General features: G+C 70.0%; 50 protein-coding genes and 1 tRNA gene (2 of these 51 cut by a window edge). 29 read left to right on the top strand and 22 right to left on the bottom strand.

The window, feature by feature from the left end; translation table 11 throughout:
- On the top strand, positions 1-1,071 hold the 3' portion of the coding sequence (locus AB0O65_RS13295) for an acyl-CoA desaturase (RefSeq protein WP_313480359.1). Its footprint begins 57 nt before the window's first position; 1,071 of the gene's 1,128 nt are visible here — the last part of the coding sequence; its start codon lies beyond the left edge, outside the window; the stop codon is at positions 1,069-1,071.
- Positions 1,072-1,229: 158 nt separating this feature from the next.
- On the opposite strand, the gene AB0O65_RS13290 is transcribed toward AB0O65_RS13295, so the two are convergent.
- On the bottom strand, positions 1,230-1,841 hold the full coding sequence (locus AB0O65_RS13290; RefSeq protein ID WP_363385768.1) for an NAD(P)H-dependent oxidoreductase: 612 nt from the start codon (positions 1,839-1,841) through the stop codon (positions 1,230-1,232).
- Between the two features lie 63 nt (positions 1,842-1,904).
- The gene (locus tag AB0O65_RS13285) at positions 1,905-3,536 is read right to left on the bottom strand and encodes an MFS transporter (protein WP_363385765.1); all 1,632 of its coding nucleotides are present in this window, start codon (positions 3,534-3,536) and stop codon (positions 1,905-1,907) included.
- 80 nt (positions 3,537-3,616) lie between these two features.
- Here AB0O65_RS13285 and AB0O65_RS13280 point away from each other — a divergent pair, with 80 nt between their 5' ends.
- Positions 3,617-4,168, top strand: coding sequence for a MarR family transcriptional regulator (locus AB0O65_RS13280; RefSeq protein ID WP_071644228.1), 552 nt, complete (start codon positions 3,617-3,619; stop codon positions 4,166-4,168).
- A gap of 1 nt (position 4,169) precedes the next feature.
- Here the strand turns inward: AB0O65_RS13280 and pgi are convergent, their stop codons facing one another.
- Positions 4,170-5,852 (bottom strand): glucose-6-phosphate isomerase, encoded by a 1,683-nt coding sequence (pgi, locus tag AB0O65_RS13275; protein WP_363385760.1) that lies wholly within the window; start codon positions 5,850-5,852, stop codon positions 4,170-4,172.
- Between the two features lie 93 nt (positions 5,853-5,945).
- Between pgi and AB0O65_RS13270 the strand changes: the two genes are divergently transcribed.
- Genes AB0O65_RS13270 through AB0O65_RS13260 form a run of 3 tightly spaced genes read left to right on the top strand, consistent with a single transcriptional unit; the run spans position 5,946 to position 8,125 of the window.
- Positions 5,946-6,875 carry an aldo/keto reductase gene (locus tag AB0O65_RS13270; RefSeq protein WP_363385757.1) on the top strand — a complete coding sequence of 310 codons (930 nt, stop codon included), beginning with the start codon at positions 5,946-5,948 and terminating at the stop codon, positions 6,873-6,875.
- Positions 6,876-6,888: 13 nt separating this feature from the next.
- The gene (locus AB0O65_RS13265) at positions 6,889-7,713 is read left to right on the top strand and encodes a sulfurtransferase (protein ID WP_363385754.1); all 825 of its coding nucleotides are present in this window, start codon (positions 6,889-6,891) and stop codon (positions 7,711-7,713) included.
- Positions 7,714-7,750: 37 nt separating this feature from the next.
- Entirely contained in the window at positions 7,751-8,125 is a 375-nt protein-coding gene (locus AB0O65_RS13260) for a PLDc N-terminal domain-containing protein (protein ID WP_071644204.1), read from the top strand.
- 52 nt (positions 8,126-8,177) lie between these two features.
- Here the strand turns inward: AB0O65_RS13260 and AB0O65_RS13255 are convergent, their stop codons facing one another.
- From AB0O65_RS13255 to hrpA, 5 genes are all read right to left on the bottom strand, one after another.
- Positions 8,178-9,083 (bottom strand): NYN domain-containing protein, encoded by a 906-nt coding sequence (locus AB0O65_RS13255; RefSeq protein ID WP_071644206.1) that lies wholly within the window; start codon positions 9,081-9,083, stop codon positions 8,178-8,180.
- 1 nt (position 9,084) lies between these two features.
- The gene (locus AB0O65_RS13250; protein WP_313480365.1) at positions 9,085-10,074 is read right to left on the bottom strand and encodes a Gfo/Idh/MocA family oxidoreductase; all 990 of its coding nucleotides are present in this window, start codon (positions 10,072-10,074) and stop codon (positions 9,085-9,087) included.
- 50 nt (positions 10,075-10,124) lie between these two features.
- Complete coding sequence (locus AB0O65_RS13245) at positions 10,125-11,465, bottom strand: aminotransferase class V-fold PLP-dependent enzyme (protein WP_363385749.1); 1,341 nt, start codon at positions 11,463-11,465, stop codon at positions 10,125-10,127.
- 84 nt (positions 11,466-11,549) lie between these two features.
- On the bottom strand, positions 11,550-12,494 hold the full coding sequence (locus AB0O65_RS13240) for an NADP-dependent oxidoreductase (RefSeq protein WP_363385746.1): 945 nt from the start codon (positions 12,492-12,494) through the stop codon (positions 11,550-11,552).
- Positions 12,495-12,517: 23 nt separating this feature from the next.
- The gene (hrpA, locus tag AB0O65_RS13235; RefSeq protein ID WP_363385743.1) at positions 12,518-16,570 is read right to left on the bottom strand and encodes an ATP-dependent RNA helicase HrpA; all 4,053 of its coding nucleotides are present in this window, start codon (positions 16,568-16,570) and stop codon (positions 12,518-12,520) included.
- Here hrpA and AB0O65_RS13230 point away from each other — a divergent pair.
- The 5 genes from AB0O65_RS13230 to AB0O65_RS13210 all read left to right on the top strand — a co-directional run bounded on the left by AB0O65_RS13230 (position 16,498) and on the right by AB0O65_RS13210 (position 23,051).
- Positions 16,498-17,931: a heparan-alpha-glucosaminide N-acetyltransferase domain-containing protein gene (locus AB0O65_RS13230; protein ID WP_363385740.1), complete on the top strand. Its 1,434-nt coding sequence runs from the start codon at positions 16,498-16,500 to the stop codon at positions 17,929-17,931. The two genes, hrpA and AB0O65_RS13230, sit on opposite strands and share 73 nt — an antisense overlap.
- Entirely contained in the window at positions 17,928-18,764 is an 837-nt protein-coding gene (locus tag AB0O65_RS13225) for an aldo/keto reductase (RefSeq protein ID WP_363385737.1), read from the top strand. The genes AB0O65_RS13230 and AB0O65_RS13225 overlap by 4 nt, the downstream gene beginning before the upstream one ends.
- 69 nt (positions 18,765-18,833) lie before the next feature.
- Positions 18,834-20,606, top strand: a complete 1,773-nt coding sequence (locus AB0O65_RS13220; RefSeq protein ID WP_363385734.1) for a DUF255 domain-containing protein — start codon at positions 18,834-18,836, stop codon at positions 20,604-20,606.
- 40 nt (positions 20,607-20,646) lie between these two features.
- Positions 20,647-22,056, top strand: a complete 1,410-nt coding sequence (locus tag AB0O65_RS13215; protein WP_363385731.1) for an amino acid permease — start codon at positions 20,647-20,649, stop codon at positions 22,054-22,056.
- A gap of 68 nt (positions 22,057-22,124) precedes the next feature.
- A complete protein-coding gene (locus AB0O65_RS13210) occupies positions 22,125-23,051 on the top strand; it encodes a DUF808 family protein (RefSeq protein ID WP_363385728.1) in 927 nt (308 codons plus the stop codon).
- An 84-nt stretch (positions 23,052-23,135) separates the two neighbouring features.
- On the opposite strand, the gene AB0O65_RS13205 is transcribed toward AB0O65_RS13210, so the two are convergent.
- The gene (locus AB0O65_RS13205) at positions 23,136-24,707 is read right to left on the bottom strand and encodes a phospholipid carrier-dependent glycosyltransferase (RefSeq protein WP_363385725.1); all 1,572 of its coding nucleotides are present in this window, start codon (positions 24,705-24,707) and stop codon (positions 23,136-23,138) included.
- A gap of 59 nt (positions 24,708-24,766) precedes the next feature.
- On the opposite strand from AB0O65_RS13205, the gene rsmI reads away from it, so the two are divergent.
- The 4 genes from rsmI (at position 24,767) to AB0O65_RS13185 (ending at position 28,893) form a co-directional block, all read left to right on the top strand.
- Positions 24,767-25,582: a 16S rRNA (cytidine(1402)-2'-O)-methyltransferase gene (gene rsmI / locus AB0O65_RS13200; RefSeq protein ID WP_363385722.1), complete on the top strand. Its 816-nt coding sequence runs from the start codon at positions 24,767-24,769 to the stop codon at positions 25,580-25,582.
- On the top strand, positions 25,579-26,181 hold the full coding sequence (locus AB0O65_RS13195; protein ID WP_110554947.1) for a class I SAM-dependent methyltransferase: 603 nt from the start codon (positions 25,579-25,581) through the stop codon (positions 26,179-26,181). Before rsmI ends, AB0O65_RS13195 begins: the two co-directional genes overlap by 4 nt.
- Positions 26,182-26,399: 218 nt before the next feature.
- Positions 26,400-27,977 (top strand): methionine--tRNA ligase, encoded by a 1,578-nt coding sequence (gene metG, locus AB0O65_RS13190; RefSeq protein WP_363385719.1) that lies wholly within the window; start codon positions 26,400-26,402, stop codon positions 27,975-27,977.
- A gap of 40 nt (positions 27,978-28,017) precedes the next feature.
- A complete protein-coding gene (locus AB0O65_RS13185) occupies positions 28,018-28,893 on the top strand; it encodes a TatD family hydrolase (RefSeq protein WP_363385716.1) in 876 nt (291 codons plus the stop codon).
- A 12-nt stretch (positions 28,894-28,905) separates the two neighbouring features.
- On the opposite strand, the gene AB0O65_RS13180 is transcribed toward AB0O65_RS13185, so the two are convergent.
- On the bottom strand, positions 28,906-30,156 hold the full coding sequence (locus AB0O65_RS13180; protein WP_313480376.1) for an MFS transporter: 1,251 nt from the start codon (positions 30,154-30,156) through the stop codon (positions 28,906-28,908).
- A gap of 44 nt (positions 30,157-30,200) precedes the next feature.
- Here AB0O65_RS13180 and rsmA point away from each other — a divergent pair, with 44 nt between their 5' ends.
- Genes rsmA through AB0O65_RS13165 form a run of 3 tightly spaced genes read left to right on the top strand, consistent with a single transcriptional unit; the run spans position 30,201 to position 33,062 of the window.
- Positions 30,201-31,067: a 16S rRNA (adenine(1518)-N(6)/adenine(1519)-N(6))-dimethyltransferase RsmA gene (rsmA, locus tag AB0O65_RS13175; RefSeq protein WP_071644295.1), complete on the top strand. Its 867-nt coding sequence runs from the start codon at positions 30,201-30,203 to the stop codon at positions 31,065-31,067.
- Between the two features lie 4 nt (positions 31,068-31,071).
- Positions 31,072-32,136 carry an aldo/keto reductase gene (locus tag AB0O65_RS13170; RefSeq protein WP_313480378.1) on the top strand — a complete coding sequence of 355 codons (1,065 nt, stop codon included), beginning with the start codon at positions 31,072-31,074 and terminating at the stop codon, positions 32,134-32,136.
- The gene (locus AB0O65_RS13165) at positions 32,136-33,062 is read left to right on the top strand and encodes a 4-(cytidine 5'-diphospho)-2-C-methyl-D-erythritol kinase (RefSeq protein WP_363385712.1); all 927 of its coding nucleotides are present in this window, start codon (positions 32,136-32,138) and stop codon (positions 33,060-33,062) included. Before AB0O65_RS13170 ends, AB0O65_RS13165 begins: the two co-directional genes overlap by 1 nt.
- Before the next feature lie 70 nt (positions 33,063-33,132).
- Here AB0O65_RS13165 and mmsB read toward each other — a convergent pair whose 3' ends face one another.
- The 3 genes from mmsB to chvE all read right to left on the bottom strand — a co-directional run bounded on the left by mmsB (position 33,133) and on the right by chvE (position 37,153).
- The gene (gene mmsB / locus AB0O65_RS13160) at positions 33,133-34,356 is read right to left on the bottom strand and encodes a multiple monosaccharide ABC transporter permease (RefSeq protein ID WP_071644301.1); all 1,224 of its coding nucleotides are present in this window, start codon (positions 34,354-34,356) and stop codon (positions 33,133-33,135) included.
- A complete protein-coding gene (mmsA, locus tag AB0O65_RS13155) occupies positions 34,353-35,909 on the bottom strand; it encodes a multiple monosaccharide ABC transporter ATP-binding protein (protein ID WP_191713134.1) in 1,557 nt (518 codons plus the stop codon). The genes mmsB and mmsA overlap by 4 nt, the downstream gene beginning before the upstream one ends.
- A gap of 89 nt (positions 35,910-35,998) precedes the next feature.
- Entirely contained in the window at positions 35,999-37,153 is a 1,155-nt protein-coding gene (chvE, locus tag AB0O65_RS13150) for a multiple monosaccharide ABC transporter substrate-binding protein (RefSeq protein ID WP_071644952.1), read from the bottom strand.
- Between the two features lie 187 nt (positions 37,154-37,340).
- Here chvE and AB0O65_RS13145 point away from each other — a divergent pair, with 187 nt between their 5' ends.
- From AB0O65_RS13145 to AB0O65_RS13125, 5 genes are all read left to right on the top strand, one after another.
- Positions 37,341-38,870, top strand: a complete 1,530-nt coding sequence (locus AB0O65_RS13145; protein WP_363385706.1) for a sugar ABC transporter ATP-binding protein — start codon at positions 37,341-37,343, stop codon at positions 38,868-38,870.
- A complete protein-coding gene (locus AB0O65_RS13140) occupies positions 38,867-40,090 on the top strand; it encodes an ROK family transcriptional regulator (RefSeq protein WP_363385703.1) in 1,224 nt (407 codons plus the stop codon). The genes AB0O65_RS13145 and AB0O65_RS13140 overlap by 4 nt, the downstream gene beginning before the upstream one ends.
- A 42-nt stretch (positions 40,091-40,132) precedes the next feature.
- Positions 40,133-41,524 carry a threonine/serine exporter family protein gene (locus AB0O65_RS13135; protein WP_363385700.1) on the top strand — a complete coding sequence of 464 codons (1,392 nt, stop codon included), beginning with the start codon at positions 40,133-40,135 and terminating at the stop codon, positions 41,522-41,524.
- Between the two features lie 102 nt (positions 41,525-41,626).
- Positions 41,627-42,649, top strand: a complete 1,023-nt coding sequence (locus AB0O65_RS13130; protein WP_363385697.1) for a hypothetical protein — start codon at positions 41,627-41,629, stop codon at positions 42,647-42,649.
- Between the two features lie 70 nt (positions 42,650-42,719).
- A complete protein-coding gene (locus AB0O65_RS13125) occupies positions 42,720-44,537 on the top strand; it encodes an ABC-F family ATP-binding cassette domain-containing protein (RefSeq protein ID WP_363385694.1) in 1,818 nt (605 codons plus the stop codon).
- Between the two features lie 19 nt (positions 44,538-44,556).
- On the opposite strand, the gene AB0O65_RS13120 is transcribed toward AB0O65_RS13125, so the two are convergent.
- From AB0O65_RS13120 to idi, 7 genes are read right to left on the bottom strand one after another with little or no spacing between them, the layout of a single operon-like run.
- Entirely contained in the window at positions 44,557-45,414 is an 858-nt protein-coding gene (locus AB0O65_RS13120) for a prenyltransferase (RefSeq protein ID WP_363385691.1), read from the bottom strand.
- Positions 45,404-45,712, bottom strand: coding sequence for a lycopene cyclase domain-containing protein (locus AB0O65_RS13115; protein ID WP_313480386.1), 309 nt, complete (start codon positions 45,710-45,712; stop codon positions 45,404-45,406). The genes AB0O65_RS13120 and AB0O65_RS13115 overlap by 11 nt, the downstream gene beginning before the upstream one ends.
- A complete protein-coding gene (locus tag AB0O65_RS13110; protein ID WP_191713142.1) occupies positions 45,709-46,038 on the bottom strand; it encodes a lycopene cyclase domain-containing protein in 330 nt (109 codons plus the stop codon). The genes AB0O65_RS13115 and AB0O65_RS13110 overlap by 4 nt, the downstream gene beginning before the upstream one ends.
- Positions 46,035-47,588 carry a phytoene desaturase family protein gene (crtI, locus tag AB0O65_RS13105; RefSeq protein WP_363385686.1) on the bottom strand — a complete coding sequence of 518 codons (1,554 nt, stop codon included), beginning with the start codon at positions 47,586-47,588 and terminating at the stop codon, positions 46,035-46,037. The genes AB0O65_RS13110 and crtI overlap by 4 nt, the downstream gene beginning before the upstream one ends.
- Entirely contained in the window at positions 47,585-48,457 is an 873-nt protein-coding gene (locus AB0O65_RS13100; protein ID WP_363385683.1) for a squalene/phytoene synthase family protein, read from the bottom strand. The genes crtI and AB0O65_RS13100 overlap by 4 nt, the downstream gene beginning before the upstream one ends.
- The gene (locus tag AB0O65_RS13095; RefSeq protein WP_071644506.1) at positions 48,454-49,500 is read right to left on the bottom strand and encodes a polyprenyl synthetase family protein; all 1,047 of its coding nucleotides are present in this window, start codon (positions 49,498-49,500) and stop codon (positions 48,454-48,456) included. The genes AB0O65_RS13100 and AB0O65_RS13095 overlap by 4 nt, the downstream gene beginning before the upstream one ends.
- The gene (idi, locus tag AB0O65_RS13090) at positions 49,497-50,060 is read right to left on the bottom strand and encodes an isopentenyl-diphosphate Delta-isomerase (RefSeq protein WP_363385680.1); all 564 of its coding nucleotides are present in this window, start codon (positions 50,058-50,060) and stop codon (positions 49,497-49,499) included. Before idi ends, AB0O65_RS13095 begins: the two co-directional genes overlap by 4 nt.
- A gap of 78 nt (positions 50,061-50,138) precedes the next feature.
- On the opposite strand from idi, the gene AB0O65_RS13085 reads away from it, so the two are divergent.
- The 4 genes from AB0O65_RS13085 to AB0O65_RS13070 all read left to right on the top strand — a co-directional run bounded on the left by AB0O65_RS13085 (position 50,139) and on the right by AB0O65_RS13070 (position 53,467).
- Entirely contained in the window at positions 50,139-50,690 is a 552-nt protein-coding gene (locus AB0O65_RS13085) for a MarR family transcriptional regulator (protein WP_363385677.1), read from the top strand.
- Between the two features lie 72 nt (positions 50,691-50,762).
- Positions 50,763-51,665, top strand: coding sequence for a MetQ/NlpA family ABC transporter substrate-binding protein (locus tag AB0O65_RS13080; RefSeq protein ID WP_363385674.1), 903 nt, complete (start codon positions 50,763-50,765; stop codon positions 51,663-51,665).
- A 99-nt stretch (positions 51,666-51,764) separates the two neighbouring features.
- Positions 51,765-52,808: a methionine ABC transporter ATP-binding protein gene (locus AB0O65_RS13075; RefSeq protein WP_363385671.1), complete on the top strand. Its 1,044-nt coding sequence runs from the start codon at positions 51,765-51,767 to the stop codon at positions 52,806-52,808.
- Positions 52,808-53,467 carry a methionine ABC transporter permease gene (locus tag AB0O65_RS13070; RefSeq protein WP_071644501.1) on the top strand — a complete coding sequence of 220 codons (660 nt, stop codon included), beginning with the start codon at positions 52,808-52,810 and terminating at the stop codon, positions 53,465-53,467. Before AB0O65_RS13075 ends, AB0O65_RS13070 begins: the two co-directional genes overlap by 1 nt.
- Positions 53,468-53,499: 32 nt before the next feature.
- Here the strand turns inward: AB0O65_RS13070 and AB0O65_RS13065 are convergent, their stop codons facing one another.
- Both AB0O65_RS13065 and AB0O65_RS13060 read right to left on the bottom strand, forming a co-directional pair.
- Positions 53,500-54,438: a pseudouridine synthase gene (locus tag AB0O65_RS13065; RefSeq protein WP_363385666.1), complete on the bottom strand. Its 939-nt coding sequence runs from the start codon at positions 54,436-54,438 to the stop codon at positions 53,500-53,502.
- 34 nt (positions 54,439-54,472) lie between these two features.
- Complete coding sequence (locus AB0O65_RS13060) at positions 54,473-54,967, bottom strand: MarR family transcriptional regulator (protein WP_071644499.1); 495 nt, start codon at positions 54,965-54,967, stop codon at positions 54,473-54,475.
- A gap of 103 nt (positions 54,968-55,070) precedes the next feature.
- Between AB0O65_RS13060 and AB0O65_RS13055 the strand changes: the two genes are divergently transcribed.
- The 3 genes from AB0O65_RS13055 to AB0O65_RS13045 form a co-directional block, all read left to right on the top strand.
- Positions 55,071-55,142: transfer RNA gene (locus tag AB0O65_RS13055), tRNA-Gln, on the top strand.
- Position 55,143: 1 nt separating this feature from the next.
- Positions 55,144-56,574 carry a bifunctional UDP-N-acetylglucosamine diphosphorylase/glucosamine-1-phosphate N-acetyltransferase GlmU gene (gene glmU, locus AB0O65_RS13050; protein WP_363385662.1) on the top strand — a complete coding sequence of 477 codons (1,431 nt, stop codon included), beginning with the start codon at positions 55,144-55,146 and terminating at the stop codon, positions 56,572-56,574.
- 5 nt (positions 56,575-56,579) lie between these two features.
- Positions 56,580-56,886, top strand: partial view of a ribose-phosphate diphosphokinase gene (locus AB0O65_RS13045; RefSeq protein ID WP_071644497.1) — the start only. 728 nt of this gene lie beyond the right edge of the window; 307 of the gene's 1,035 nt are visible here — the first part of the coding sequence; its start codon is at positions 56,580-56,582; its stop codon lies off the right edge, out of view.

Below are 56,886 nucleotides of genomic sequence, written 5' to 3'. Positions count from 1 at the left end.
ATTCGGCAGACGTATTCCGGCACCGCGGAGTTCCCTCCGATGGCCCACGCGTACAAGCAGGTGTCGCAGGTGGTCCGTGAGACCGGGCTGCTGCAGCGCACCTCGTGGTTCTACATCTTCGTCGCCGCCGGCATCGCGCTGGCGCTGGGCGGAGCCGTCACCGGCTTCATCCTGCTCGGCGACAGCTGGTTCCAGCTGCTGATCGCCGCGGCGCTCGGCATCATCTTCACGCAGATCGCCTTCCTCTCGCACGAGGCGGCTCACCGGCAGATCCTGACCTCGGGACCGGCGAACTTCAAGCTCGCGCGCATCCTCGCGGGCAGCATCGGCATGAGCTACTCGTGGTGGGACTCGAAGCACACGAAGCACCACGGCAACCCCAACCAGGTCGGCAAGGATCCCGACATCGAGGTCGACACCATCTCGTTCCTCGAGGAGGACGCTGCGAAATCGCGCGGCCTGGTGCGTCTGATCACCCGCAAGCAGGGCTGGCTGTTCTTCCCGCTGCTCACCCTCGAGGGTCTGAACCTCCACTACATCGGACTGAAGCACCTCTTCACCAAGAAGAAGGTCAAGGGACGCTGGACCGAGCTCGGCATCATCGCTCTCCGTTTCGCGATCATCCTGATCCCCGTGTTCACGATGCTGCCGCTCGGCATGGCGTTCGCGTTCATGGGTGTGCAGCTGGCTGTGTTCGGGGTCTACATGGGCGCCTCGTTCGCACCGAACCACAAGGGCATGCCCATCATCGATCCCCACGCCCGCCTGGACTTCTTCTCGAAGCAGGTGCGCACCTCGCGCAACATCCGCGGCGGATGGTGGGCCACGGCGCTCATGGGCGGTCTCAACTACCAGGTCGAGCACCACCTGTTCCCGAGCATGCCGCGTCCGCACCTGTCGAAGGCCCGCGCGATCGTCCGCGACTACTGCGCGTCGAACAACGTGCCGTACACGGAGACCAGCCTCGGCCGTTCCTACGCGATCGTGATCGAGTACCTGAACCGGGTCGGTCTCGCAGCCGGCGCCGATCCGTTCGACTGTCCCGCAGCCACGAGCTTCCGCCGCGCCTGAGGCGCTGTCGCAACCCGCGACCCGCGCTTCGCGGGCGTGGACCTGCGACGAATCGGGGGCCGACACGCCAGATGTCGGACACATCATGGAGAAGCGTCCGACATCTGGAGTGTCGGCCCCCGGAGCGTAACGTTCGATATCGCCGACGCAGTCTCGGGTCAGGCCTTCGGGTACGCGGACGCCTTCAGGGCACGAGCGAGGTGCGCGGCGTTCGACGCGGCCGTCGTGATGGTCTGGGCGACCTTCTTGGGCGTCTCGGGCAGATCCTTGTAATCCGTCGACCCCATCGCCTCGCCGTTCCAGTAGATCGAGCCCTGTGCGGGGATGGTGAAGCCCACGTCGTTGAGCGATTGGAAGACGATGGCGGCGATGTGGTGCGCGCCGTCCTCGTTGCCGACCACGACCGCGAGCGCGACCTTGTCGAACAGGGTCGGCCGGCCCCGCTCATCGGTCTCGCTCAGCTCGGCATCCAGCCGCTCGAGCACCCGCTGCGCGACGCTGGAGTGCTGCCCCATCCAGGTCGGCGTGGCGAACACGAGGATGTCGGCGGCGAGCACCCGCTCTCGCAGCGACGGCCACTGATCGCCGTCGCCCATGTCGGCCTGCACCCCGGGGCGGATGTCGTGGTCGACCGCGCGGATGCGGTCGGCGGTCACGCCGTGCTCGGCGAGAGCGTCGAGCACCTGCTCGCCGAGCACCTCTGTGCTCGATCCGGCAGGGGAGGGCTTGAGGGTGCAGTTGATGAGAAGTGCGGTGAGCTTCTGGTCCATGAGAGGCACCAAACCAGCCATCCGCGAGGCGCGGGAGGGGCTTTCGTACCGCACGGGGATGAGCTAGACGTCCTGCGTCTCGGCCAGGTCGGGGCCGGCCTCGGCATCCGATCTCTCGTCGTCGCGCCGTGAGCCGGACCCCAGGCGCAGGGTCGCGATCAGCCCGACGGCGAGGAACCCCGCCGCCGCGAAGGCCGAGGTCCGCGTGCCGTCGCTGAACGCCTCGCGCGCGGCCGCGCCGACGGCGGCGTCGCGCGCGGCGAGGGCGGGGATCGCGCCGCCCGCACTCGTGACGACGGCATCGACGATCTGCGTCCGCGCGGAGTCGGGGAGGGTCGGGATGTCTGCGAGGCGTGTGTCGAGGGCTGCGCCGGTCGACGTGAACAGGACGGTTCCGAGCACCGCGATTCCCAGCGCCGATCCGATCTGCCTCGCGGTGCTCTGCGTGCCCGAGCCCTGGCCGCTGAAGCTCACCGGCACGTCCTTCAGCACGACGCCGGTCAGCTGCGCGGTGGCCAGGCCCAGCCCGATGCCGTAGAGGAAGAGGAAGGGCACCACCTGCAGCCACGACGCCGTCGCGCTGATCGCCAGCCCAAGGCCTGCGACGCCGACGATCTCGGCCGCGATGCCGGCACGCACCAGAGTGATCGGCGTGACGCGAGAGCCCATCGCCCCCGAGAACCCGCTCGCCGCGAACGAGCCGCCGGCGAGAGCGAGCAGGACCAAACCCGTCTGCAGGGCGTCGTAGCCCACGACGTTCTGCAGCCACAGCGGCAGCGACAGCACGATGCCGAACTCTCCGAGCGAGACGATGAGCGCCGCGATGTTGCCGTTGCGGAAGGACGGGATCGCGAACAGCGACAGCGCGAGCAGCGTCGGCTGCCCTCGGCGGGCGCGCCGGACACCCCACCAGATGAACAGCGCCGTCGAGAGCGCCGCGACGGCGAACGACACCGGAACGGGGGAGAGGCCGAACGGCCAGGTCCAGTCGCCGATCGTCAGCCGACGCTCGCCTTCGCTGAGCCACCACCCGTAGGTGCGGCCCTCGATGAGGCCGAACACGAGTCCGGCGCTGGCGAGCACCGACAGCACGGCGCCGACCACGTCGATGCGGCGGCCGTCGTGAGCATCGCGCGATTCCGCGACGGTGAGGAGCACGCCCACGGCGACGATCAGACCGAGGGGGATGTTGATCCCGAACGCCCACCGCCATGAGAAGTAGGTGGTCAACCAGCCGCCCAGGAGCGGGCCGAGGGCGACCATGCCGCCGATCGTCGACCCCCACACCGCGAAGGCGATGCCGCGTTCGCGCCCGCGGAAGCCCGCGTTGATGAGCGACAGCGTCGTCGGGAGCACCATGGCGCCGCCGACTCCCTGAATCACCCGTGCGCCGATCAGGAGATCACCCGTGGGCGCGAGGGCGATGAGCATAGAGGCGACGACGAAGACGGCGATGCCGACCAGGAGCATCAGTCGGCGTCCATACCGGTCGGAGAGCGTGCCGAAGACCAGCAGCAGTGCGGCGAACACGAGCGTGTAGCTCTCCTGCACCCACTGCACCTGCGTCGAGCTGATCGCGAGCTCGTCGACGATCGACGGGATGGCGACGTTGACGATCGTGGAATCGACGATGATCAGCGACACGGCGACGCTGATGAAGACGAGGCTGAGCCACTTGTTCGGTGCGATGGTCACCGAGCAAGAATGCCACGGTTTACCTAGCCGAGCATGCAAATAGCCTGGCTTGCTTGCAGCCGCACCGATATGCTGTGCGCATGAACTCGCGCAGGGAAGGTGCTGCCGCGCGCGCAAGCGCCATGATCGATCCGCGCGTGATCGACCCCGGCCAGCAGCTGGTCAGCGTCGAGGGCCTGTCCGACAGCGAGATCGACCAGGTCGTGCGCGTGCTGTCGGCTCTGCGCCGCTGGCGGGAGACCGAGCAGCGCATCAGCTGGCAATCGCGCACCGAGATGAAGCTCAACGAGACCGACATGGAAGCACTGCGCTTCCTCGTCGCATCGCTCAACAACGGCGTCCTGGTGACCGCAGGCATGCTCGCCGATCATCTGCGCATCTCGACGAGCTCGACGACGAAGATGCTCGACCGCCTCGCCAGGGCGGGGCACGTCACCCGCACCCCGCACCCGACGGATCGGCGCGCGGTGACGGTGAGCATCACCCCCGACACGCACGAGCAGGTGCGCGACAGCGTCGGCAGGGTGCACGCCGACCGGTTCGCCGCGGTCGCCGAGCTCACGCCGGGCGAGCGCGACGTCGTCGCACGTTTCCTCGAGCGGCTGGCGCGAGGAGACGACGACCGCGGGTGACTCAGTGCTTCCGGTTGGCCTGGTAGTACGCGAGCAGCGCCTTGGTGGATGGGTCCTGCGCGGCGAGCGCATCCGCATCGCCCTCGAGCGCGGGAGCGATCTGAAGCGCGAGCTGCTTGCCGAGCTCGACGCCCCACTGGTCGAAGGAGTTGATGCCCCATATCACGCCCTGGGTGAAGGTGATGTGCTCGTACAGCGCGATCAGCTGACCGAGAACCGCGGGCGTCAGCGACGGCGCGAAGATCGACGTGGTCGGACGGTTGCCGCCGAACGTGCGCGCGGCGACGAGAGCGCCTGTCGTGCCCTCCGCCTCGACCTCCTCGGCGGTCTTGCCGAACGCGAGCGCCTTGGTCTGCGCAAGGAAGTTCGCGAGGAAGAGCCCGTGCACGTCGCGCCCGTCATCGGCGAGCGGATAGGCGGGGTTGACGAAGGCGATGAAGTCGGCGGGGATCAGTCTCGTGCCCTGGTGGATCAGCTGGTAGAAGGCGTGCTGACCGTTGGTACCCGGCTCGCCCCAGAACACCTCGCCGGTGTCGGTCGTGACGGGCGTGCCGTCCCAGCGCACCGACTTGCCGTTCGATTCCATGGTCAGCTGCTGCAGATACGCGGCGAAGCGGCTCAGCTGCTGGGCGTACGGCAGCACGGCGTGGGTCTGCGCGTCGAGGAAGTTCGTGTACCAGATGTTGAACAGACCCATCAGCACGGGCACGTTCTGCGCGAGCGGGGTCGTGCGGACGTGCTCGTCGACGGCGTGGAAGCCCGCGAGCAGCTCACGGAACGCGTGCGGGCCGAAGACCACGGCGAGCGACAGTCCGATCGCCGAGTCGACCGAGTAGCGACCGCCCACCCAGTCCCAGAAGCCGAAGGCGTTCTTCGGGTCGATGCCGAACGCCTCGACCTTGTCGAGCGCGGTCGAGACGGCGACGAAGTGGTGCGCGACGGCTCCCTTTCGGCTCGCGTCGTCGTCCTCTATCGCACCCGCAGCCGAAAGGCCCGCCCACAGCCATTCGCGCGCGAGGCGGGCGTTGGTCAGGGTCTCGAGCGTGGTGAACGTCTTCGACGCGACGATGAACAGAGTGGTCTCGGGGTCGAGATCCGCGGTCTTCTGCGCGATGTCGGTCGGGTCGATGTTCGACACGAAGCGCGCCTCGATACCGGCGTCGGCGTAGGGCTTGAGCGCCTCGTAGACCATCACCGGCCCGAGGTCGGACCCGCCGATGCCGATGTTCACGACGTGCGTGACCTTCTTGCCGGTGGTGCCCAGCCAATCGCCCGAGCGCACCCGGTCGGCGAACGCCGACAGCGATGCCAGCACGTCCTGCACGTCGGCATCCACGTCCTGCCCGTCGACGACGAGCTCGGGCGACGCGCCCTCCGGCCGACGCAGGGCCGTGTGCAGCACCGCACGATCCTCCGTGGTGTTGATGTGCGCTCCCTCGAGCATCGCGGCGTAGCGCTCCGCGACCCCGGTCTGCTCCGCCAGCCGCACCAGCGCGCCGACGATCTCGTCGGTCACGAGGTTCTTCGACAGGTCGACATGCAGATCCGCGAGCGGCAGCGACAGGCGCTCGACGCGCGTCGCATCCGCCGCGAACCAGCCGCGCAGGTCGGGCGAGAACGAATCCCGGATGGCCGACAGCTCAGCCCAGGCGGACGTGGAGGTGGGGTCGATCGGTGCGCTCATGCAAGCAACGTTAGCGCCGCGACCGCATCTCGACGCGGTCGATGACGTGGCGGCCGCCTGCCGGTAGCGTGGTCAGCGACCTCAGGAGGAACGATGAAGACCATCCCGTTCGGAACCCGCACCGCACCCGCGGTGATCGCCGGGATGATGCGCATCCGCGAGAAGACGGATGTCGAGGTGCGCGAGCTGTACGACACCGCCCGCTCGGCGGGGATCGACTTCTTCGATCACGCAGACATCTACGGCGGCGCCATGCACGTCTGCGAGGACCGTTTCGCGGCTGCGCTGCAGCTGAGCGCCGCCGAGCGCGAGGAGATCGTGCTGCAGACCAAGTGCGGCATCGTGCCGTCGCAGCAGATGTTCGATTTCTCGTATGCGCACATCATGACCCAGGTCGAGGGGTCGCTCTCGGCGCTGCAGACCGACTACATCGATGTGCTGCTGCTGCATCGCCCGGACGCCCTGGTGGAACCCGACGAGGTCGCCCGTGCGTTCGACGAGCTGGAGGCGGCCGGGAAGGTGCGCGCGTTCGGCGTCTCGAACCACACACCCCGCCAGATCGACCTGCTGCGCACCGCGGTCGAGCAGCCGCTCGTGGCGAACCAGCTGCAGCTGTCGATCACGCACTCGCCGATCATCGCCCAGGGGATCGCGGCCAACATGACGGGGGAGAAGCAGAGCGTCGTCCTCGACGGAGGGGGCATCGTCGACTACTGCCGCATCAACGGCATCACCGTGCAGGCCTGGTCGCCGTATCAGGCCGGATTCTTCGACGGCGTGTTCCTCGGCAACCCCGCCTACGCCGAGCTCAACGCCGTCATCGACCGCCTCGCAGCGAAGTACGACGTCACGCCGACGGCGATCGCCACGGCGTGGATCACCCGCCACCCGGCGAACATGCAGGTCGTGCTCGGCACGACCACACCGCGGCGGGTGGCGGATGCGGCGGCGGGCGCCGACATCGAGCTGACCCGTCCCGAATGGTACGAGCTGTTCCGCGTCGGCGGCCACATCGTTCCCTGACGAGGACCCACCCGTGCATCCGCTGATCTCCGCCGCCGACCTGCATGACCGGCTCGGCGCGTTCCACCTGCTCGATGTCCGCTGGTCGCTGGGTCGCAGCGACGGACACGCGCAGTACGTCGCCGGCCACATCCCCGGAGCCGTGTTCGTGGATGTCGAGCGCGACCTGACGCGACACGGCGAACCGCATGAAGGTCGTCACCCGCTGCCCGACGACGCGGCGCTCGCCGGCGCCGCGCGCCGGTGGGGACTCCGTCAGGGCGTGCCCGTCGTGGTCTACGACGACGACCGGATGCTGCCGGCGTCACGCGCCTGGTGGGCGCTGCGGCGCGCAGGGATCGAGGTGCGGGTGCTCGACGGCGGCTGGCGTGCATGGCTTGCGGCGGGCGGAGCGGTCGAGACGGGCGAGACCACGGCTGCAGTCGGGGACGTCGACCTCCTCGCGCCCGGTGATGCCGGTGTCATCGACACGCGCTCCGCGGCGAGCTGGCCGGATGCCGGGGTGCTGCTCGACGCACGCGCCGCCGAGCGCTACCGCGGCGAGGTCGAGCCGATCGACCCGGTCGCAGGTCACATCCCCGGTGCGAAGAACCTCCCGATCGCCCGCGTGCTCACCGAGGACGGCAGGTTCCGGGCGGCGACCGACATCGCCGCCGCATTCGACGCCGTCGGAGCGGCGGAGGGCACACCGATCGCCGCCTACTGCGGCTCGGGCATCACCGCGGCGCAGCTCGCGCTCGCGGGGGCCATAGCGGTCCGCGAGGTGAGCGTGTATCCCGGCTCGTGGAGCGCGTGGTCGAACACACCGGGACGGCCGATCGCGACCGGCGTCGAGTGACGGCGACACCGTCTCACCGGTCGTCTAATCTGAGATCATGCCGTTCCTGTTCACCCTGATCACCATCGCGTTGATGGTGTTCGCGCTCGTCGACATCATCCGTCGCGACGACAGCCAGGTGCGGTTCCTGCCGAAGCTCGTCTGGCTGCTGCTCGTCGTGCTGCTGCCGCTGCTGGGCAGCGCGCTCTGGTTCGCGATCGGTCGCGAGTACCCCGAGGGCGGCATCCGGCTCGGGCGTCCCGCACGGCACCGGACGGCGCCCGCTTCGCCGGTGGTGAGCGCACCGCCGGTCGACACCCGATCGACCGAGCAGCAGATCGCCGACCTCGATCGTGAGATCGAGGAATGGCGGCTGCGTCAGGAGATCGAGAAGCGCAAGCAGGAACGCGGCGACAGCGTCAGCGAGGACTGAGCCCTCGCACGGTGGACGACGCGCACGGGGCCGCGCGCCGCCCCGCCGCCGGTCAGGCCTCCTGCAGGCGCACCAGACGCTCGTGTCCGCTCTCCTCCAGAGCGGCGACGTCGTCGCGCGAGCGCAGGAAGTCGTTGAACGACCGGTATCCGAGCGCCTTCTCGCTGAACGAGGGGTCCATCCGGCGCATCTGCGTCTTCACGGCCGAGGCGTGCAGCCATTCATCGGAGTCGGTCTTGTCGTGGCCGAGACGCAGCGCTCGCACGAGAAGCGAGGTCGCCTCGGACTGGTCGTCCTGCTTGGGAGCGGCGGTGCGGGTGCGACGGCTTCGGGTGGTGCTCTTCGGCTCGGGCTTGTCCTTCGCGGACACCTCGGCCGGGGCATCCGCCGTGGGGCGCACGACACCGGGAAGCGAGTCGTACGACTCGAACTCGTCGCAGGCCGCGGCCAGCGACTTGGCCGTGGACCCGGCGACCCCCACGCCGATCACATACCGGCCCAGCCGCTTGCATCGCTGCGCCAGCGGTACGTAGTCGCTGTCGCCGGCGACGATCACCACATGCGTGAGATCCGGCAGCCGGAACATGTCTTCCACGGCATCGACCGCGAGGCGGATGTCAGCACCGTTCTTCGCGTACGCCGCTGCGGGGAACAGCTGCACGAGATCGACCGCACGAGCGACCAGCTGCGAGCGGTACTCGGCGTTCACCGGAGACGACCAGTCGGCGTACGCCCTGGTGAGCACGAGCGTGCCGAAGGACGAGGCGTAGTCGATGATCGCTCCGACCTCGATCGTCGCCTGCTTGAGGCGCTCGGCGACCTCGGCGTCGTTCGGGTTGTCGGTGATGCGCTGGCGATCCTTGCCGTAGGCGTTGCGCCCGTGCACCCGGTCGTACCAGGAGATGACGATGTTGTCGAAGTCGAGGTAGACCGCCACGCGGCCCGTGGTCTCTGCCATGTCAGCTCTCGCTCGGGTAGACGACGCCGATCTGGCGACGGATCTCATCGAGGGCGCCCATGATCTCGACCGACTCCGCGGTCGGCAGCGCGAGTCGAGCGCCGGCGGTGTCGCCTGAGGCGACAGCCGCCTCGGCAGCCAGCGCCTGGTACTGCATGCCGCGGCCCTCGACGTGCGACTCGTACTCCTCGAGCACGGTGCCGTCGGCGGCGATCACACGGAAAGACGTCGGCGTGTACCAGACCCGATCGATCTCGATGCGAGCCTCGGTGCCGAGCACGGCGGCCGTGTTCGGCCCGACGGTGCGCGACGAGGAGAGCGAGGTCGAGATCGCCCCGCCGGCGTGGGTCATGATCGTGGCGACCTCGGCATCCGCCCCCGTGTCCAGCAGGCGCCCGACCGCGGTGATCTGCGTCGGCGCGCCCAGCACGTCCCAGATGAACGAGATCGGGTAGATCCCGAGGTCGAGCAGCGCACCGCCGCCGAGCGAGAGAGCGTTGATGCGGTGCGCGGGGTCGGTCGGCAGGCTCTGGGTGTGGTCCGCGGACACCGAGCGGATCTCGCCGAGCGTGCCCGAGGCGATGACCTCGCGCAGCCGCACCATGTGCGGCAGATATCTGGTCCACATCGCCTCCATGGCGAGCAGGCCCTTCTCCGCGGCGAGCGAGCGGAGGTCATCGGCCTCGGCGCGGTTGACGGTGAACGCCTTCTCGACCAGCACGTGCTTGCCGTTCTGCAGCGCCAGACGGGCATCCTCGTGGTGCATCGGGTGCGGGGTCGCGACGTAGATGATGTCGACCTCGGGGTCTTCGGCGAGGTCGACGTACGATCCGTGCGCGCGGGGGATGTCGAAGCGCGCGGCGAACTCGTCGGCTGACTCCTGAGTGCGTGAGCCCACCGCGACGACGTCGAGGCCTGCGGTGCGCAGGTCGGAGGTGAAGGCTGCGGCGATGCCGCCGGTGGCGAGGATGCCCCATCGAAGTCCGGTCATGGCATCAGCGTATCGGGGCGAGCGACATCCACGGCCAGGAGGCTCTCAGGTCAGCGGGCTGCCACCAGCGCGTCCTCGAGCAGCGGCGCGAGCACCCGGTCGAGATCGGCGATGAGGTCGGCCGGGTCTTCGAGGCCTGCCGAGACCCGGACGGTGTTCACCGAGATGCCGGCCGCCGTTCGCTGATCGGCGGTCAGGTGCGAGTGGGTCATCGACGCCGGGTGCGCCACCATGCTGCGGGCATCGCCGATGTTGGCGACGAGCCGGAACACCCGCAGCTCGTCGACGACCGCGGCGACGCGGTCGAACGACCCGTCGTCCTCGGCGCCCACGATGTCGAACGAGAACACCGAGGGCGCGCCGTTCGGCAGGTAGCGTGCTGCGGCGCCGTGCCACGGGTTGTCGGCGAGCGCAGGGTGGTGCACGCGGGCGACCGCCGGATGCCCGGCCAGATGCTCGGCGATCAGACGCGCTGTCGCCGACTGCCGGGAGACCCGCAGGTCGAGCGTCTCGATGCCCTGCAGGATCTGCCACGCGTTGAACGGCGACAGCGACGGGCCGAGGTCGTGCACGTACTTCGACTTCACCAGCGCGGCGAAGGCATGCCCCTGTCCGAACCGCTCCCACAGCACGAGGTCGCCGAAGCGGGTGTACGGCGCGGTGAACTGCGGCCAGCGCGCGGGGGCGGCGCCGAAGTCGAAGCTGCCCTGGTCGACGACCACGCCGCCGAGTGAACTGCCGTGCCCGGAGAGGAACTTCGTGGCCGAGTGCACGACGAAGTCGGCGCCGTGCTCGCCCGGGCGCACGAGGTGCGGGGTGCCGACGGTGTTGTCGATGACGAGCGGCACGCCGGCGGCGTGGGCCACATCGGCGACGGCGCGGATGTCGAGCACTTGCGCGATCGGATTCGCGACCGACTCGGCGAACAGCAGGCGGGTGCGCGGGGTGATCGCGTCGCGCCAGGCGTCGATGTCGTCCTGGTCGACGAAGGTGACCGAGATGCCGAAGTCGTCGAGTGTCTCCTGCAGCAGATCGATCGTGCCGCCGTACAGCTGGTCGGCGGCGACGATGTGACCTCCGCGGTGCACGAGCGCGAGGATGGTGACGGCCACCGCCGCCTGCCCCGAGGCGACGGCCACCGCGCTGACACCGCCCTCGAGCAGCGCGACGCGCTCTTCGAGGATCTGCTGCGTGGGGTTGGCGTTGCGTCCGTAGATGATGCCCGGCCGCCGCAGCGCGAACAGATCCGCGGCCTCGGCGAGGGAGGTGAACTCGTACGCCGCGGTCTGGTGGATCGGCGGGATGGCGCTGATCGACCCGGTCGGCCGATAGCCGGCCTGCACCTGGGCGGTCGCGAAACCCGGCGTCGTCGCGGTACACGGGGAGCTCATGTGCTCATGATGCTCCGGGACGCACCGTCCGCGCCCATCATGTGTCGAACTGTTGCGGCATGCGTCCGTGTGCGACGGACCGGCTCAGGGGATGAGGATGATCTTGCCGTTCGCGGCGTGCCGTTCGATCAGCTCCTGCGCCATGGCCGCGTCGGCGAGGGGGAGCTCGGGGCCCAGCTCGACCTGGAAGTCGCCCGCCTCGATGAGGTTGATCGTCAGGGGGATCGCCTCCTGCCGCCAGGCCTGCTCCTCGTCGGTGAGCGGCACCGGGCTGCCGCCCGAGAACGCGCGGATGCCGAAGTCGGCGGCATCCGGCCCGCGCACGATCGTCGCGATGCGCTCGCGGTCGGCGACGAGGGCGAGCGAGGCGTGGATCGCCTCGTCGGTGCCCGCGCAGTCGAGGGCGACGCTCACACCCTCCGGCGCGAGTTCACGCACCCTCTCCTCGAGACCGTCGCCGTAGGCGACCGGCTCGGCGCCCAGGGCGCGCAGCTGGTCGAACCGCTCCGGGCTGCTCGTCGCGATGACCCTCGCACCCCACAGCACCGCGTACTGCACGGCGGCCTGGCCGACCGCGCCGGAGCCGGCGTGCACGAGCAGCGTGTCGCCCTGTGCGACGCCGAGCGAGCGCAGGCACTGATACGCCGTCCCGACCGGGATGCCGAGGGCGGCACCCTCTGCCATCGTGACGCCGTCGGAGAGGCGGAACAGCTTCGACACGGGCACGGCGAGGGCGCTGGCGTAGGTGCCGAGGACGTTGTCGATGACGACGCGGTCGCCGATCGCGAACCCCGTGACGCCCTCGCCGAGGCTCGCCACGACGCCCGCGCCGTCGAAGCCGACCCGGCGCGGTTCGACGATGGGAGGCGAGGGACGCGCGCCGCGGCGCAGCTTGGCATCCAGCGGGTTCACCCCGGTCGCCCCGATGCGCACGACGATCTCACCCGACCCGGCGACCGGGTCGGGGATCTCGGTCAGGCGGAGGACGTCGGGGCTGCCGATCTCGGTGTAGACGATTGCGTGAGCCATGGGCCCCACGCTACCCGGGCACGTCAGGGGCGGCTCGCGAGCGCCTTCGTGATGCGCTGCGGCGAGACCGGCTGCGCGGTGCCGAGCCGCTGCGCGAAGACGCTGATCCGGTACTCCTCGAGCAGCCAGCGCACCTCGGCGAGGTGCGCCGGGGCGTCCGCGGGGAGCGGCAGGGCGCCTCCCGCGTCCTCGTACGCCTTCGCGGTCCGCTCGTACTCGGTCATGCGGGCGCGGTCCTTGCCCGGCTCGTTCGCCAGGGTCTTCAGCCGCTCGAGCATCCCGTCGAGGTAGCGGGGCAGGTGCGTGAGCCGCTCGACACCGGTCGCCGAGATGAACCCCGGACGGATCAGCGCGCTCAGCTGCGAGCGGATGTCGTTCAGCGGGCCCAGCAGAGCCAGGGAGTTCTGCGACCGGATGGCCCGCTCGACATCGCGGCTCCGGGCGAGGATCTTCGCGACCAGCGAGACGCAGGCGAAGAGCCGGTCCACGAGCTCGGCGTTGACCTCGTCGCGCACCCGGCGGAACTCCGCCCCGGTGCGGATGACGCCGCCGGGAACGCGGTCGTCGATGAGGGCGCGCACGACCGCGGTGCGGGCGTCTTCGACGAGCGTCGCGACGTTCGGGTAAGGCGAGGCGGCGAGAGCCAGCTTCTCGGGCGCCGTCAGGTGGTTCTGCACGTACAAGGCGGGGGAGGGGACGGTCAGCAGCACGAGACGCAGCACGCCCTCACGGGTCGCGGCGGCCGCGGCATCCGCCGTCGCCTCGACCCGCACCGAGACCGACCTGCCGCGATCGACGATCGCCGGGTACCCGCGCACGGTGCCGCCGGCGACCCTGGTGTCGAGCAGCTCGGGCAGGTCGTCGAAGGTCCAGTCAGTGAGATCGTCGCGCTCGATCGGGCCGCGCGATGACGCCTCGGCCACGCGCTCCGCGCTCCGGCGCGGGGTGCGCGGCTGCTCTGGCCGGTTCAGCGAACGGGTGACGCTCTGCCGCGACCGGTCGGAGAGCCGCTGCTGCAGGGTCTGCAGGTCGCGGCTCGACCCGGCGATGCGACCGCGTTCGTCGACCGCCCGGAAGCCCATCAGCAGATGCCCCGGCACGCGGGCGTCATCGAAGTCCTCGGCCGAGACCGGCTGATTGGCGAGCGGCTGGATGAGCCGGGCCAGAGCCTCCTTGAGCGCACGGGCGGGCAGGCCGGAATGGTGCTCGGGCCCCTCGCCGTCGAGCTGCTCTCCGAACTTCTCGGCCCAGTCCGCGGCGGGCACGACGTGGCGGCGGATCGCCTTCGGCAGGGCGCGGAGCAGGGCGGTGATGAGCTCGGCGCGCAGCCCCGGCACCTGCCAGTCGAAGCCGGTGTCGCGGATCTGCTGCATCAGCGCCAGGGGTATCACGACGCTCACGCCGTCGTCTTCGGCTCCCGGCTCGAAGCGGTAGGCGAGCCCGAGCACCTGGTCGCCCTGCTGCCAGCGCGTGGGGAATTCGCTCTGATCCGTGCGGCTGTCAGCGTCGACGAGGTCGCTCTCGCGCATCGCCAGAAGCTTCGGCGTCTGCTGCAGCGCATCGCGCCACCACTTCTCGAATGAGCGGACGTCGAACACCTCGCGCGGGACGCGCTCGTCGTAGAAGCCGAACACCGCCTCGTCGCCGGCGAGGATGTCACGGCGACGCTCGCGCTCCTCGAGCTTCTCGAGCCGGCGACGCAGATCGGCGTTCGCGCGCCAGAACGCACTCACCCGCTTGTCGAGCCGCGACGGATCCCACTCGCCCTCGACGAGGGCGTGCCGCAGGAACAGCTCGCGTGCGCCGGCGCGGTCGATGCGCGCGAACTGCACTCGGCGCTTCGGGATGATCTCGACGCCGAACAGCGTCACCTTCTCATAGGCGACAGCGGCTCCCGCATCCTTCGACCAGTGCGGCTCGGTCACCTGACGCTTGGCGAGGTCGCCGGCGAGCGCCTCGGCCCAGGCCGGATCGATCGCGGCGACCGTGCGCGCGAAGGTGCGCGACGTCTCGACGATCTCGGCGGCCACCACCGCCTGCGGTGCCTTCTTGCGCAGTCCCGAGCCCGGGAAGATCGAGAACCGGATGCCGCGGGCGCCGCGGTACTCGGCGATGCGGCGAGCCCGGTCGCCCTTCGCCTTGTTGGCGCTGCCGGCCGTGGTGCGCTCGTCGAGGATGCCGATCTGCGAGAGCAGCCCGGCGAGGATCGCCCGATGGATGGCGTCGGGGTCCGTGGTGCCGCCGGCGGCGCCCTTCGGCGTCTTGACGAGTGTGCGCAGCTGGCGGTGCACGTCGAACCATTCGCGGACCCGCACGTAGTTCAGGTGCTCGCTGCGGCACATGCGCCGGAATGCGCTGGAGCCGAGCTCCTTCTGCTGTTCGCGCAGATGGTTCCACAGGTTCAGCAGCGTGAGGAAGTCGCTGGTCGGGTCGACGAAGCGGGCATGCATGCGGTCGGCCTCGTCCCGCAGCGACTGCGGTGCATCGGCGCTGGGCCGCTCGCGCACGTCCTGGATCGACAGCCCGGCCACGATCGCCATGACATCCGCCAGCACGCCGCCGGCGGAGGACGACGCGGCGACGAGCATCCGGGCGAAGCGCGGATCCATAGGCATCCGCGAGATCTCCCGCCCGATCCTCGTCAACCGGGGCTGCGCGCCCCGGGTCACGTCGACCGCGCCGATCTCGGTGAGCAGGTCGAAGGCCGCCTTCACCCCGCGGGAGTCGGGAGGGGTGAGGAAGGGGAACTCGGTGATGTCGCCGAAGCCGAGCGACAGCATCTGCAGCACGACGGACGCCAGCGAGGTGCGCAGGATCTCGGGTTCGGTGAACTCAGGGCGCCCGTCGAAGTCGTCCTCGCCGTACAGCCGGATCGCGATGCCGTCGCTGGTGCGGCCCGCGCGACCGGAGCGCTGGGCGGCGGATGCCTGCGACACCGCCTCGATGGGCAGGCGCTGCACCTTCGAGCGCGGGCTGTAGCGCGAGATGCGGGCGGTGCCCGTGTCGATCACGTACTTGATGCCGGGCACGGTGAGGCTCGTCTCGGCGACGTTCGTGGCGAGCACCACGCGGCGTCGGACACCCGCGACCTTCGACGGCTCGAAGACCCGGTGCTGCTCGGCGGCCGACAGCCGGCCGTACAGCGGCAGCACCTCGACCGGAGAAGTCGCCGATCGGTACGCGCCGCGCACGGCATCCGCCGCATCGCGGATCTCGGCCTCGCCGGGAAGGAACACGAGCACATCGCCCGGCGCCTCGCGGTCGAGCTCGCGCAACGCGGACACGATCGCGGTGACATCGTCCTCGGGCTCGGAGGTCTTCGACGCGTCGTTCTCGCGCTCGTCGACGAGCGGACGGTATCTGATCTCGACCGGGTACGTCCGACCGGAGACCTCGATGATCGGCGCGGGCTCGCCGTTCCCGTCGGCGAAGTGCGTCGCGAAGCTCTCGGGGTCGATCGTCGCCGAGGTGATGATGACCTTCAGGTCGGGGCGCTCGGGAAGGATGCGCCGCAGGTATCCGAGCAGGAAGTCGACGTTGAGCGAGCGCTCGTGCGCCTCGTCGATGATGATCGTGTCGTAGCGGGTGAGCAGCCTGTCGCGGTGGATCTCGTTCAGCAGGATGCCGTCGGTCATCAGCGCGATGCGGGTGGCATCGGAAACCTGATCGGTGAAGCGCACCTTGTAGCCGACGAGGTCGCCGAGCTCGACGTGCAGCTCGTCGGCGACGCGCTCGGCGATCGTGCGCGCCGCCAGCCGGCGCGGCTGGGTGTGCGCGATGCGCTCGCGCCCGAGCTCGAGGCAGATCTTCGGCAGCTGCGTGGTCTTGCCCGAACCGGTCGCGCCGGCGACGATCACGACCTGGTGGTCGCGGATGGCCGCGGCGATCTCGTCGCGCGCCGCGCTGACCGGCAGCTCGGGTGGGAAGGAGATCACGGGCGAAGACATAGCCCTCCATCGTATCGCCGCTGATCCCGTTCCCGCCCGGTCGCTACGATCAGCGAGTGACCGCTGCCCCGCCCGTCTCCACCTCGGACTCGCCCGCCGCCCGACCGCCCGCCGCCTTCGCCCCCGCACGGTGGTGGCGCGAATTCGGCCGCGCGCCGCGCATCATGGGTCTGGACGTCGCCCGCGGCCTGGCCATCCTCGGCATGGTGGGCGCGCACGTCGCGACCACGGCCGACGAGGTGCGCGTGTTCGAGCCCGACACCTGGAGCGCCCTCGTGCACGGGCGCTCGTCGATCCTGTTCGCCGTGCTCGCCGGCATCTCGGTCTCGCTGATGACGGGGCGCACGAGCATCCCGCGTCGCGAAGACCTGGCCCGGCTGCGCCTGAGCCTGATCGGCCGCGGAGCCGCAGTGTTCCTCATCGGCATCGCCCTGGAGCTGCTGGGCACCCCCGTCGCCGTCATCCTCACCGTGTACGGGCTGGTCTACGTCGCGGCGATCCCGATGCTGCGGTGGCGGGTGCGTCATCTGCTGCTGGCAGCGGGCGTCCTCGCCGTCGCGGGGCCGCCTCTGCTCGCGCTGGTGCGGGCGCTGTCGCTGGGGGCGACGGGACCCGGCACCGACCTGGTGCTGTTCGGCACCTACCCGATCACGGTGTGGATGGTGTTCGTGCTGGTGGGGATGGCGATCGGGCGGGTGCGGGTGGACACCGTCCGAACGGCCACGGTTCTGCTGGTGGCGGGCATCGTCTTCGCGATCGGTGGATACGGCCTCGGCGCCCTGGGCGGCGTCCTGATGCCGACCGATGTCGACGACCCCTCGAGCGTCATCGACGGTTCGGACGTCGACAGCGGCGGCGACCTCGAGGAGGCGTCGTCGCCGATCCCCGCGTCCGAGGTGGATCTCGGAGACGCGGTGTGCGACTCGTGGGGCGGAGGGGAGTTCTACTGCTACCCCCAGCCGTCGCGGAGCGAACTCTCCGGCACGCCGTCCGGCTCGTCGTCGAGCTCGTCGCTCGACGAGGAGCTCGACGACGTCAGCGGGTGGGTGGCGTACTCGCAGGCTCTGGCCGAGCAGATGCCCGCCGAGTCGGTCCTGACCGCGCTCGTCTCCACCCACCCGCACTCCGGGGGCACGGCGGAGATCCTCGGATCGGGCGGCTTCGCCGTCGCGCTGATCGGCGCGTGCCTGATCCTCAGCCGTCCCCTGCGCTGGGTGCTGCTGCCGTTCGCGGCGCTCGGCTCCATGCCCCTGACCGCGTACTCGGCTCACATCGTGGCGATCGTCGCCATCGCCGGCCCCGCCGCGCTGCCTGACAGCGACCAGGCCTGGGGCTGGTTCACACTGACGATGCTGCTGGCCGCCACCGCCTGGGCGATGACTCTGGGTCGGGGGCCGCTCGAGAGGCTGGTCGCCCGCGCCGCCGCCGCCATGTCTGCCGGCGCCGCCGCGGCGCCGGCAGCACGTGATCGACCTAGGCTGGATGGATGACGATTCCCACACTCGAACTCAACGACGGGCACACGATCCCTCAGCTCGGCTACGGCGTCTTCCTGGTGCCGGCCGACGACGCCGAGCGCGCGGTGACCGAGGCGCTCGAAGCCGGCTACCGGCACATCGACACCGCCGCGATCTACCGCAACGAGGAGGGCGTGGGCGCGGCCATCGCGAAGAGCGGCATCCCGCGCGACGAGCTCTTCATCACCACCAAGCTGTGGAACGACCGTCATGACGGCGATGAGCCCGACAAGGCGATCGACGAGAGCCTCGAGAAGCTCGGCCTCGACGCCGTCGACCTGTACCTGGTGCACTGGCCGACGCCAGCCAACGACAACTACGTCCACGCGTGGCAGAAGATGATCGGCATCCGCGAGCGGGGACTCGCCCGCTCGATCGGCGTCTCGAACCATCTCGTGCCGCACCTCGAGCGCCTCGTCGCCGAGACCGGGGTCACCCCCGCGGTGAACCAGATCGAGCTGCACCCGGCGTACCAGCAGCGCGAGATCACCGAGTGGGCGGCCGAGCACGGCATGCGCATCGAGTCGTGGGGCCCGCTGGGCCAGGGCAAGTACGACCTGTTCGGTGCCGAGCCAGTCGCGTCCGCTGCGGCGGCGACCGGTCGCACGCCCGCCCAGGTGGTGCTGCGCTGGCACCTGCAGAAGGGCTTCATCGTGTTCCCGAAGTCGGTGCGCGCCGAGCGCATGCGCGAGAACCTCGACGTGTTCGACTTCGAGCTCGACGACGCGCAGATGACCGCGATCGACGGACTCGACCCGCTCGACGGCTCGGGCCGCGTCGGCACCCACCCGAACGACCTGAACTGACCCGCTCCCGAGACCCCCTGCCGCCGGTCGACCGGCCTGCGGCAGGGGGTCTCGGCGTACCGTGGGTGCATGACCAACCGGCTCGCCGACACGCTCAGCCCGTATCTGCGGGCGCACGCCGACAACCCCGTCGACTGGCATCCGTGGGGCGAGGAGGCGTTCGCCGAGGCCCGGCGCCGCGACGTGCCGCTGCTCGTCTCGATCGGCTACTCCACCTGCCACTGGTGCCACGTGATGGCGCGCGAGTCGTTCGCCGACGACGCCACCGCGGCGCAGATCAACGCCGCGTTCGTGCCGGTGAAGATCGACCGTGAGGAGCACCCCGAGGTCGATGCGGCCTTCATGGCGGCGGCCTCGGCCTTCACCCGAAGCCTCGGCTGGCCGCTCACGGTGTTCGCCACCCCCGCCGGCCGCACCTTCTACGCCGGCACGTACTTCCCTCCGCAGGCCCGCGGTGGGGTGCCGTCGTTCCGCGACGTGCTGACGGCCGTGAACGAGGCGTGGACCGAGCGTCGCGCCGAGGTGGAGGAGTCGGCGGATGCCGTGGCCGACGCCCTGCGGCAGGCCGCGACCGCCGACGCAGGCGGGATGCCGGGCGCGGAGGCCATCGCGGCTGCCGCCGCGGCGATCATGCAGCGGGAGGATCATCGCCACGGCGGGTTCGGCGGGGCTCCGAAGTTCCCCATGGCGACCACGCTGCGCTTCCTGCAGCACCCGCTGGCACAGGGCGCGGATGCTGCGCGTCGAGCGATCGACGCGATGGCGGCGTCGCCGCTGCGCGACGAGATCGACGGGGGCTTCTTCCGCTACGCGACCCAGGCCGACTGGAGCGTGCCGCACTACGAGCGGATGCTGATCGACAACGCCCAGCTGATCGACGTCGCGCTCGCCGCAGGGCGCGACGACGTCGTGCGCGGCATCGTCGGGTTCCTGCTCGGCGTGCTGCGCCGCGACGGCGGTGCGTTCGGCGCCGCGCAGGACTCCGAGTCGTGGATCGACGGCGAGCGCAGCGAGGGCGGCTACTACCGCGCGGATGCCTGGGACAGGGCATCCCTCCGCCCTCCCGCTGTCGACGGCAAGGTGCTCACCGGCTGGAACGGGCTCGCGATCGGCGCGCTCGCGCGCGCTGGAGCACGGCTGGACGAGCAGGAGTGGGTGGATGCCGCGGCGGCCGCCGCCGACCACGTGCTGCGCGTGAACCGCTCCGCGACGGGAGCTCTCGTGCGCTCCTCGCTGGACGGTGCGGCAGCCGCGGCCGTCGCCACGGCCGCGGACGTCGGGCTGCTCGCGGACGGCCTGCTCGCCCTCGCCCTCGCCACGGGCGAGGCGTCCTGGGCGACCCGGGCGCTGGCCGTGCTCGAGGAGCCCCTCGTCGCCGATCCGGTGCTGTCGGCGCAGGGGCTCGCGGCTGCCGGTGACGACAGCGACGGCGATCTGCCCTCGGGGGTGGCGTCGCGGGCATCCGCTCACCTCACCGCCTGGCTGCTCGGCGCGGGAGACGAGCATCGCGAGCGCGCCGTCGCGCTGTGCGCGCCGCTCGTCGAGCGCGCGCTGCAGCATCCGCTCGCCTACGGCGCCCTGCTGCGGCTGTGCGCGACGCTCGCCGCCCCATCTCGCCAGGTCGTCGCCGTCGTCGAACACCGGCAGGGGGCGCTCGCGGACGCTGCCCGTCGCGTCGAGGCCGACGTGGTCGCGGTGGTGTCTCCGGCCCAGGCCCGCGGGTTCGCGGATGCCGGGTTCTCGCTGTTCGAGGGCAAGGACGCTGCCGACGGCGTCGCCTACGACTGTCGGGACTTCGTGTGCCGTCTGCCGACGGTCGACCCGTCCGCGCTGTCCGTATGATGGCACGGGCCGTACCCGGCCCGGACGAGGAGGTCTCACGATGACCGAGGTGCCGCTGACGACGACGACCACGAAGGGTCTGCATCCCGGGCTCACCCGCCGGCAGATCTCGATGATGGGTCTGGGCGGCGCGATCGGCGCGGGGCTCTTCGTCGGCTCGGGGCAGGCCATCGGCATCGCCGGGCCCGCCGTGCTGGTGTCGTACCTCATCGCCGGCACCGTGGTCATCCTCGTCATGGCGATGCTCGCCGAGATGGTCGCCGCGCGCCCCAGCTCGGGCGCGTTCAGTTCGTTCGCGCAGCGCGCGATGGGCCGCAGCGCCGGAAGCGCCGTCGGATGGCTGTACTGGATTCAGCTCGTGGTGGTGATCGCCGCGGAGGCGACCGGAGCGGCAGGCATCATCGAGGGGTGGGTGCCCGGCGTCCCGGCATGGCTGTGGGTGCTGATCTTCGTCGCCGCGCTCACCGCTGTGAACCTGTTCGGCGTGCGCAACTACGGGCGGTTCGAGTTCTGGTTCGCGGCGATCAAGGTCTTCGCGATCATCGCGTTCCTGGTGGTGGGGGCGTGCGCGATCCTCGGGCTCATCCCCGGCGTGCCCGCCACCGGCGTCGGCAACCTGTTCGCGCACGGCGGGTTCGCGCCGCACGGGATCACGGGCATCGCCGCCGCCCTGCTCGTCGTCGTGTTCGCCTTCGGCGGCACCGAGGTCGTCGCCATCGCCGCAGCCGAATCCGACGACCCGACCAACAACATCAGGCGGATCGTGCGCGAGGTGATGGTGCGCATTCTCGTGTTCTACCTGGGGTCGATCTTCGTGATCGTCGCGGTGCTGCCGTGGAACTCGCCCGAGGTGCTGGAGGGGCCGTTCTCGGCCGTGCTGGCCACCCTGCAGGTGCCCGGCGTCGACCTGGTGATGTCGCTGATCGTGGTGATGGCGCTGCTGTCGGCGATGAACGCCAACATCTATGGCGCGTCGCGCATGGCGTACTCGCTCGGCGAACGCGGACTCGCGCCGCTGGCATCCACCCGCACCAGCGCCGCCGGCGTGCCCTACGTCGCGGTGCTCGCATCTGTCGCCTTCGGGTTCGTCACGGTCGTGCTGAACTGGGCGTTCCCCGAGACCGTGCTCGGGCTGCTGCTGAACATCGTCGGCTCGACGGTGCTCGTCATCTGGACGGCCACGGTCATCTCGCAGATCATCCTGCGGCGCCGGGCCGACCGCGACGGCGAGCATCTGCCGATGCGCATGTGGGGCTTCCCCTGGCTGTCGTGGCTGGCCCTGGCTCTGCTCGGGACGATCATCGCCCTCGCCATGATCGATCCGACCGCCCGCATCCAGCTGCTGCTGACGCTCGCACTCACCGCGGCGCTGCTGATCGTCGCGCGGCTCACCCGCGGGCGCGCACGCCGCGGCGTGATCCGACAGTCCGACGACACGCGTGCGCGGTGAGGCGCGAGCAGGCACAGTAGTCTTGCAGGCCGGAGCGCGCACACCGTGCACTCCGGGGGAGGAATCGCATGTCGGTTGGTCTGCTGGCGGTCGTCGACGACATCCTGAGCGCGGCGATGAAGGCATCCGCCAAGGCCGCGGGTGTCGTGATCGACGACGCGGCCGTCACTCCGCAGTACGTGCAGGGGCTCACTCCGGCGCGTGAGCTGCCGGTGGTCGGCAAGATCGCGCTCGGTTCGATCGCGAACAAGTTCCTCATCATCATCCCCATCGCGCTGGTGCTGACCGCCTTCGCGCCGTGGGTGCTGCCTTATCTGCTGATCATCGGCGGCACCTACCTCTGCTTCGAGGGTGCAGAGAAGGTGCTCGAGTGGTTCGGCTTCGCCCACGGTCACGCCGACGAGGGCGCGCGTGACGAGAAGCGGCTCGTGTGGGGTGCGATCCGCACCGACCTGATCCTGTCGACCGAGATCATGCTCATCTCGCTCGCGAGCCTCGACTCGAGCCTCGGCACCTGGCAGACGCTCGGTGTGCTGGCCGTCATCGCGCTGCTCATGACCGGAGTCGTGTACGGCGCGGTGGCGCTGCTGGTCAAGCTCGACGACATCGGACTGAAGATGGCGAAGAACCCGGTGCGCAACGTGCGCCACACCGGGACCCGGATCGTGCGGTCGATGCCCGCGGTGTTCCGTGTGATCAGCGTCGTCGGCACGGTGGCGATGCTGTGGGTCGGCGGTCACCTCGTCGTCGTCAATCTCGGCGAGGTGGGTCTGCACGCGCCCGCCGATCTGCTGCACGGTGTCGACGAGCTGCTCGCCTCATTCGGCGGCTTCGTCGTCTGGCTCGGCAACACCGCGATGTCTGCGGTCGCCGGGATGCTCGTCGGCCTGGTCGTCGTGGGCGTCGTGCTGCTGATCGGGAAGCTCCTGGGCAAGAGCCCCACGTTCGATGAGGCGCACCGCGCCGCGCACGTGGACCCGGAGACGGTGGTCTGACTCAGCCCGCCTTGCGCGAATGCCGGCGCGCGGCGCGCTCGTTGCCCCGCCGGTAGTCGCCGGTCAGGCGCGCCCGCCCGAGGGTCAGATCCAGCCCGGCAGCCAGTTGTGGATGAGCCAGAACGGGTAGGGCACGCTCATGCCGGTCCACACCGGGTAGAAGAACGCCGAGACGAGCACGACGATCACGAGATAGACGGTCACCGTGCGCTGCCCGGCGGTGCGGCGGTGCAGGGTGGCGGAGCGGCGGCCGGCGAGCTCACGCAGCGCCACGGTCAGCGCCAGGATGAGGAACGGCACCATGACGACCGTGTAGAACTGGAAGATCGTGCGGTTCGGCACGAGCAGCCACGGCACGTACGTGGCGAGCAGGCCGACCAGGGCCACCGTGTGCGCGGGGCCCAGCGGTGCGCGCTCGATGAGTCCTCGCACGAAGCGGTAGAGCAGATAGAGGGCGGCAGCGACGCCGCCGTACCAGATCAGCGGGTTCGGCACCGACGAGATCACCGCGATGCAGTGCTCGGTGCCGCAGCCGGTCGGTTCGGAGCCCACCCAGACGGCGGTGGGTCGCAGCAGCAGCGGCCACTGCCACGCCGGGCTCGCGTAGGCGTGCGGGCTGGCCAGGCCGATGTGGAAGCCGTACATCGACTCGTGGTACCTCCACAGCGCGACCAGCGGGTTCGCGTCGGCGCCGCGGTCGTAGCCTCCCGCCGTGACCAGCCAGCCGGTCCACGACACGAGATAGGTCAGCAGCGCCGGGCCCACCATCAGCACGAAGGAAACGGGACCCTGGCGCAGCACGGCATCGCTCGGCCACAGCGGGATGCCCGCTCGGCGGCGTGCCAGGGCATCGGTGATGACGACGTACAGACCGAAGACGGCCAGGGCGTACAGGCCGGACCACTTCACCGCCGACGCCGCCCCCAGCGTGACGCCGGCCGCGATCAGCCAGGGCCGCGACCACAGCACCGGGCCGGTCAGACGTACGGGCGCGTCGTCGGCATCCGCTCGACGCCGGACGACGATCCGCGCGTCGAGCAGCGGCAGGGAACGATCCCGGTCGAGCAGCACGAACAGGAACCCCAGCAGGATGAAGAACGTGAGCACACCGTCGAGCAGCGCGATGCGGCTCATCACGATGCCGAGCCCGTCGACGGCGAGCAGACCGCCCGCGATGGTCGCGAACACCCGTGAGCGAGTCAGGTGCAGCGCGACCAGGTACAGCACCAGCACGGTGAGCGAGCCGAGCACGGCCGTCGTGAGCCGCCAGCCGGCGCTGGATCCGGGCCCCAGCAGGGCCATGCCGAGTGCGATGATCCACTTGCCGAGCGGCGGATGCACGACATACGACCCGGTCGTCTGCATGGCGGAGTCGTCGCCCTGCGGCAGTGCCGCATCGGCGCCGTCGCCCCACGTGCCCTCGTAGCCGAGGTTCCACAGCGACCAGGCGTCTTTGACGTAGTAGGTCTCGTCGAACATGATCTCGTGCGGATGCGAGAGGTTCGTCAGCCGCAGCACCGCCGCGAGCAGGGTGACCAGCAGCGGGGCCAGCCAGCTCAGGGCCCGGGATCGGGCGGCATCCGCGAGCGCCCACGCGACGAGTCGCTCCCCGCGGGTCGCAGAGCGCGGCGGCGTCGGGGGCGCGGGCAGGGTCACCAGATCAGCCTAGGCAATCACCTTCGGATCGGCTGACGGCGCCCGCCTAAGCTGGTCGGGTGATCATCCTCGCCGCGACCCCGATCGGCAACCTCGGCGACGCGTCGCGCCGTCTGATCGAGGTGCTCGAGAACGCCGAGGTCGTCGCCGCCGAAGACACCCGCACCACACAGCGGCTGCTGCAGGCGCTGAAGATCGACAACCGTCCGCGTCTGATCGCCCTGCACGACCACAACGAGAAGGACAAGGCGGCCGAGCTCGCCGAGATGGCGGAGCAGCACGATGTCGTGGTCGTCAGCGACGCCGGGATGCCCGCGGTGAGCGACCCCGGCTACGGCGTCGTCGCCGCCGCCGTCGAGCGCGGCGTGACCGTGACGGCGATCCCAGGGCCGAGCGCGGTGCTCATGGCCCTCGCGATCTCGGGCCTGCCCACCGACCGGTTCACTTTCGAAGGCTTCCTGCCGCGCAAGCCGGGGGAGCGCCGCTCGGTGCTGACCGCGCTGGCGAGCGAGCCGCGCACGATGGTGTTCTTCGAGTCGCCGTCGCGGCTCGCGTCGTCGCTCGCCGACATGGGCGCGGCGTACGGCGATTCGCGGCGCATCGCCGTCTGCCGCGAGCTGACGAAGATGTACGAGGAGGTGCGCCGCGGCACGCCATCCGAACTGGTCGCCTGGGCCGAGCAGGGCGTGAAGGGCGAGATCGTCGTGGTCGTCGAGGGCGCGGCTCCGCTCGCCGTCTCCGCCGACGACGCGCTCGCCCAGGTGCAGGCGCTCGTGGCATCCGGAACCCGCCTCAAAGAGGCGTGCGCCGAGGTCGCCGCCGCCACCGGCCTGTCTTCCCGCGACCTCTACCAGGCCGCGCTCGCCGCCCGATGACTGTCGGCGCCGCGTACGACGCGCGAGCCTCGGCGTACATCGCGCTGCTCGGCGACATCGCGCAGACGGATCCTCGTGACCGGGCGCTCATCGCGGCCTGGCGCGACGCGACGCCGGGGCGGCTGCTGGATGCCGGATGCGGGCCGGGCCAGTGGACGCGCTTCCTGTACGACGACGGACGGGACGTGCTCGGGCTCGATCTGTCGGCGGAGTTCGTCTCGCATGCTCGTGCCATGTATCCGGGTATGCCGTTCGAGCAGGGGTCGTTCGCCGAGCTTCCGCTGCCGGATGCGTCGCTCGGCGGCATCCTCGCCTGGTACTCGCTGATCCACACGCCGCCTGCGGAGCTGCCCGCGACCCTCGCCGAGTTCTCCCGCGTTCTTGCGCCCGGCGGTAGTGCCCTCATCGGCTTCTTCGACGGCACCCCGCGCGAACTCTTCGACCATGCCGTGACGACCGCCTACTTCTGGACGCCGGATGCTCTTGGGGAGATGCTCGAGCAGGCCGGCTTCGCGGTGACGGCATCCGAGACCCGTCCGCGCGTCGACGGCGAGCCCAGCACCCGCCCCCACGCCTCCGTGACAGCCACACGCCTCTGAGACCTCGATCCCGACACTTACCATCACCTCGCCTGCGACGCTACGAATCCCCAGGAGAGGGCGGGCGGACGTTCCCGGAGCGAGCATTGGGGAGGAGCGAAGCGGAGGGGCCCCACTCTGCGAGCGAAGGGAACGTCCTCCCGCCCGCCGCCCATCACAAGAACGAGAACCAGGTCACGAATCAGAAGGCAACGCGGTTCCCGCCTAGAATCGTGAGCATGCCCGCAGGCGAGTCCTTCTACATCACCACGCCCATCTACTACCCCTCCGATGTGCCGCACATCGGTCACGGGTACACGACGGTGGCCGTCGACACGCTGTCGCGCTGGCACCGCCAGGCGGGTGACGACACCTGGATGCTCACCGGCACCGACGAGCACGGCCAGAAGATGCTGCGCGCCGCCGCAGCGAACAACGTCACGCCGCAGGAATGGGTCGACAAGCTCGTCGGCGAGAGCTGGTTCCCGCTGCTGAACACGCTCGACGTCGCGAACGACGACTTCATCCGCACCACGCAGCAGCGGCATGAGAAGAACGTGCAGGTGTTCTTCCAGAAGCTGTACGACGCGGGATACATCTATGCGGGCGAGTACGAGGCGCTGTACTGCGTGGGCTGCGAGGAGTTCAAGCCCGAGTCCGAGATCGTCGACGGCACCGGTCCCTTCGAGGGCCTGAAGGTCTGCGCGATCCACTCGAAGCCGCTCGAGCTGCTGCAGGAGAAGAACTACTTCTTCAAGCTCAGCGAGTTCCAGGATCGGCTGCTCGAGCTGTACAAGACCGAACCCGACTTCGTGCGCCCCGATTCCGCGCGCAACGAGGTCGTCTCGTTCGTGAGCCAGGGCCTCAAGGACCTGTCGATCTCACGGTCGACGTTCGACTGGGGCATCCCACTGCCGTGGGACGAGTCGCACGTCATCTACGTGTGGGTCGACGCCCTGCTCAACTACGTCACCGCCGTCGGCTACGGCGAGGACGACGCGAACTTCGCCCGCCGCTGGCCCGCGTACCACGTCGTCGGCAAGGACATCCTGCGCTTCCACGCCGTGATCTGGCCCGCGCTGCTGATGGCCGCCGGGCTCGACGTGCCCAAGGGCGTCTTCGCGCACGGCTGGCTGCTCGTCGGCGGCGAGAAGATGTCGAAGTCGAAGCTCACCGGTATCGCGCCCACCGAGATCACCGACGTGTTCGGCTCGGACGCCTACCGCTACTACTTCCTCTCCGCGATCGCGTTCGGGCAGGACGGATCGTTCTCGTGGGAGGACCTGTCGGCCCGCTACCAGGCCGAGCTCGCCAACGGCTTCGGCAACCTGGCGTCGCGCACGGTCGCGATGATCCAGAAGTACTTCGACGGCGTCGTGCCGGCGCCCGCCGAGTACGCCGAGCGCGACCGGGTGGTGCAGAAGAAGGCGGCGGATGCCGCGGCCGCCGCCGACGCGGCCATCGAGCACTTCCGCATCGACGAGGCGATCGACGCGATCTGGACGATCGTCGACGACCTGAACCTCTACATCACCGAGAACGAGCCGTGGGCGCTCGCGCGTGATGAGCAGCAGCGCGGCCGCCTCGGCACCGTGCTGTACACCTGCGCGGAGGGCCTGCGCGCGCTCGCCGTGCTGCTGTCGCCGGTGATGCCGCAGTCGACCGCGAAGCTGTGGGACGCCCTCGGCGTCGAGGGCTCGCTCGGCGCGCTCACCGCGCAGCCGATCCGCGAGGCGGGTGCGTGGGGTGCGCTGCAGCCTGGCACCGCCGTGACGACTCTCGCGCCCCTGTTCCCGCGCGTGGAGCAGACCGCCTGAGGCCCTCCGGTCGTCGATCGAGCGAAGCGAGGCGAAACGCATGGCGAACACCTACGTCCGGGCGCGCGACGCCGAGGGGCGCGGAGACCTCCGGTACCCGGCGGCTCCCGAGCCGCTGTCGGTGCCGGTGTACGACAACCATGCGCATCTCGAGATCACCGACGGCGTCGAGCCGCTGAGCCTGGAGGAGCAGCTCGACCGGGCCGCCGAGGTCGGCATCGCCGGTGTCGTCCAGGCCTCCGGTGACATCGAGTCGTCGCGTTGGGCGGTGGAAGCCGCGGCATCCGACCCTCGTGTGCTCGCCGCCGTCGCCATCCACCCGAACGACGCGCCGAGCTACGCTGCCGAGGGGCGCCTCGACGAGGCGATCGCGGTGATCGACGAGCTCGCGGCGCACCCGCGCACGCGTGCGATCGGCGAGACCGGTTTGGACTACTTCCGCACCGTCGAGGCGGGCCGGCCCGCGCAGCACGAGTCGTTCGAGGCGCACATCGCGTTGGCCAAGAAGCACGGCATCGCCATGCAGATCCACGATCGCGATGCGCACGACGATGTGCTCGAGACGCTGACGCGCGTCGGCGCCCCCGAGAAGACCGTCTTCCACTGCTTCTCGGGTGACGACGCGATGGCGCGGATCGCGGCGGATGCCGGGTACTGGCTCTCGTTCGCCGGTAACATCACGTTCAAGAACGCGCAGAACCTGAGGGATGCCCTCGCGGTCACGCCGTGGGATCGCATCCTCGTCGAGACGGACGCGCCGTTCCTCACGCCGGTGCCGCTGCGCGGACGGCCCAATGCGCCGTATCTCGTGCCGCTCACCGTGCGGTTCATGGCCGCGGAGCTCGACGTCGACGTCGACGAGCTGTGCGCGCAGATCGCGGCGAACACGCTCGCGGTGTACGGCGCCTTCGCCTGACCCCTTCGGCCGCTACCGCGTCGCAGCGCCGTCGTCGAGGGCCGGCTTCGCGGCGGCGATGTGGGAGATCTGCCGCCACATCAGCAGCAGGGTCAGCGCCGATCCGGCGAACGCGAACCACCACGGTGCGGTCAGCCCCCATGCCTGCGCGATGAGTCCGCCGAGAGCCTGGCCGATGACCATGCCGCCGAAGACGCCGACCATGTTCACGGAGCCCACCCGGCCCTGCAGCTCGTGCGGAACCAGTCGCTGGCGCACCGTGGTCGAGATCGTGCCCCACACGAAGGCGTAGGCGCCGAATCCGAACATGATCACCAGCGCGACGACACCGCTCGTCGTCAGCGCGAAGGCGAGGTGCATGAGCACCTCGAGCGTGAGGCACACCTTCATGATGGTGGCGAACGAGATGTGCCGCTCCAGCCATCCGAAGCTGAGGGTGCCGAGCAGCCCGCCGACGGCGGACGCGGTGGTCAGCGCGCCGAAGCCGACCGGCCCCATCCCGAGGTGCTCGGTGGCGTAGAGCACGAGGACGCCCCACGGGGCCGCCCACGTGACGTTGAAGGCGAGGATGATCACGATCAGGGTGCGCACCGGCTTGGTGTGCCACGCCCAGCGCAGCCCCTGCCCGATGTCGTGGCGGACCCTGGTCGGATCCGCGCGCGGCGGCACGGGCTGCCGGGCGATCCGAGACACGAGGACGAGCCCCACGGTCACCGCGAGCACCTGAGCGAGGAACGGCCAGAACGATCCCACCGCGAACAGGAACGCACCCAGGGGAGGGCCGGCGAGCTGGTTGGCCACGAGGAAGCCCGCTTGCAGTCGCGCGTTGCCGACGCCGAGGTCGGCGGGCTCGACCATCATCGGCAGCAGGGTGCTCGTGCTCGTGTCGGCGAACACCTCGGCCGTGCCGTACAGGAACGACACGATCAGCACGATCGCGATGTTCGCGGTGCCGGTCACGAGCAGCACCACGAGAGCGGCGACGATGACGGCCCGGATGCCGTGGGCGAGCATCACGAGCATCCGCCGCTCGACACGGTCCGCGATCGCACCGGCGTGCAGCCCGAAGAGAAGCCACGGCAGGAACTGCAGCATCGCACCCGAGGCGACCAGCACCGGAGACGAGGTCATCGACGCGATCAGCAGGGGAGAGGCGGCCAGCGCGATGCCGTCGCCGATGTTGCTCGTCCACGCCGCCGACATCAGCCACCGGAAGTCCCGGCCCAGGCGGCGCGGCGCGATGAGCTCCCCGAGTGCGGTCACCCGCTTGATCTTAGGGGCCGGGCCGGATGCGCGAGAATGGATCCATGACCGTCTCCCTGCTCGGCGCCACCGAGATCCGCCGTCTTGCCGCCGAGCTCGACGTCACCCCCACGAAGAAGCTCGGGCAGAACTTCGTCGTCGACGCCAACACGGTGCGCAAGATCGTGCACGCGGCGAAGGTGCAGGCGGGGGAGCGGGTGGTCGAGATCGGCCCGGGTCTCGGGTCGCTGACCCTGGCGATCCTCGAGGCGGGCGCCTCGGTCACCGCCGTCGAGATCGATCACCGCCTCGCCGAGCGGCTGCCGCAGACGGCGCGCGAGCGCGGCGCGGCGGACGACTCGCTGACGGTGGTGGATGCCGACGCCATGCGCGTCACCGAGCTGCCCGGAGAGCCCACGGTGCTCGTCGCCAATCTTCCCTACAACGTCTCGGTGCCGGTGCTGCTGCACTTCCTCGAGACGTTCGCGTACCTCGAGCGCGGTGTCGTGATGGTGCAGGCGGAGGTCGCCGAGCGCCTGGCCGCGAAGCCGGGCTCCAAGATCTACGGCGCGCCGAGCGTGAAGGCCGCCTGGTACGGCCCGTGGCGGCTGTGCGGCACGGTGTCGCGGCAGGTGTTCTGGCCGGTGCCGAACGTCGACAGTCTGCTCGTCGGCTTCGAGCGCGACGAGACGCCCCGCGGCGACGACGGCGAGCGTCGGCGCACCTTCCAGATCGTCGACGCAGCCTTCAACCAGCGTCGGAAGATGCTGCGCCAGGCGCTGTCCGGTCTCTACGGGGGCTCCGCTGCGGCATCCGCCGTTCTGGAGGCGGCGGGCGTCGCCCCCACCGCACGCGGGGAGGATCTCACCGTCGACGATTACCACCGCATCGCGCTGGTGCAGCCCGAACAGACACCGGTGCCGATAGCCTGACAGCGTGACCGAACCGCGCTTCAACCCCGACGTTCCTGAGATCCACCGACCGTATGCTGCGGCCGCTGAGCGGTACCAGCGCTTCGCCTACCGTCAGGTCGGAGCGAGCGGCCTCTACCTGCCGCCGATCTCGCTCGGCCTGTGGTGGAACTTCGGCGACAACATCCCGCTCGACAACCAGCGCGCGCTGCTGCGTCACGCCTTCGACAGCGGGATCACGCACTTCGACCTCGCCAACAACTACGGACCTCCCTACGGCTCGGCCGAGAAGAACTTCGGCCGCATCATGTCGGAGGATCTCGCACCGTACCGGGACGAGCTGATCATCTCGTCGAAGGCGGGCTGGGACATGTGGCCGGGCCCGTACGGCGATCTCGGCAGCCGCAAGTACATCCTCGCCAGCGCGGAGCGATCGCTCACGAGCATGCGCCTGGACTACGTCGACATCTTCTACTCGCACCGCGTCGACCCGGTCACCCCGGTCGAGGAGACCATCGGCGCACTCGACACGCTGGTGCGACAGGGCAAGGCGCTCTACGTCGGCATCTCGTCGTACAGCGCCGAGCGCACCGAGGCCGCGCTCGCCGTGGCACGCGATCTCGGCACCCCCCTGGTGATCCACCAGCCGTCGTACTCGATCCTCAACCGCTGGGTGGAGGACGGCCTGACCGACACCCTGAGAGCGGCCGGCATGGGCGCGATCGCCTTCACGCCGCTTGCCCAGGGGCTGCTCACCGACAAGTACCTCGGCGACGGCACCGCCGACCGTGCGCAGAAGCGCCGCTCGATGCCGGACCGTCCGGTGTCCGATGAGGGACTCGCGGTGCTGCGCGGGCTCAACGACATCGCCGCCGACCGCGGGCAGACGCTCGCTCAGATGGCGCTGCAGTGGACCCTGCGCGATCCCGTCGTCGTTTCGGCGCTGATCGGCGCCTCGCGGCCCGAGCAGATCGACGAGAACATCGCGGCCGTCGACGGCCCGGCATTCACCGATGACGAGCTCACCTCGATCGACGCGATCGCGCACGGCATCGACGTCAACCTCTGGTCCGTGTCGTCGGAGCTGTGATGGGGCAGAGGCCGGATGCCGTGCACGTCAGGGCTCCCGGCAAGATCAACGTCTACCTGGGCGTCGGTCCGCGGCATGACGACGGCTATCACTCCCTGGCCACCGTCTTCCAGGCCGTGTCGCTGTACGAGGACGTGTACGCATCGGCGGCTGCCGGCTTCACCCTCGAGGTCGACGGCGAGGTGGACGTCTCGGGCGTCCCCCTCGACGACCGCAATCTCGCGATGAGGGCGGCCAAGCTGCTCGCGCAGGCCGCGGGGGTGGATGCCGGGGTGCACCTGCGCATCCGCAAGGGCGTGCCCGTGGCCGGGGGCATGGGCGGCGGCTCTGCGGATGCGGCCGCCGCACTCGTCGCGTGCGACGCCCTGTGGGGCACCGAGCTGGGTGCGCATCGCCTGCACGCCCTCGCCGCGCGTCTCGGCGCCGACGTGCCGTTCGCCCTGCACGGCGGCACCGCCGTGGGAGCGGGCCGCGGCGACGAGCTGACCCCGGCGCTCGCCAGGGGACGCTTCGACTGGGTGCTCGTGCTCAGCGAGCAGGGCCTGTCCACCCCGGAGGTGTACGGCCGGCTCGACCAGCTGCGCGCGCAGGAGGGCGTCGTGGCCGACGACCCGCCGATGTCGCTCGACGTGCCGCTCGCCGTGCTGCACGCGCTGCGGGCCGGTGACGCCAGGGAGCTGGCACCTGCCCTGCTCAACGACCTCGAGGCCGCGGCCGTGATCGACCGACCCGATCTCGGGGCCACGCTCATCGACGGCATCCGCTTCGGCGCGCTCGGCGGCCTCGTCTCCGGCTCCGGACCGACCATCGCCCTGCTGTGCGAGAGCCCGGAGCACGCGCGTGCGGTGCAGGATCAGCTGCTCGGCACCGGCCGGCGCGCCCTGCACGTGCACGGTCCGGTGCCCGGCGCCCGACTCGTGGGGTGACGCGAACCCGTGGGGTGAGACGCGAAGAGGGATCCGCCCGATCGGACGGATCCCTCTCTCATGCGGCAGGTCAGCGGACGGTGCCGGCGCGACGCTTGTTGTAGATGTCGAACGCGACCGCGAGCAGCAGCACGAGACCCTTGACGATCTGCTGAGCGGCCTGCGGCACGCCCATCAGCTGCATGCCGTTGGACATCACGGCCATCACCAGACCGCCGACGAGCGCGCCGCCCACCCGGCCGACACCGCCCATGGTCGAGGCGCCGCCGATGAAGCAGGCCGCGATCACGTCGAGCTCGAACATGTTCCCCATGCCCGGCTGGGCGCCGTTGGAGCGCGACGAGAACACCGCGGCGGCGATGCCGGTGAGGAAGCCCATGTTCACGAAGATCCAGAAGTTCACGCTCTTGACGTTCACGCCCGACAGGCGCGCCGCCGAGAGGTTGCCGCCGACGGCGTAGACGTGACGACCGAACACGGTGCGGTTGGTGACGACCTGGTACACGAGGATCAGCACCGCCACGATGATCAGCACGATCGGGAACCCGCGGTTGTACGCGAGCGCCCAGGCGAAGGCGAGCAGCACGGCCGACACGACGACGAGCTTGAGGATGAACAGGAACGCGGACTCGACCGGCTGGTTGTATCCCTGACGTGCACGACGGGTGCGCAGCGAGCTGACGACGAGTCCGACCACGGCGACGAGCCCGATGACCAGCGTGAAGATGTCGACGGTCTGCGGCAGAGCCTTGAGCCCCTGGCCCTGTCCGATGGTGATCGAGCCGAACAGGCTGTCGAGGAAGCCGCTGGCGACGTTGCGGTACTCCTGCGAGAACGGCGAGAGGGACACGTTGTTCAGCACCAGCCAGGTCAGGCCGCGGAACAGCAGCATGCCGGCCAGCGTGACGATGAACGCCGGGATGCCGACGATCGCCACCCAGAAGCCCTGCCAGACGCCGACGATGATGCCGACGACGATGGCGGCGATGATGCCGACCCACCAGGGCATGCCGTTCTTGATGACGAGCACGGCCGAGACCGCTGAGGCGAACGCGAGCACCGAGCCGACCGACAGGTCGATGTGGCCGCCGACGATCACGAGGATCATGCCGAGGGCCATGATCAGGATGTGAGCGTTCTGCAGGACGATGTTCGTCACGTTCTCGGGCGAGAGCAGCTTGCCGCCGGTGGTGATCGTGAAGATCGCGACGATCGCGATGAACGCGATGTAGATGCCGGACGTGCGCAGGTTCTGCGTCAGCAGGTCCTTCACCTCGGTGAAGACGTTGTTCACGCTGCTGCCTCCTTCGTGGAGTTGGGTTCGATGGTCATGAGCGACATGAGCTTCTCCTGGGTCGCCTCGGCGACGGGAAGCTCACCGGTGATGCGCCCGTAGGCGAGGGTGTAGACGCGGTCCGAGAGGCCGAGGAGCTCGGGAAGCTCGCTCGAGACCACGATCACGGCCTTGCCCGCGGCGGCGAGCGCGTTGATGATCTCGTAGATCTCGTACTTGGCGCCCACGTCGATGCCGCGGGTGGGCTCGTCGAGGATCAGGACGTCCGGGTCGGTGTACAGCCACTTCGCGAGGACGACCTTCTGCTGGTTGCCGCCGGACAGATTGCCGACGACCTGCGCGACTGTCGGCGACTTGATGTTCAGGTCGCGACGATACTGGTCGGCGACCTTGATCTCCTCGTTGCCGTCGACGAAGACGCCGCCGGTGACGAGCTTGCCCAGAGCCGAGGACGAGATGTTCGTCTTGATGTCCGTGATCAGGTTGAGGCCGTACTGCTTGCGATCCTCCGACACGTAGGCGAGTCCGTTGTCGATCGCCTCGCGCACGGTCCGGGTGGAGATCTCCCTGCCTCGCATGAACACCTTGCCCGAGGCGTCTCGGCCGTAGCTGCGGCCGAAGACGCTCATCATGAACTCGGTGCGTCCGGCGCCCATCAGCCCGGCGATGCCGACGATCTCGCCCGCGCGCACCGACAGCGACGCCTTGTCGACGACGACGCGACCGGCCTGCGTCGGATGCATGACAGACCAGTTCTCGACGCGGAAGATCTCCTCGTGGATGTCGGGCGTGCGCTCCGGGAAGCGGCTGTCGAGGGAGCGCCCGACCATGCCGCGGATGATGCGGTCCTGGGTGGCGTCCGGCCCGTGCATGTCGATCGTCTCGATCGTCTCGCCGTCGCGGATGATGGTCGTCGAATCGGCGATGTCGACGATCTCGCCCAGCTTGTGGCTGATGATGATGCTGGTGATGCCCTGATCGCGCAGGTCGCGCAGCAGGCTCAGCAGGTGCTCGGAGTCGGTGTCGTTCAGTGCGGCTGTCGGCTCGTCGAGGATGAGCAGGCTGACGTCCTTCGTGAGCGCCTTGGCGATCTCGATGAGCTGCTGCTTGCCGACACCGAGCTGCCCGACGATCGTCGTCGGGTTCTCGTTCAGGCCCACGCGAGCCAGCAGCTCGGCGGCCTGGGCGTTGACCTCGTGCCAGTCGATGAGGCCGCCGCGACCGAGGATCTCGTTGCCGAGGAAGATGTTCTCGGCCACCGAGAGGTAGGGCACGAGAGCCAACTCCTGGTGGATGATGACGATGCCGGCGCGCTCGGAGTCCTTGATGGCTCCGAATTCCTGTGGGGCGCCGTCGAAGATGATGTCGCCCTCGTACGTGCCGTGCGGGTAGACGCCCGACAGCACCTTCATGAGGGTGGACTTGCCGGCGCCGTTCTCGCCGCAGATGGCGTGGATCCGGCCACGCTCGACGCTGAGGTTCACGCTCTTGAGAACCTTGACGCCGGGGAAGTTCTTGGTGATGTTGCGCATCTCGAGGATGACGTCGGACATCGGTGCTCCTGTCTCTGGAAGCGCGGACCCACGGGGTCCGCCGCGCCGCTGATGGTGCGCGGCGAACCCCGTGGTATTCGTGCGAGTGATTACTCGGCGACGCCGGCTGCGACCTCGGCCTCGGTCCAGTAGCCCGAGTCGATCAGCAGGGACTGGATGTTGTCGCTGACGACGATGTCGGACTCGAGCAGGAACGACGGGACGACCTTCTCGCCGTTGTCGTAGGTCTCGGTGTCGTTCGCCTCGGGCTTGTCACCGTCGGCGAAGGACTCCGCAGCGGTCACGGCCTGGGAGGCCAGCTTGCGGGTGTCCTTGAAGATGGTGGCGTACTGCACGCCGTCGGCGATCATCTTCACCGAGGCGATCTCCGCATCCTGACCGGAGACGACGGGCAGGCCCGCCTCGATGGTCGAGCCGTAGCCCGCGTTCTCGAGGGCGGTGATGATGCCGCGCGACAGTCCGTCGTAGGGGGAGAGCACACCGTCGAGCTGCTTCGAGCCGCCGTCGTAGGTGCTGGTCAGCAGGTCCTCCATGCGCTTCTGCGCGACGGCCGGGTCCCAGCGCAGCGTCGACACGGTGTCGAAGTCCTTCTGGCCCGAGCCGATGGTCAGGCGACCGTCGTCGAGGTAGGGCTTCAGGGTGTCCATCGCGCCGTCGAAGAAGAATCCGGCGTTGTTGTCGTCGGGCGAACCGGCGAACACCTCGATGATCTTCTTGTCGGCGAGGTCGGTCTCCTTGCCGTCGGCGTCGAGGTATCCGAGACCCTGCAGCAGGCTCTGCGCCTGCTGCACGCCGACGTTGTAGTTGTCGAACGTGACGTAGAAGTCGACGTTCTTGGTGCCGTTGATCAGCCGGTCGTAGGCGATGACCGGGATGCCCTTGCTGGCGGCGTTGTCGAGCTGGGTCGCCAGCGCGGTGCCGTCGATCGACGCGACGATGAGGATGTCGGCGCCGTTGGTGATCATCTGGTCGAGCTGCTGCTGCTGACGCGGGATGTCGTCGTTCGCGAACTGGAGGTCGACCTCGTAGCCGAGCTCCTCGAGCTGGGACTTGACGGCGTCGCCGTCGGCGATCCAGCGCTCGGAGGTCTCGGTCGGCATGGCGACGCCGACGAGGATGTCCTCTGCGGCGCCGTCACCGCCGGAGCCGGAGCCGGGCTCGGCGCTGCTGGAGCATGCGGCAAGACCCAGAGCCAGGGCGAAGGCGCCGGTGGCCGCGAAGGTGCGCAGGACGGTGTTTCTCATTGCGATCTCTCTTCCTCGAAAGGTGGCTTGATGCGGCGGACTGCACTGTCGTCTCCGGGAAACGCTGACGCCGCTCTCGGAGCATTGCATATTGAGGTGCCTGCGGACAAATAAATCTGTGGCGCCTGCGAACAAATTAACCGATTCGATATCATTCCGGAAGCCGAGCAACGCAGAGGTGATCTCGATGGCTGAACCGCTTCTGCGGATGACGGGCGTGACGAAGCGATTCCGCGGCGTCGTCGCGCTCTCCGGCGTCTCCATCGACGTCCACCGTGGCGAGGTGCACGCGATCTGCGGCGAGAACGGCGCCGGCAAGTCCACGCTGATGGAGATCATCAGCGGCGTCCACCCGCACGGCAGCTTCGAGGGGACGATCGAGCTCGAGGGCCGCCAGGTCGCGTTCCGCTCCCTCGCCGACAGCGAGGCCGAGGGGATCGTCATCGTGCACCAGGAGCTGGCGGTCGTGCCGCAGCTCACAGTCGCCGAGAACATCTTCCTCGGCAACGAGGTCACCCGCCACGGGCTGCTCGACCGGGATGCCGCGAATCGGCGCGCGGCCGCGGTGATGGCGCGCGTCGGCCTGGACGAGAGCCCCGCCGCGCGCACCGGCGACCTCGGCATCGGCAAGCAGCAGCTCGTCGAGATCGCGAAGGCGCTCGCCAAGGACGTGCGCCTGCTGATCCTCGACGAGCCCACTGCGGCGCTCGGCCGGGACGATTCCGACCGGCTGCTGGCGCTCGTGCAGCAGCTCAGCGCCCAGGGCATCACCTGCGTGCTCATCTCGCATCGACTTCACGAGGTGCTGCGGGTCGCTGACCGCATCACCGTCATCCGTGACGGGGCGACGATCGAGACGATGCGCACCGACGATCCGGAGACAGACGAGCGGCGGATCATCCGCGCGATGGTGGGTCGGCCGCTGGACGACCTGTTCCCGCCGCGCGAGCCCGACATCGGTGAAGAGCTCTTCCGGCTCGAGAACTGGACCGTCCACCATCCGGCCGACCCCACCCGCGTCGTCGTCGACGACGTGCATCTGACCGTGCGCTCCGGGGAGATCATCGGGATCGCGGGGCTCATGGGAGCAGGGCGCACGGAGCTCGCGATGAGCGTGTTCGGCAGATCGTACGGCTCGGTCATCACCGGCGCGGCATACAAGCGCGGGCAGCCCATCGAGCTGCGCTCGGTGCGCGAGGCGATCCGCAACGGCATCGTCTACGCCCCTGAGGACCGTCGACGCGACGGGCTCAACCTGCTCGCCAGCGTGCAGTCGAACGTGTCCGCGGCAGCGCTGGGACGACTCTCCGAGCACGGTCTCGTCGACGACGTGCGCGAGCGCAAGGTCGCCGAGGCGTACCGGTACAAGCTCAACATCAAGGCGCCGAGCGTCGCGTCGCGGACGGGAGCGCTCTCCGGCGGGAACCAGCAGAAGATCGTCCTGTCGAAGTGGATCTTCACCAACCCCGACGTCCTCATCCTCGACGAGCCGACCCGAGGGATCGACGTGGGCGCGAAGTACGAGATCTACGGGTTCATCAACGAGCTGGCCGCGCAGGGGAAGGCGATCATCGTCATCTCGTCGGAGCTGCCCGAGGTCATCGGGCTCTCCGACCGCATCTACACCCTCGCGCATGGGCGGATCACCGCCGAGATCGCGCGACGCGATGCCACCCAGGAGCTGCTCATGTCGCACATGGCGGTCGAACGAGCATGATCGACGACCTCCCCGCGGTCAGCCGCGGAGCATCGCCCGCACCTGTCGCCGTGACGCGCACGACGAACGAGGACGTGCGGGCGCAGAACCTCTCCGCGGTGCTGCACCTCGTGCATGCCGCCGGTCCGCAGTCGCGATCCGAGATCGGTGCCGTCACGGGGCTGAACCGCTCGACGGTGACCGCTCTCGTGCAGGAGCTGCTGGATCTGCGCCTGGTGCGGGAGGAGTCGGTCAAACCCACCGGGCGCGTCGGGCGTCCGTCCCTCGGCGTCGCCGCCGACGACGACGTCGTGGCGCTGAGCATCGTCGTCGATCCACGCGCGATCTCCGTGGCGCTGGTCGGGCTCGGATCGGCGGTGCACTCGCGGGTGCGGCACGATCTGGCATCCCCGCCGAGCCCGCGGCGGTTCGCGCACGTGGTGGCCTCGCTCGTCGACGGGATGCGGGCCGACATCGATCGGCACTATCGGCTGGTCGGCGCGGGGGTCGCGGTGCCGGGGCTCGTCGATTCGCGGGGCACGGTGCTGCTCTCGCCGCCGCTGAGCTGGCGGCGCGAGCAGCTCGCGCATCGCCTCGGCGACGTGCTTCGGATGCCCGTGGCCGTGGGCAACGATGCGAGCGTGGGCGCGATGGCCGAGACGCGCTTCGGTGTGGCCCGCGGGGTGCGCAACGTGCTCTACCTGAGCGGGTCGATGAGCGGCATCGGCGGCGGCCTCGTGATCGATGGATCACTGCTGCGGGGCACCTCGGGCTTCGCCGGCGAATTCGGTCACACCGTGGTCAACCCCTCCAGCGTCCTGTGCAGCTGCGGGCGGCGCGGATGCCTGCAGGTGGAGGTGAACCCCGCCACCGTGCTCGCCCTCCTCGGTCGCCGCGGGCTCGACGAGGACGAGCTCGACATCGAGCTGAGCGTCGCGCGCGACCCGGTCGTGCTCGCCGAGGTCGCCAGGCAGGTCGATGTGCTCTCGGTGGCGCTGACGAACTTCGTCAACGCGTTCGCACCCGAGATGGTCGTGCTCTCCGGCTACCTGGGCGTGCTGCTGGCCACCAGCCGCGAGCGGCTCTCCGAGGCGGTGCGCCTGCATCCGGTGGGGTCGGAGGGTCGCACCGTGCGACTCGAGCGCGCCCGCATGCGCTCGCACCTCATGCAGATCGCGCCCGCCGAGCTGGCCTTCGAGGGCGTGCTGAACGATCCGTCCGCCGCGGGATCGCAGCTCTGATCCGGGAGACCCGCCGGCTTCGCCGCGTGTGAGGATGGAGTGATGGCTGCCCAGAAGAACTGGCGTGTGCGTCTGGTCGAGGCGATCCGCGTCGACGCCGCATCGCGACCGGAGACCCAGGCTATCCTCTCGGTCGACGAGATGTATGCCCGGCGCGTGATCGAGCTCGCGATGCGCATCGCGGAGTCGCTCATCGCCGTCGGCGCGGCGGCGAACGAGGTCGTGCTCTCCGCGACGCGTGTGGCAGCCGCGCTCGGCATCCGCCCGGTGCATGTCGACATCACCTTCAACTCGATCGCGGTGTCGTACCAGGGCGGCGAGTCCGATCCGCCCTTCACGGCGATCCGCGTGGTGCGCGCGCCCGTTCCCGACCACGCGAAGCTGCAGCAGCTGCAGGCGCTCGTGGTCGACATCGAGGCGGGGCTGGCCCTGCCCGAGGCGCGGGTGCGCTTCCATGCCATCCGGCGCATGCCTTTCCGATACCGCCCGACCGTGATCGTGCTCGCGCAGGGGCTGCTCGCCGTCGGCGTCTGCCTGCTCTATGGAGCGTCGTGGATCACCACGCTCATCGCGTTCCTCGCCGCGTGCGGGGCTGCGCTCACGCAGCGGTGGATGGCCCGGATGCACGTGCCGTTCTTCTTCTCGCAGGCGGCAGGGGCGCTGGTGGTCACGGCCTTCGCCGCAGCCGCGAACGTGCTGCGCAGCCAGGGCGTCGCGCCCTTCGACCAGGCCGGCGTCGCCGTGATCGTCGCCGCCGGGATCGTGCTCATGCTCGCCGGGATGTCGGTCGTCGGAGCCGCGCAGGACGCGATCGACGGCTTCGCGCTCACCGCGGGCGGACGCATCCTGGATCTGGCGCTGCTCACCCTCGGCGTCGTGGTGGGCATCGTGGGCGGAGTGGCCCTCGCGCAGCGGCTGGGGATCGGCTTCACGCTCTCGACCGAGCCGCCGGCACTCGGCCCCGGCTCGATGCAGGTGGCGGGTGTCGTGCTGATCGCCGTGACCGTGGCGGTGTGGAACGGCGCGACGACGCGCACGATCCTCGTCTCGGCGGTGCTCGGCGCGATCGCGTGGGGCGGGTTCAGCGCGGGCGCGGCCGGCGGGTTGGGCGTGCCCATCGCCAGTGCGGCCGGCGCGCTGATCGCGAGCTTCGTGGGCACGCTCATCGCGCACCGACTGCACGTGCCGTCCATCGCGGTGACCACCGCCGCCATCGTCCCCATGGTTCCCGGCTCTGTCGTGTACCGCGGACTGCTGGGGATCGTCGAGGCGCAGGACGACCCGATCTCGCTGATCCTCGGCTTCGCCGACCTGCTGCAGGCGGGCGCGGTGGGACTGGCCCTGGCATCCGGTGCGTCCCTCGGTCTCGTCCTCGGCGCGCCCGTGCGCGACACGCTGCAGAGTGTCGTGCGCCGCCGCGGGCGCATCCGCTAGCCGCGGGCGTCCAGTCGCGCGCTCCGAGCCGCAGGCGCGGAGCAGTGGGGGCGGACGCCGATATGCTGGCTTCCGCCCCATCGCGGCGACGAGGAGGAACCCGTGAGCGACGCCACCGGAGCCGGCGCCGATGCCCCCGATTCCCTCGACCGCATCGCCGCCGACCTTCTCGCCCTCAAAGAGGCGAATCCGATCTCGTACGCCGAGATCGGACGGCGGATCGGCGAGCAGCGGGTCGCCCGCGGCGTTCCCGCGGCGGCCGCCTACCCGCCGCGCAGCACGGTCTACGACGTGTTCCGCGCCGGCCGCACCCGGATCGACCCCGAGCTGCTGCGCGACATCGTGACCGCCCTCGGAGGGGACGAGGCCGAGGTGGAGCGGTGGGCGCAGCGCGCCCGACAGCTCCGACGCCCGACGGAGCCGACCGCCAGACAGCGCGTGGCGCCGACGGCGCCGCCCGTCGCGGTGTCCGCTCCGGCGGACATCGATCGGTTCCCGGGCGCGCAGCAGCCGCGCTGGTGGAGCCCTTACCTGCTCCTGCTCGGATGCGTCGTCTTGAACCTCCTGGGGATCGTGGTCGTGCAGGCCCTGCACCTGCCGATCTATCTCGACATGGCGGGCACCGCCACCGCCTCGATCATCCTCGGCCCGTGGCACGGGGCCGTCGTCGCGACGGCGGGCAACCTCCTCGGCTTCGCTGTCGGCGCTCCCGGTGCCGCCCCCTACGCCCTCGTGAATCTGGCGGGAGCACTCGTCTGGGGATACGGTGTCCGGCGCTGGCGGATGGGCGACGGGATCGGGCGCTTCTTCGCCCTGAACCTCCTCGCCGCCACCGCTTGCTCTCTGGTCGGCGCCCCTCTCGGCGTCTTCCTCTTCGGCGGCCTCAGCGGACACGGCTCCGACACGGTCACCGAGTCGATCGTGACGATGGGGCTGCCGTTGATCGCCGCGGCCTTCTCCTCGAACATCCTGACCTCGGTGATCGACAAGGTGCTGACCGGCTTCATCGCGCTGATGGCGTTCGTCTGGCTGCACCGGGCGGCGGGCTTCCCCGCCTCGCACATGCCGCTCGTCGAGCGTCTGAGCGCCACTCCCGGGCATCCGCCCCCGTCCGCGCGCCTCTGATCCGACTCCACGCCGTCGCGCTCGTCGACGGTGGGCGACGGTGGCGCGGGTACCGCATAGCCTTGAGGTGATGGCACATCTACTTGGGGCCGAGGCCCTGCACCTGGAGTATCCGACCAAGGTCGTCCTCGATGCGGTGACGGTCGGAATCGACGAGGGCGATCGCATCGGCATCGTCGGCCGCAACGGCGACGGCAAGTCGACCCTCATGAAGCTGCTCGCGGGTGTCCTCGAGCCGGATTCGGGACGGGTGACCCGCCGCGGTGGCCTGCGTGTGGGTGTGCTGGAGCAGCAGGACAGCCTCGACGACGACATGAGCATCGGGCAGGCGGTCGTCGGCGATCGGCTGGAGCACGAATGGGCCGGCGACGCCCGCACCCGTGACGTGATCGCGGGGCTCCTGACCGACCTGCCATGGGAGGCGCGGATCGGATCGCTCTCGGGCGGTCAGCGGCGTCGTGTGCAGCTCGCGCAGCTGCTCATCCAGGACTGGGACCTGATCTTCGCCGACGAGCCCACCAACCACCTCGACGTCGAGGCGATCACCTGGCTCGCGGCGCACTTCAAGGGCCGCTGGCCGAAGAACGCCGGCGCGCTGCTGGTCGTCACGCACGACCGCTGGTTCCTCGATGAGATCTGCACGGCGACGTGGGAGGTGCACGACCGCATCGTCGAGCCGTTCGAAGGCGGCTACGCCGCATACATCCTGCAGCGCGTCGAGCGCGACCGGATGGCCGCGGCATCCGAGGCGAAGCGGCAGAACCTCGCCCGCAAGGAGCTCGCCTGGCTGCGCCGCGGAGCACCCGCGCGCACGAGCAAGCCGAAGTTCCGCATCGACGCCGCGAACGCCCTGATCGCCGACGTGCCGCCCATCCGCGACTCCGTCTCACTGCAGTCGCTGGCCGTGTCACGTCTGGGCAAGGATGTGGTCGATCTGCTCGACGCCGGGGTCTCGTACGGCGAGAAGACCGTTCTGCAGGACGTCGAGTGGCGCATCGCGCCCGGTGAGCGCACCGGCATCCTCGGTGTCAACGGCGCCGGCAAGTCCACTCTCCTCGGACTCGTCTCGGGTGACGTCGAGCCCACCAACGGACGGGTCAAGCGAGGCAAGACCGTGCAGGTGCGCACCCTCACCCAGCGCACCTCGGAGCTCGAGCAGCACTGGAACGATCCCGTGCGCACGGTCATCGAGGGTCTGCGCACCTCGTACACGTTCGGCAGCGGATCGAAGGCGGCAGAGCTCACGCCCGGGCAGCTGCTCGAGCGCCTCGGCTTCACGTCGGCGCAGCTGTCGACCCCGGTGCGGGATCTCTCGGGCGGTCAGCAGCGCCGACTGCAGCTGCTGCTCGTGCTGCTCGACCAGCCGAACGTGCTCATCCTCGACGAGCCGACCAACGACATGGACACCGACATGCTCGCCGCCATCGAGGACCTCCTCGACTCGTGGCCCGGCACCCTGCTCGTGGTCAGCCACGACCGGTACTTCCTCGAGCGGGTCACCGATCAGCAGTACGCCGTGCTGCGCGGACGGCTGCGGCACCTCCCCGGCGGGATCGACGAGTACCTGCGGCTGCGCGATCTGGAGAGGCGCGAGCAGGCGGGCTCATCCGCCGCGGGAACCGGCGGATCCGGCGCACCGGGCGCTGCGGCGAAGGCATCCGGACTGGACGGGGCCGCGCGCCGTGCGGTCGAGAAGGAGATCGCCGCGCTCGAGCGACGCATGCAGAAGCTCAACGACCAGATCGATCGCGCCCGGCACGCGCTCGCCGATCACGATCAGGCGGACTACACGGGTCTGGGGGAGCGGATGCAGCGGATCCAGGCTCAGCAGGGCGAGGTCGAGGAGCTCGAGCTGCGCTGGTTCGAGCTTACCGAAGATCTCGGCTGAGCTCTGCCCGCGGTCTGGATCACCGCCCGATCGCGTACCAGATCAGCAGCATCGTGACGACGAAGCCGCAGCCGTAGTTGATCCACAGGAAGTGCCGCCAGCCGCGGTTCGCCGCACCGGATTCGGCATCCGACACCGAATGGTAGGGCGCTGCCGCCCACAGGTACGGCAGCGCAAGCGCCGCGGCGAGCGCACCGGGGAATCCGGTGAAGAGCATGAGCACTCCCGCTGCTGCCCAGCAGGCCAGCGCCAGCCGGACGGTGCGAGCGGCGCCCAGAGCCGTGGCGATCGACGAGATGCCCCCCTCACGGTCGGGCACCACATCCTGCACGGCACCGAACGCGTGGCTCGCCACACCCCAGAGGAAGAAGGCGGTCAGCACCGCGACGAGGCCCGGGGTGGCCGCCCCGCCGGCGAGCGCGAATCCGTACACCGCCGGGCTCACGAAGTGGATGCTGGAGGTGATCGAGTCGAGCACCGGCACCTCTTTGAAGCGGAACGGCGGCGCCGAGTACGCGACGACGGCGAACAGGCTGATCGCCAGGATCAGCCACGACAGGGGCGAGCCGAGCACGATCAGCGCGACGACGAACGGTGCACTGAGCACGATCGAGCTCACCAGGACCGTGCGGTGCCGCTGCGGCGACAGCAGAGCCCCCTCGACTCCGCCCTTGCGGGGGTTCGCGAGGTCGGAGGCGTAGTCGAACACGTCGTTGATCCCGTACATCGCGAGGTTGTACGGCACGAGGAAGAACAGCGTGCCGATCACCCAGCGGGCGTCCAGCGTGCCCGCGACGAGCAGGTACGCTGCCGCGAACGGGTAGGCCGTGTTGATCCAGCTGAGCGGCCGCGATGCGGCCAGCAGATCACCGATCATCGGCACGCTCCCTTCGCAGCCGCGACCACAGCGCGGGCAGCAGGATCACCGCGGCGAGCGGATAGGCGAAGTCCTCGAGCGGGGCTTCGCCGATCCGGATGCCCGAGATGTGCGCGCTCGAGTAGTCGAACAGGCCGACGGCGATCATCAGATTGTCGAACACCGCGGTGAGCAGCAGGAGAGCGGCCACCGCGACGAGCAGCGACGCGGCCGACGGCATCCGGTCGCGCCTGCGCACCACCAGCGCGATCGCGCCGGCCGCGAGGAGGAAGCCCGCGCACAGCAGCACGTAGCTCATGCGTCCGCCTTCCGACGCGCGGCGAGCACCTTCTGGGCGCCGCAGACGAGCACCATGGTCAGCTCGCACAGGAACAGCAGGAAGATCGGCTCCTCGATCGGCAGCTCGGGGGCGAGCAGGATGCCCGTGGCGAACTCGCCCTCGTCACGGAAGAAGATCCCGAGGCCGATCCCGGCCAGATCCCAGAGCAGGAAGAACACGGTGCCGATGAGCAGCACGAGCACCGCCCGTCCCGGATCGCGGCCGAGGAAGAGCCGGTGGCGCACATCGAGCAGCACCATTCCGGCGAGCGACACGAGCAGCGCGATCAGGTAGCCCGCGCTCACAGCGGCTCCGCCAGCGGACCGGCCGAGACGTCTCCGCGCAGACGCTTGACGACCAGCTCGGCGCTGATCAGGCACATCGGCAGGCCGATGCCGGGGATGGTCGTGGCGCCGGCGTACAGCAGCCCGTCGACCTTCGACGACGTGTTGGCGCCGCGCAGGAATGCACTCTGTCGCAGCGTGTGCGCGGGCCCCAGCGCGCCACCGCGCCACGCCCCGAAGTCGCTCTCGAAGTCGGCGGGGCCGATCGTGCGGCGCACGACGATGCGCTCCCGGAGGTCGGGGATGTCGCACCAGGCGGCGATCTGGTCGATCGCCGCGTCCGCCGCGCGCTCGACGCGCTCGTCACCGGCGCCGTCGACGCCCCCGGCGCCGATCGACGTGTCCGCGGGCACGGGGATGAGCACGAAGAGGTTCTCGTGACCGTCGGGCGCGACCTGGTCGGTCGCGCTCGGCCTGCAGACGTACAGCGATGCGGGATCGGGGATGCGCTTGCCTTCGCCGCGGCGGCCCCTGCCGTAGATCGCGTCGAATCCCTCTTCCCACTGCTTGGTGAACAGCAGCGTGTGGTGCGCCAGCTGCGGCAGCTCTCCGCGCACGCCGAGCAGTGCGAGCACCGCACCGGGGCCAGGGTCGCGCCCCTCCCACCACCGGTCCGATCTCGTGCGGTGCTCGGGGTCGAGCAGCTGCTGCTCGGTGACGTGCAGGTCGGCGGTCGACACGACGACGTCCGCGGGCAGGTGCTCGCGGGTGCCGTCCGAGAGCTCGATGTCGACCCCCGTGGCTGCGCCGCCGTCGACCGCGATGCGGCGGGCACGGCATCCGGTGCGGATGTCGACGCCCTCGGCTCTCGCCACCCGGGCGATGGCCTCGATCACGGCGGCGAAGCCGCCGCGCGGGTAGAGCACGCCCTGACCGATGTCGAGGTGGCTCATCAGGTGGTACATGCCTGGCGCCTTGGCGGGCGAGGTGCCGAGGAAGACCGCCGGATACCCGAGCACCTGCTGCACGCGCGGCTCGCGGCTGTGGCGCCGGATGCGTCGGTCGAGGGGCTCCGCGAGCAGTCGCGTCAGGGTCGGGAGTCCGCGCAGCGTGCGCGGCGTGAGCAGCGGACGCAGGGACTCGTACGTGCTGTACAGGAACGTCGAGGTCGCGAGATCGTAGGTGTCCGCAGCGGAGGCGAGGTAGCGGTCGAGGCGCTGCTCGGCATCCGGATCGAGAGCGACGAGAGCGTCTCGTGCGCCCTCGGCGGGCAGGTCGAACGGGTCGTGGTCGTCTTCGAAGTAGACCCGGTAGGCCGGGTCGAGTCGCACGAGGTCGAGCTGCTCGGCCGACGAGGTGCCGAGCAGACGGAAGAAGTGATCGAACACCTCGGGCATCAGGTACCACGAGGGGCCGGTGTCGAAGCGGAACCCGCCGGACTCCCAGCTGCCGGCGCGGCCGCCGAGGTCGTCCCGCGCCTCGACGAGTGTGACCGACGCGCCCTCCCGAGCGAGCAGTGCGGCGGTGGCGAGGCCGGAGATGCCTCCGCCGATGACGACGGCGCGTCTCATGCTGTGGTCCTTCCCGCTGCCGCGTTCGCCAGGATGCCGAGCTTGCGGCCCAGCGGCACGGAGACGCGAGTGGTGCGGAGCGCTGCTGCCGGAGTCTCGCGCAGCTGCTCGTTGAGGCGACCGAAGAGCGCGGCCGCTGCTGTCGTCGCCCGGCGGGACCCGCGCGGCAGCCGCGCGATCGCCTCGCGTGCGACGGCGAGATCCTCGGCGATCTCGTCGACCACCGCCGCCTTGTCGCGGTCGGTGAAGGTCTGCGGGTCCAGTCCCGGGATGTACGAGCGGCCCAGCCGCCCCGCGTCGTCGGCCAGATCGCGCAGGAAGTTCACCTTCTGGAACGCGGCGCCCAGGCGCCGCGCGCCCTCCTCGAGCCGGTCGTCGAGTGTGAATCCCGGCTGCTCGAGGGCGAACACCCGAAGGCACATCGAGCCCACCACCTCGGCCGAGCCGTGGATGTAGCGACGGTACTGCTCGTGATCGAAGCGCGCGTGCTCGGTGGCGTCCATGCGCATCGACTCGAAGAACGGCCGCACGAGGTCGGCGCCGATCCCGGTCCGTCGCGCCGTGGTGGCGAACGCGTGCACGACGAGGTTCGCGCTGAACCCGCAGGCCATGGCGCGCAGGGTGTCCTGTTCCAGGGCGTCGAGGATCGCGAGCACCTCGGGGCGCTGCAGTCCCGCCTCCGCGGCCGGGCCGTCGACGATCTCGTCTGCCACGCGGACGAGCGCGTACACGTCGGCGATGCCGCCGCGCACCTCGCGCGGCAGCAGGCGGCTCGCGTAGCCGAACGAGGTGGAGTACCCGCTGATCACGTGCGCCGAGGCCGCGTGCGCCGTGCGCGTGTAGAGGTCGAGTGCGCTCGCCGCCCTCACGACTGCCGCTCCGCGCAGCGCTCGGCGATCTGCGCCAGCTCTGTGCGCAGCCCCGTGGGCAGCGGCGCGATGGCGATCGCATGCAGGACGTCGTGCAGCACGCCGTCGATGACCCGCTGCATCCGCTCGACCGCGCCGCAGGCGATCAGCGCGGCGCGAAGCCGGTCTGCGTCGGACGCGTCGAGCGGCGCCCGGCCGAACAGCGGGCGCACGGCCTCCCATTCGGCGGTGCCCTCCGCGAACGCGACGAGCAGGGTGCGCTTGCCCTCGCGCAGGTCTCCGATGACGCTCTTGCCCGTGCTGCTCTCGGCGCCGAAGACGCCCAGAGCGTCATCGCGCAGCTGGTACAGCAGCCCCAGCCGGGACCCGATCCAGTCCAGGGCGTCCACGACCTGGTCGGTGGCGCCGGCGAGCAGCGCCCCCACCCGCAGCGGGGCGGCGAACGAGTACGCGGCGGTCTTCTGCTCGATCATCTTCAGGATGTCGGCCTGCTCGGCGTGCATGACGCCCTTCGCGTAACCCACATCGGCGTGCTCTCCCGCCGCGGTCAGGATCAGCGCGTCGCCGATCACCCGGTGCAGGGTCGCGGCCACCGGATGCGCGATGTCGGCGACGAGCACGTGCGCACCGCTGATCAGCAGATCGCCGGCCAGCACGGCTGATGCCTCACCCCAGGCCATCGCGGTGTCCGGATCGTGGCCGTCGTCGAGTGCGGCGGCCGCGAACCTGCCGGCGAGATTCGGCTTCCCGCGGCGCACGAGGTCGCGGTCGAGCACGTCGTCGTGAAGGAGAAGAGCGGTGTGCAGCACCTCGAAGGCCGCTGCGGCGCGCAGCGCCGAGTCCTCCTCCACACCGCCGAGGCTCTCGTGGGCGAGCAGCAGCAGCCGGGGCCGCAGGCGCTTGCCGCCCTGGGTGGCGTCCGCCGCGCGACGCCACAGGTCGCCGTATCGCCCACCCATGTCATCGGCGCGGGTGATCCGGTCGGCGAAGAATCTGTCGATGATCTCGTCGAGTCGTGGATCCACGGCCGTCTCGAGTCTCATGCGACGCTCCGCCAGGCGGCGGCGTGGATGGTTCCGGCGGTGGCCGACAGCTGCTGCGCCTGCAGGACGAGCCAAGGGCTGAACGCCCACGGTGCCGCGGTCAGCGCTGCGGCGAGATCCTCCGGGCTCACCCAGCGGACGTCCATCACCTCGGCGGGGTTCAGCTCCGGCTCGCCGACGGCGCGAGCGGTGTAGACCGGGCAGATCTCGTTCTCGATGATGCCCGAGGCATCCACCGCCCGGTAGCGGAAGTCCGGCAGCTCGAGCTCCACGTCGGCGATGCGCAGACCCAGTTCCTCCTGCGCGCGACGCTGGACCGCGTCGGGAATCGCCTCGAACGGCCCCGGGTGCCCGCAGAACGCGTTGGTCCATGTGCCGGGCCAGGCGCGCTTGGTCAGCGCCCGTCGGGTCAGCAGCAGGCGCCCGTCGTCGTCGCGCACATGGCAGGAGAATGCGAGGTGCAGCGGGGTCGCCTCATGGTGCACTTCGTCCTTGCGGGCGACGCCGCTGGGATTTCCGTCGTCGTCGAGAAGGATCACGCGCTCGGGGGACTGGGTCACTTCGGCCTCCTGTGTATTCGCTAGACAGGCTAGCTTTCAACTCACGAGATATCCACATCCGGACGTAAAATCGACACCATGCCGAAACTCACGCGGTCCGGTTCGCCGGCTCCGGTCCTGCACGACCCGCGCCTCAACGACCCGGCGCAGGAACTCGTGCGCACCGGCGATCTCGCCCCGGCGGACCTGGAGAGCGTCCTCGAGGTGCTCGAGTCCATGCGCCGCTGGCGCCAGGCCGAGCGCGAGAACAGGGAGGCGTCGCAGCGGTACATGCGCCTGGGGGCGAGCGACATGAGGGCGCTGCGCATGCTGATCGCCGCGGGAAACCAGAAGCTGCCGATGACGCCGAGCGCGATGGCGGGGCAGCTCGGCATCTCCGCCGCCTCCACGACCAAACTGCTCGACCGTCTGGAACGCGGCGGCCATGTCGTGCGTCGCGCGCACCCCGACGACCGCCGCAGCCTGGTCATCGAGGTGACCGAGGAGACCCGCCATGCCGCGCGCGCGACGGTCGGTCGCGAGCACGCCAGGCGCTTCGATGTCATCGCCGCGCTCAGCCCGGAGCAGCGCCGCACGGTGGCCGACTTCTTCGACGCCATGGCGGCCACCGCCGAGCGTGACGCTGTGTGACGAGCCGATTCTGAGCGGGCGCCGGCGGCCGCGTACGTTTTCGGAGTCCCCCACGAGAGGAAGAACCCGAAAATGTCCCGCCGCTTCACCACCCTCGCCGCTGCAGCCGCAGCGGCCGTCCTCGTCACCGGTCTCGCCGGCTGCGCCTCCGCCGACGCGGGAGACGCCGGATCCGACGGCGCCGACGACACCGTCAAGATCGGCGTGGTCGGTAAGAGCGACCCGCAGTGGGCCGCGTTCGAGAAGGCGGCGAAGGCGGAGGGCATCGACATCGAGCTCGTCGACTTCGGGTCCTACGAGCTTCCCAACCCGGCGCTCACCGAGGGCGAGATCGACCTCAACCAGTTCCAGCATGTGATCTACCTCGCCCAGTACAACGAGGCGTCCGGCGAGGATCTGGCGGCCATCGGATCCACGCAGACCTACCCGCTCGGCCTGTACTCGTCGAAGTACGACGACGTCGACGACATCGCGGAGGGCGACACCGTCGCCGTGCCCGACGACGCCTCCAACCAGGCGCGCGGTCTGCTCGTTCTGCAGTCGGCCGGACTCATCGAGCTCAAGGACGGCGGCTCGCCGTTCTCCGATCTCTCCGACATCGACGAGGCGAAGTCCAAGGTCAAGGTGACCGCGCTGGAGGCGGCGCTGACTCCGGAGGCTCTGCCCGATGTCGCCGCGGCCATCATCAACAACGACTTCGTCGAGGAGGCGGGTCTTGAGTTCGACGACGCGCTGTTCACCGATGACGCGTCCGACCCGGCCGCCGCCCCCTACGTGAACATCTTCGCCTCCCGTGCGGAAGACGTCGACAACGAGACCTACCTGAAGCTCATCGAGATCTTCCAGACCGACGAGGCCGTGCAGAAGGGCCTCGCCGAGTCGTCGGGCGGAACCGGTGTGACCGTGCAGCTCTCCCAGGAGGAGCTGGCCAAGACGCTGACGACCGTCCAGAAGGACGTCGCGGACAACAGCTGATCTCCTGAGAGAATCGGGCAGTGCGAGGCGCGCTGCCCGATTCTCCGTTTCCGGGCGCTGCGCCCGCCCCCTCCTCCCACCCGAAACCGGAGTGCACCCATGCCGATCGTCTCGCTCGAGAACGTGTCGAAGCGATACCCGTCCCCGCAGCGCGCGGGAGACCAGGTCACCGCGGTCGACGACGTCACCCTGCACATCGAGAAGGGAGACGTCTACGGCATCATCGGCTACTCGGGGGCAGGCAAGTCCACCCTCGTGCGACTCATCAACGCCCTCGAGCCGGCGACCGAGGGGCGCATCACGGTCGACGACGTCGAGGTCACCGCGCTCTCCGAGCGGGAGCTGCGAGCGGTCCGCACCGGCATCGGCATGATCTTCCAGCAGTTCAACCTCTTCTCGGCCAAGACCGTGCGCGCCAACATCGCGTATCCGCTGAAGCTCGCCGGCTGGTCCAAGGCCGACATCGACGCCCGCGTCGCCGAGCTGCTCTCGTTCGTCGGTCTCAGCGACAAGGCGCGCTCGTACCCCGAGCAGCTCTCGGGCGGTCAGAAGCAGCGTGTCGGGATCGCCCGCGCCCTCGCGACCCGACCCGCCATCCTGCTCGCCGACGAGGCCACCAGCGCGCTCGACCCCGAGACCACGCACGAGGTGCTCGCCCTGCTCAAACGGGTCAACGAGGAGCAGGGCGTCACCATCGTGGTCATCACGCACGAGATGGATGTGATCCAGACGATCGCGACGAAGGTCGCCGTCATGGACAGGGGGCGGGTGATCGAGCAGGGGGATGTGTTCGAGGTGTTCTCGGCGCCCCGGCATCCGGCATCGCAGCGCTTCGTCGGAACCGTGGTCAAGGGCATCCCCTCCCCGGCGGAGCGCGCGGTGCTGCGCGAGCGCCACCGCGGTCGGCTCGTGACGTTCTCGTTCCGCGACGGCGGGCCGTCGCAGGCCCAGCTGTTCGTCGACCTGGCGGAGGCGGGGCTGGAGTTCGAGCTCGTGTTCGGCGGCATCAACGACATCCGCGGGCGGGCGTTCGGCCACCTGACTCTCGCCATCCGTGGTGAGCAGAAGCGGATCGACGACGTGCTCGTCGGCATCGGTCGCACGGTCGATGTGACTGACATCGATCGGGAGGAGGAGCGCTGATGGATCGTCTCGTCGAACTCGCCCCGGAGTTCTGGCAGGCAGCGGTCGAGACGCTGTACATGGTGTCGCTGACGCTGCTGTTCGGCGGGGTCCTCGGCGGCCTGATCGGAGTGGGCCTCTACCTCGCCCGGCCGGGCGGGATGCTGCAGAACCGCGCCGTGTCGTTCGTGCTGAACCTGTTCATCAACTTTTTCCGGCCGATCCCGTTCGTGATCCTCATCACCGTGCTGATCCCGTTCTCGCGCTTCGTCGTGGGCAGCGGCATCGGCACCAACGCCGCGATCGTGGCGCTCGTGGTCGCCTCGATGTTCGCCATCGGGCGCATCGTCGAGCAGCACCTGGTCGGGGTCTCGCCGGGGGTCATCGAGGCCGCGCGCGCGATGGGCGCCGGACCATGGCGCACGCTGTTCACCGTCGTCATCCCGGAGGCGCTGGGCCCGCTCGTGCTGGGCTACACGTTCGTCATCGTCGCGCTCATCGACATGACGGCGATGGCGGGGTACATCGGCGCGGGCGGCCTGGGCAACTTCGCCCTCACGTACGGGCGTCGCCAGTTCGAGCCGGTCGTGATGTGGGCGGCGGTGCTGCTGATCGTCGTGTTCGTGCACTTCGCGCAGTCGCTCGGCACGTACCTCGCCCGGCGGATCATGCGGCGCTGACACGACGCGGACGAGAGCGGCCGAGCACGGCGTCAGCCGCGCGGGGCGTCCTGCAGGACCCGGCGCGTGACGAACTCGCACGGGGCCCCGGTCAGCGGATCGACGAAGCGCAGCTCGCGCGCGAGCAGCTGCAGCGGCCGCGTGAAGTCGTCCGGCGCCTCGGGCAGCAGTGTCGGGTAGAAGCCGTCGTTCAGGATGCCCGCGCCGAGCGAGGCGAGATGCACCCGCAGCTGATGCATGCGTCCGGAATGCGGGCGCAGCAGCGTGTGCACGACCCGGTCGTCGCAGCCGAGCAGCTCGATGAGCGTCTCGGAGTTCGGCTCGCGCGCCTCGTCGACCCGCACGCACACGTGCGCGCGCAGCTTCTCGATGTGGTTGCGGTACACGATCGGGAACGGTCGTCCCGCCAGGGCGGGGGATGCCGCGTCCCACCCCTCGGGCACCGCGGAGACCGCCTCGTACACCTTCTCGACCTGTCGCCGTTCGAACAGCAGCTGATAGGCCCCGCGGGTCTCGGGGCGGGTGGAGAACATCAGCACACCGGCGGTCGCCCGATCGAGGCGGTGGATCGGGGTGAGCTCGGGGATGCCGAGGAGGTTGCGCAGCCGCACCAGGGCCGAGTTCTGCAGGTACTTGCCGCCCGGCGTCGTGGGGAGGAAGTGCGGCTTGTCGGCCACGACCAGGTCGCGGTCCTGGTGCAGCACCTCCACGTCGAACGGGATCTCGCGCTCGATGGGAGGCTCGCGGTAGTACCAGACGAACTCGTGCGCGCCCAGCGGGGTCTCGCGCGCGAGGGGCGTGCCGTCCCTCGCGACGATCTCACCGCGGTCGAACCGAGACAGCAGGCGCTCGGGCTCGAGGTGGAAGAAGCGCTCGGACATGTACGCGCCGACCGTCGGCCACGGCCCGGTCAGCGGCAGATGCAGCCGGGTCGCACCGACGCCGTCGCGCACCGGCAGCGGGGAGCGCATCGCCATCAGCGTCCGCGCCCTGGAACAGGAGCGCTCACGAGTCGAAGCTCAGGCTCAGCTTGCGCAGCAGGCCGGCCAGCCGCTCGCGGTCGGTGCGGGGGAGGGCCTGCAGCAGCACGGCCTCGGCGTCGACGAGGCGGGTGATCGCGGCATCCACCCGCACCCGCCCGTCGTCGGTGAGGGTGACGAGTACGCTCCGTCCGTCCTGAGGGTCGGACTCGCGTCGGACGAACCGGCGTCCCACCAGACGATCGATGCGGTTGGTCATCGTGCCGCTGGAGACCAGGGTCTGCTGCAGCAGCTGCTTGGGGGACAGCTGGAACGGCGCGCCGGCACGTCGCAGCGCCGAGAGCACGTCCCACTCCCACGGCTCGATGTCACTGCGGCGGAACACGTCGCGCCGGGCGCGGTCGAGATGCCGTGAGAGGCGGTCCATGCGCGAGAGCACCTCGAGGGGCGAGAAGTCCAGGTCGGGGCGCTGGGTGTTCCAGGCGCCGACGATCCGGTCGACCTCATCCGCCTCGCTCATCCCCCCATTATCCTGTGCCCCTCACGTCCGTCCGGACGGGAGAGCGGGTCCGCCGTGGCAGAATTGACCCGCGGTCGCCGCCCAGCGAGGCGGAGGGCCGTGGTCCGCCGTGGTGTAACGGCAGCACGACAGCCTTTGGAGCTGTGAAGTTCAGGTTCGAATCCTGGCGGCGGAGCATGACGCAGAACAATCTCGCCATCATCGTGCTCGCCGCAGGGCAGGGCACCCGCATGAAGTCCCGCCGACCCAAGGTGCTGCACGAGATCGCAGGACGCCCGCTGGTCGGTCATGTGCTCACCACGGCCCGGTCGCTGGGCGCATCGCACATCGAGGTCGTCGTGCGCCACGAGCGCGAGCAGGTCGTCACGGCGCTCGCCGCCGATTACCCCGACGCGGTCTTCGTCGACCAGGACGACGTGCCCGGCACCGGCCGCGCCGTGCAGGTCGCGATCGACGCGCTGCCCGCCGACTTCGACGGCGATGTGCTCGTGCTCTCGGGCGACTGCCCGCTCGCCGACGCCGAGACGCTCTCGTCGTTCCTCGACGAGCACCGCGCGTCGGGTGCACCGGCGACCCTGATGACCGCTGTCGTCGACGACCCGACCGGCTACGGCCGGGTGATCCGCGACGCCGACGGCGGTGTCGACCGCATCGTGGAGCAGAAGGATGCCAGCGACGACGAGGCGTCGGTCCGCGAGATCAACGCCGGCATGTACGCGTTCCGCTCCGAGACCCTGCGCCGCTACCTGCCCGAGATCGGCGTCGACAACGCGCAGGGCGAGATGTACCTCACCGACGTGCCGGGCCTGCTGCGCCGCGACGGCGACCGCGTGGCCGCATCCGTCGTCTCCGACGTCACCGTGACGTTCGGGGTCAACGACCGGGCGCAGCTCGCGCTCGTCGGTCGCCTGCTCAACCAGCGCATCGTGCGTCGCTGGCAGCGCGAGGGCGTCACCGTCGTCGACCCCGATACCACGTGGATCGACGACGACGCCACGCTCGCACCCGACGTGACGATCCTCCCGAACACCCAGATCCTGCGCGCCACGGTCATCGCCGAAGGTGCCACCGTCGGGCCCGACACCACGCTGGTGGACTGCGAGGTCGGCGCGGACGCGGTGGTCAAGCGCACCGACGCGACGCTCGCGGTGATCGGGGCGAAGGCCACCGTCGGCCCGTTCTCGTTCCTGCGCCCCGGCACGGTGCTCGGCGCCGGCGGCAAGATCGGCGCGTACGTCGAGACGAAGAACGCCGAGATCGGCGAGAGCAGCAAGGTGCCCCACCTGTCGTACGTGGGCGATGCCACGATCGGTCGCGGCGTCAACCTCGGCGCCGGCACGATCACCGCGAACTACGACGACGTGAACAAGCACCGCACCGTGGTCGGCGATGAGGTGCACATCGGCTCGCACACCGTGCTCGTGGCGCCCGTTAGGCTGGGGGCAGGTGCGAAGACAGGTGCCGGCGCCGTCGTCCGCAAGGACGTGCCCGCGGGTGCCCTGGCCATGAGCGTCGCCCCCCAGCGCAACATCGACGGGTGGGTCGAGAAGAACAGAGCAGGCACGGGTGCAGCCGATGCGGCGGCCCGCGAACGATCGGCGGAATAGGGCGCATGGGCAACAAGAAGAAGAAGGTCGCACTCGATCGTGAGAACGGGGTCGCACCCGGTCTGATCGCGAAGACGAAGAAGCGCCTCGTCGTCGCGGGCGGACGCTCGCATCCCGAGCTGACCGCAGCCGTCGCCACGGCCCTCGGCCAGGAGGCGGCCCCGGTCGAGCACCGCACGTTCGCCTCCGGGGAGATCTACGCCCGCTTCGAGGTATCGATCCGCGGCTGCGACCTGTTCATCGTGCAGTCGTTCGGCGAGCCGGTGAACGAGTGGCTCATGGAGACGCTGATCATGCTCGACGCAGCCAAGC

The sequence above is a fragment of the Microbacterium sp. NPDC077391 genome, from assembly GCF_040686955.1.
Classification (GTDB): domain Bacteria; phylum Actinomycetota; class Actinomycetes; order Actinomycetales; family Microbacteriaceae; genus Microbacterium; species Microbacterium commune.
This window is presented reverse-complemented; position numbering and strand designations above follow the sequence as displayed.

Excerpts from the sequence above, each read along its gene's own strand:
- rsmA (WP_071644295.1), top strand. The coding sequence starts at position 30,201 with ATGACCGTCTCCCTGCTCGGCGCCACCGAGATCCGCCGTCTTGCCGCC.
- AB0O65_RS13145 (WP_363385706.1), top strand. The coding sequence starts at position 37,341 with ATGGCTGAACCGCTTCTGCGGATGACGGGCGTGACGAAGCGATTCCGC.
- AB0O65_RS13270 (WP_363385757.1), top strand. The coding sequence starts at position 5,946 with ATGAAGACCATCCCGTTCGGAACCCGCACCGCACCCGCGGTGATCGCC.
- pgi (WP_363385760.1), bottom strand. The coding sequence starts at position 5,852 with ATGAGCGCACCGATCGACCCCACCTCCACGTCCGCCTGGGCTGAGCTG.
- AB0O65_RS13095 (WP_071644506.1), bottom strand. The coding sequence starts at position 49,500 with ATGAGACTCGAGACGGCCGTGGATCCACGACTCGACGAGATCATCGAC.
- mmsA (WP_191713134.1), bottom strand. The coding sequence starts at position 35,909 with ATGTCCGACGTCATCCTCGAGATGCGCAACATCACCAAGAACTTCCCC.
- AB0O65_RS13225 (WP_363385737.1), top strand. The coding sequence starts at position 17,928 with ATGACGATTCCCACACTCGAACTCAACGACGGGCACACGATCCCTCAG.
- glmU (WP_363385662.1), top strand. The coding sequence starts at position 55,144 with ATGACGCAGAACAATCTCGCCATCATCGTGCTCGCCGCAGGGCAGGGC.
- AB0O65_RS13115 (WP_313480386.1), bottom strand. The coding sequence starts at position 45,712 with ATGAGCTACGTGCTGCTGTGCGCGGGCTTCCTCCTCGCGGCCGGCGCG.
- AB0O65_RS13290 (WP_363385768.1), bottom strand. The coding sequence starts at position 1,841 with ATGGACCAGAAGCTCACCGCACTTCTCATCAACTGCACCCTCAAGCCC.
- AB0O65_RS13245 (WP_363385749.1), bottom strand. The coding sequence starts at position 11,465 with ATGAGCTCCCCGTGTACCGCGACGACGCCGGGTTTCGCGACCGCCCAG.
- AB0O65_RS13280 (WP_071644228.1), top strand. The coding sequence starts at position 3,617 with ATGAACTCGCGCAGGGAAGGTGCTGCCGCGCGCGCAAGCGCCATGATC.
- AB0O65_RS13255 (WP_071644206.1), bottom strand. The coding sequence starts at position 9,083 with ATGGCAGAGACCACGGGCCGCGTGGCGGTCTACCTCGACTTCGACAAC.
- AB0O65_RS13185 (WP_363385716.1), top strand. The coding sequence starts at position 28,018 with ATGGCGAACACCTACGTCCGGGCGCGCGACGCCGAGGGGCGCGGAGAC.
- metG (WP_363385719.1), top strand. The coding sequence starts at position 26,400 with ATGCCCGCAGGCGAGTCCTTCTACATCACCACGCCCATCTACTACCCC.
- chvE (WP_071644952.1), bottom strand. The coding sequence starts at position 37,153 with ATGAGAAACACCGTCCTGCGCACCTTCGCGGCCACCGGCGCCTTCGCC.
- AB0O65_RS13250 (WP_313480365.1), bottom strand. The coding sequence starts at position 10,074 with ATGACCGGACTTCGATGGGGCATCCTCGCCACCGGCGGCATCGCCGCA.
- AB0O65_RS13120 (WP_363385691.1), bottom strand. The coding sequence starts at position 45,414 with ATGATCGGTGATCTGCTGGCCGCATCGCGGCCGCTCAGCTGGATCAAC.
- AB0O65_RS13075 (WP_363385671.1), top strand. The coding sequence starts at position 51,765 with ATGCCGATCGTCTCGCTCGAGAACGTGTCGAAGCGATACCCGTCCCCG.
- AB0O65_RS13085 (WP_363385677.1), top strand. The coding sequence starts at position 50,139 with ATGCCGAAACTCACGCGGTCCGGTTCGCCGGCTCCGGTCCTGCACGAC.
- AB0O65_RS13220 (WP_363385734.1), top strand. The coding sequence starts at position 18,834 with ATGACCAACCGGCTCGCCGACACGCTCAGCCCGTATCTGCGGGCGCAC.
- AB0O65_RS13060 (WP_071644499.1), bottom strand. The coding sequence starts at position 54,967 with ATGAGCGAGGCGGATGAGGTCGACCGGATCGTCGGCGCCTGGAACACC.
- AB0O65_RS13260 (WP_071644204.1), top strand. The coding sequence starts at position 7,751 with ATGCCGTTCCTGTTCACCCTGATCACCATCGCGTTGATGGTGTTCGCG.
- AB0O65_RS13210 (WP_363385728.1), top strand. The coding sequence starts at position 22,125 with ATGTCGGTTGGTCTGCTGGCGGTCGTCGACGACATCCTGAGCGCGGCG.
- AB0O65_RS13080 (WP_363385674.1), top strand. The coding sequence starts at position 50,763 with ATGTCCCGCCGCTTCACCACCCTCGCCGCTGCAGCCGCAGCGGCCGTC.
- AB0O65_RS13195 (WP_110554947.1), top strand. The coding sequence starts at position 25,579 with ATGACTGTCGGCGCCGCGTACGACGCGCGAGCCTCGGCGTACATCGCG.
- AB0O65_RS13125 (WP_363385694.1), top strand. The coding sequence starts at position 42,720 with ATGGCACATCTACTTGGGGCCGAGGCCCTGCACCTGGAGTATCCGACC.
- AB0O65_RS13240 (WP_363385746.1), bottom strand. The coding sequence starts at position 12,494 with ATGGCTCACGCAATCGTCTACACCGAGATCGGCAGCCCCGACGTCCTC.
- AB0O65_RS13140 (WP_363385703.1), top strand. The coding sequence starts at position 38,867 with ATGATCGACGACCTCCCCGCGGTCAGCCGCGGAGCATCGCCCGCACCT.
- AB0O65_RS13135 (WP_363385700.1), top strand. The coding sequence starts at position 40,133 with ATGGCTGCCCAGAAGAACTGGCGTGTGCGTCTGGTCGAGGCGATCCGC.
- AB0O65_RS13070 (WP_071644501.1), top strand. The coding sequence starts at position 52,808 with ATGGATCGTCTCGTCGAACTCGCCCCGGAGTTCTGGCAGGCAGCGGTC.
- crtI (WP_363385686.1), bottom strand. The coding sequence starts at position 47,588 with ATGAGACGCGCCGTCGTCATCGGCGGAGGCATCTCCGGCCTCGCCACC.
- AB0O65_RS13215 (WP_363385731.1), top strand. The coding sequence starts at position 20,647 with ATGACCGAGGTGCCGCTGACGACGACGACCACGAAGGGTCTGCATCCC.
- AB0O65_RS13165 (WP_363385712.1), top strand. The coding sequence starts at position 32,136 with ATGGGGCAGAGGCCGGATGCCGTGCACGTCAGGGCTCCCGGCAAGATC.
- AB0O65_RS13065 (WP_363385666.1), bottom strand. The coding sequence starts at position 54,438 with ATGCGCTCCCCGCTGCCGGTGCGCGACGGCGTCGGTGCGACCCGGCTG.